This window comes from Cobetia sp. MM1IDA2H-1 (assembly GCF_002916775.2).
Classification (GTDB): Bacteria; Pseudomonadota; Gammaproteobacteria; order Pseudomonadales; family Halomonadaceae; genus Cobetia; species Cobetia marina.
In genome coordinates, this window is record NZ_CM133225.1 from 1,781,054 (window position 1) to 1,838,724 (window position 57,671).

The 57,671-nt window shown below is 63.0% G+C and carries 49 protein-coding genes (2 of these 49 running past the window's edge); 15 read left to right on the forward strand and 34 right to left on the reverse strand.

All coding sequences use genetic code 11. The annotated features are described in order from the left end of the window. The 9 genes from BOH68_RS07635 to BOH68_RS07675 form a co-directional block, all read right to left on the reverse strand. Positions 1–33, reverse strand: the start of a protein-coding gene (locus BOH68_RS07635; protein ID WP_077376692.1) for an Lrp/AsnC family transcriptional regulator. The gene continues 420 nt to the left of window position 1, outside the view; only the first 33 of its 453 coding nucleotides appear in the window; its start codon is at positions 31–33; the stop codon falls past the left edge of the window. 190 nt (positions 34–223) lie between these two features. Then, the gene (gene ushA, locus BOH68_RS07640; RefSeq protein WP_077376689.1) at positions 224–1,939 is read right to left on the reverse strand and encodes a bifunctional UDP-sugar hydrolase/5'-nucleotidase UshA; all 1,716 of its coding nucleotides are present in this window, start codon (positions 1,937–1,939) and stop codon (positions 224–226) included. A gap of 351 nt (positions 1,940–2,290) precedes the next feature. Then, positions 2,291–3,721, reverse strand: a complete 1,431-nt coding sequence (locus BOH68_RS07645; RefSeq protein ID WP_077376686.1) for a uracil-xanthine permease family protein — start codon at positions 3,719–3,721, stop codon at positions 2,291–2,293. A gap of 273 nt (positions 3,722–3,994) precedes the next feature. After that, positions 3,995–4,303: a putative quinol monooxygenase gene (locus BOH68_RS07650; protein WP_170877429.1), complete on the reverse strand. Its 309-nt coding sequence runs from the start codon at positions 4,301–4,303 to the stop codon at positions 3,995–3,997. 172 nt (positions 4,304–4,475) lie between these two features. Continuing rightward, a complete protein-coding gene (gene nfsB / locus BOH68_RS07655; protein ID WP_077376681.1) occupies positions 4,476–5,135 on the reverse strand; it encodes an oxygen-insensitive NAD(P)H nitroreductase in 660 nt (219 codons plus the stop codon). A 186-nt stretch (positions 5,136–5,321) separates the two neighbouring features. After that, positions 5,322–6,866, reverse strand: coding sequence for a guanine deaminase (guaD, locus tag BOH68_RS07660; protein ID WP_258038271.1), 1,545 nt, complete (start codon positions 6,864–6,866; stop codon positions 5,322–5,324). Beyond that, positions 6,863–7,861, reverse strand: a complete 999-nt coding sequence (gene xdhC, locus BOH68_RS07665; RefSeq protein WP_077376678.1) for a xanthine dehydrogenase accessory protein XdhC — start codon at positions 7,859–7,861, stop codon at positions 6,863–6,865. Before xdhC ends, guaD begins: the two co-directional genes overlap by 4 nt. Beyond that, positions 7,858–10,272 (reverse strand): xanthine dehydrogenase molybdopterin binding subunit, encoded by a 2,415-nt coding sequence (gene xdhB / locus BOH68_RS07670; RefSeq protein WP_077376676.1) that lies wholly within the window; start codon positions 10,270–10,272, stop codon positions 7,858–7,860. The genes xdhC and xdhB overlap by 4 nt, the downstream gene beginning before the upstream one ends. Further along, positions 10,250–11,806 (reverse strand): xanthine dehydrogenase small subunit, encoded by a 1,557-nt coding sequence (locus BOH68_RS07675; RefSeq protein ID WP_077376673.1) that lies wholly within the window; start codon positions 11,804–11,806, stop codon positions 10,250–10,252. Before BOH68_RS07675 ends, xdhB begins: the two co-directional genes overlap by 23 nt. Positions 11,807–12,146: 340 nt before the next feature. Here BOH68_RS07675 and BOH68_RS07680 point away from each other — a divergent pair, with 340 nt between their 5' ends. Continuing rightward, complete coding sequence (locus BOH68_RS07680; protein WP_077377401.1) at positions 12,147–12,824, forward strand: TetR family transcriptional regulator C-terminal domain-containing protein; 678 nt, start codon at positions 12,147–12,149, stop codon at positions 12,822–12,824. Positions 12,825–12,964: 140 nt separating this feature from the next. On the opposite strand, the gene BOH68_RS07685 is transcribed toward BOH68_RS07680, so the two are convergent. After that, positions 12,965–13,540, reverse strand: a complete 576-nt coding sequence (locus BOH68_RS07685; protein ID WP_103751431.1) for a hypothetical protein — start codon at positions 13,538–13,540, stop codon at positions 12,965–12,967. Beyond that, a complete protein-coding gene (locus BOH68_RS07690) occupies positions 13,537–13,893 on the reverse strand; it encodes a hypothetical protein (protein WP_077376667.1) in 357 nt (118 codons plus the stop codon). The genes BOH68_RS07685 and BOH68_RS07690 overlap by 4 nt, the downstream gene beginning before the upstream one ends. A 424-nt stretch (positions 13,894–14,317) precedes the next feature. On the opposite strand from BOH68_RS07690, the gene BOH68_RS07695 reads away from it, so the two are divergent. From BOH68_RS07695 to BOH68_RS07720, 6 genes are all read left to right on the forward strand, one after another. After that, entirely contained in the window at positions 14,318–15,232 is a 915-nt protein-coding gene (locus tag BOH68_RS07695; protein WP_205632693.1) for a MurR/RpiR family transcriptional regulator, read from the forward strand. Between the two features lie 633 nt (positions 15,233–15,865). Further along, positions 15,866–16,720, forward strand: a complete 855-nt coding sequence (locus BOH68_RS07700; RefSeq protein WP_077376664.1) for a transporter substrate-binding domain-containing protein — start codon at positions 15,866–15,868, stop codon at positions 16,718–16,720. Between the two features lie 47 nt (positions 16,721–16,767). Further along, positions 16,768–17,493 (forward strand): amino acid ABC transporter permease, encoded by a 726-nt coding sequence (locus BOH68_RS07705; RefSeq protein ID WP_077376661.1) that lies wholly within the window; start codon positions 16,768–16,770, stop codon positions 17,491–17,493. Beyond that, positions 17,490–18,143 carry an amino acid ABC transporter permease gene (locus BOH68_RS07710; RefSeq protein ID WP_077376658.1) on the forward strand — a complete coding sequence of 218 codons (654 nt, stop codon included), beginning with the start codon at positions 17,490–17,492 and terminating at the stop codon, positions 18,141–18,143. The genes BOH68_RS07705 and BOH68_RS07710 overlap by 4 nt, the downstream gene beginning before the upstream one ends. Further along, positions 18,127–18,945, forward strand: a complete 819-nt coding sequence (locus BOH68_RS07715; RefSeq protein WP_077376655.1) for an amino acid ABC transporter ATP-binding protein — start codon at positions 18,127–18,129, stop codon at positions 18,943–18,945. Before BOH68_RS07710 ends, BOH68_RS07715 begins: the two co-directional genes overlap by 17 nt. Before the next feature lie 64 nt (positions 18,946–19,009). Next, positions 19,010–20,287: an amidase family protein gene (locus tag BOH68_RS07720; RefSeq protein ID WP_170877428.1), complete on the forward strand. Its 1,278-nt coding sequence runs from the start codon at positions 19,010–19,012 to the stop codon at positions 20,285–20,287. Positions 20,288–20,400: 113 nt separating this feature from the next. On the opposite strand, the gene puuE is transcribed toward BOH68_RS07720, so the two are convergent. From puuE to BOH68_RS07735, 3 genes are all read right to left on the reverse strand, one after another. Then, on the reverse strand, positions 20,401–21,354 hold the full coding sequence (puuE, locus tag BOH68_RS07725) for an allantoinase PuuE (protein WP_077376649.1): 954 nt from the start codon (positions 21,352–21,354) through the stop codon (positions 20,401–20,403). Between the two features lie 120 nt (positions 21,355–21,474). Beyond that, entirely contained in the window at positions 21,475–24,291 is a 2,817-nt protein-coding gene (locus tag BOH68_RS07730) for an ATP-dependent DNA helicase (protein ID WP_219815815.1), read from the reverse strand. Further along, on the reverse strand, positions 24,288–26,126 hold the full coding sequence (locus tag BOH68_RS07735; RefSeq protein WP_258038270.1) for a VRR-NUC domain-containing protein: 1,839 nt from the start codon (positions 26,124–26,126) through the stop codon (positions 24,288–24,290). The genes BOH68_RS07730 and BOH68_RS07735 overlap by 4 nt, the downstream gene beginning before the upstream one ends. A 291-nt stretch (positions 26,127–26,417) precedes the next feature. Between BOH68_RS07735 and BOH68_RS07740 the strand changes: the two genes are divergently transcribed. Beyond that, on the forward strand, positions 26,418–27,140 hold the full coding sequence (locus tag BOH68_RS07740; RefSeq protein WP_077376644.1) for a DUF3581 family protein: 723 nt from the start codon (positions 26,418–26,420) through the stop codon (positions 27,138–27,140). Positions 27,141–27,329: 189 nt separating this feature from the next. Here the strand turns inward: BOH68_RS07740 and selD are convergent, their stop codons facing one another. Beyond that, a complete protein-coding gene (gene selD / locus BOH68_RS07745; RefSeq protein ID WP_219815813.1) occupies positions 27,330–29,729 on the reverse strand; it encodes a selenide, water dikinase SelD in 2,400 nt (799 codons plus the stop codon). A 70-nt stretch (positions 29,730–29,799) separates the two neighbouring features. On the opposite strand from selD, the gene BOH68_RS07750 reads away from it, so the two are divergent. Next, positions 29,800–30,468: an ACP phosphodiesterase gene (locus BOH68_RS07750; protein WP_077376641.1), complete on the forward strand. Its 669-nt coding sequence runs from the start codon at positions 29,800–29,802 to the stop codon at positions 30,466–30,468. Between the two features lie 97 nt (positions 30,469–30,565). On the opposite strand, the gene BOH68_RS07755 is transcribed toward BOH68_RS07750, so the two are convergent. The 12 genes from BOH68_RS07755 to BOH68_RS07810 form a co-directional block, all read right to left on the reverse strand. Then, entirely contained in the window at positions 30,566–31,360 is a 795-nt protein-coding gene (locus tag BOH68_RS07755) for a carbonic anhydrase (protein ID WP_077376638.1), read from the reverse strand. A gap of 192 nt (positions 31,361–31,552) precedes the next feature. Further along, positions 31,553–32,872: a molybdopterin molybdotransferase MoeA gene (locus tag BOH68_RS07760; protein ID WP_077376635.1), complete on the reverse strand. Its 1,320-nt coding sequence runs from the start codon at positions 32,870–32,872 to the stop codon at positions 31,553–31,555. Next, entirely contained in the window at positions 32,862–33,392 is a 531-nt protein-coding gene (gene moaB, locus BOH68_RS07765) for a molybdenum cofactor biosynthesis protein B (RefSeq protein ID WP_077376632.1), read from the reverse strand. Before moaB ends, BOH68_RS07760 begins: the two co-directional genes overlap by 11 nt. A gap of 2 nt (positions 33,393–33,394) precedes the next feature. Beyond that, positions 33,395–33,739 (reverse strand): DUF1244 domain-containing protein, encoded by a 345-nt coding sequence (locus tag BOH68_RS07770; RefSeq protein WP_077376629.1) that lies wholly within the window; start codon positions 33,737–33,739, stop codon positions 33,395–33,397. 222 nt (positions 33,740–33,961) lie between these two features. Further along, a complete protein-coding gene (locus tag BOH68_RS07775; protein WP_077376626.1) occupies positions 33,962–35,008 on the reverse strand; it encodes a formate dehydrogenase subunit gamma in 1,047 nt (348 codons plus the stop codon). Positions 35,009–35,017: 9 nt separating this feature from the next. Continuing rightward, positions 35,018–35,677: a formate dehydrogenase FDH3 subunit beta gene (gene fdh3B, locus BOH68_RS07780; RefSeq protein ID WP_077376624.1), complete on the reverse strand. Its 660-nt coding sequence runs from the start codon at positions 35,675–35,677 to the stop codon at positions 35,018–35,020. A 127-nt stretch (positions 35,678–35,804) separates the two neighbouring features. Beyond that, positions 35,805–38,651, reverse strand: coding sequence for a molybdopterin-dependent oxidoreductase (locus BOH68_RS07785; RefSeq protein WP_077376621.1), 2,847 nt, complete (start codon positions 38,649–38,651; stop codon positions 35,805–35,807). Between the two features lie 279 nt (positions 38,652–38,930). Then, on the reverse strand, positions 38,931–39,161 hold the full coding sequence (locus BOH68_RS07790) for a hypothetical protein (RefSeq protein ID WP_077376618.1): 231 nt from the start codon (positions 39,159–39,161) through the stop codon (positions 38,931–38,933). A gap of 174 nt (positions 39,162–39,335) precedes the next feature. After that, positions 39,336–40,025 carry a TorD/DmsD family molecular chaperone gene (locus BOH68_RS07795; protein ID WP_077376615.1) on the reverse strand — a complete coding sequence of 230 codons (690 nt, stop codon included), beginning with the start codon at positions 40,023–40,025 and terminating at the stop codon, positions 39,336–39,338. Positions 40,026–40,053: 28 nt separating this feature from the next. Next, the gene (locus tag BOH68_RS07800) at positions 40,054–41,955 is read right to left on the reverse strand and encodes a 4Fe-4S dicluster domain-containing protein (protein ID WP_083730707.1); all 1,902 of its coding nucleotides are present in this window, start codon (positions 41,953–41,955) and stop codon (positions 40,054–40,056) included. A gap of 440 nt (positions 41,956–42,395) precedes the next feature. Beyond that, positions 42,396–43,259: a DUF3306 domain-containing protein gene (locus BOH68_RS07805; protein WP_077376608.1), complete on the reverse strand. Its 864-nt coding sequence runs from the start codon at positions 43,257–43,259 to the stop codon at positions 42,396–42,398. After that, complete coding sequence (locus BOH68_RS07810) at positions 43,256–43,828, reverse strand: DUF3305 domain-containing protein (protein ID WP_255304488.1); 573 nt, start codon at positions 43,826–43,828, stop codon at positions 43,256–43,258. The genes BOH68_RS07805 and BOH68_RS07810 overlap by 4 nt, the downstream gene beginning before the upstream one ends. 335 nt (positions 43,829–44,163) lie before the next feature. Here BOH68_RS07810 and BOH68_RS07815 point away from each other — a divergent pair, with 335 nt between their 5' ends. Both BOH68_RS07815 and BOH68_RS07820 read left to right on the forward strand, forming a co-directional pair. Beyond that, the gene (locus BOH68_RS07815) at positions 44,164–45,063 is read left to right on the forward strand and encodes a formate dehydrogenase accessory sulfurtransferase FdhD (protein WP_258038269.1); all 900 of its coding nucleotides are present in this window, start codon (positions 44,164–44,166) and stop codon (positions 45,061–45,063) included. Next, entirely contained in the window at positions 45,060–46,001 is a 942-nt protein-coding gene (locus BOH68_RS07820; protein ID WP_254696481.1) for a helix-turn-helix transcriptional regulator, read from the forward strand. Before BOH68_RS07815 ends, BOH68_RS07820 begins: the two co-directional genes overlap by 4 nt. A gap of 146 nt (positions 46,002–46,147) precedes the next feature. Here the strand turns inward: BOH68_RS07820 and BOH68_RS07825 are convergent, their stop codons facing one another. Next, positions 46,148–46,780, reverse strand: coding sequence for a helix-turn-helix domain-containing protein (locus tag BOH68_RS07825; protein ID WP_077376603.1), 633 nt, complete (start codon positions 46,778–46,780; stop codon positions 46,148–46,150). A gap of 164 nt (positions 46,781–46,944) precedes the next feature. Further along, positions 46,945–47,970: a histone deacetylase family protein gene (locus BOH68_RS07830; protein ID WP_077376600.1), complete on the reverse strand. Its 1,026-nt coding sequence runs from the start codon at positions 47,968–47,970 to the stop codon at positions 46,945–46,947. A gap of 193 nt (positions 47,971–48,163) precedes the next feature. On the opposite strand from BOH68_RS07830, the gene BOH68_RS07835 reads away from it, so the two are divergent. The 4 genes from BOH68_RS07835 (at position 48,164) to BOH68_RS07850 (ending at position 54,590) form a co-directional block, all read left to right on the forward strand. Next, the gene (locus BOH68_RS07835; protein WP_077376597.1) at positions 48,164–51,070 is read left to right on the forward strand and encodes a bifunctional acetate--CoA ligase family protein/GNAT family N-acetyltransferase; all 2,907 of its coding nucleotides are present in this window, start codon (positions 48,164–48,166) and stop codon (positions 51,068–51,070) included. Positions 51,071–51,377: 307 nt separating this feature from the next. Continuing rightward, positions 51,378–52,586: a quaternary amine ABC transporter ATP-binding protein gene (locus BOH68_RS07840; protein WP_077376594.1), complete on the forward strand. Its 1,209-nt coding sequence runs from the start codon at positions 51,378–51,380 to the stop codon at positions 52,584–52,586. Continuing rightward, the gene (locus BOH68_RS07845; protein ID WP_077376591.1) at positions 52,583–53,440 is read left to right on the forward strand and encodes an ABC transporter permease; all 858 of its coding nucleotides are present in this window, start codon (positions 52,583–52,585) and stop codon (positions 53,438–53,440) included. The genes BOH68_RS07840 and BOH68_RS07845 overlap by 4 nt, the downstream gene beginning before the upstream one ends. A 247-nt stretch (positions 53,441–53,687) precedes the next feature. Beyond that, a complete protein-coding gene (locus tag BOH68_RS07850) occupies positions 53,688–54,590 on the forward strand; it encodes a glycine betaine ABC transporter substrate-binding protein (protein ID WP_077376588.1) in 903 nt (300 codons plus the stop codon). Positions 54,591–54,753: 163 nt separating this feature from the next. Here BOH68_RS07850 and BOH68_RS07855 read toward each other — a convergent pair whose 3' ends face one another. From BOH68_RS07855 to BOH68_RS07875, 5 genes are all read right to left on the reverse strand, one after another. Beyond that, positions 54,754–55,425 carry an RluA family pseudouridine synthase gene (locus BOH68_RS07855; protein ID WP_077376585.1) on the reverse strand — a complete coding sequence of 224 codons (672 nt, stop codon included), beginning with the start codon at positions 55,423–55,425 and terminating at the stop codon, positions 54,754–54,756. 67 nt (positions 55,426–55,492) lie between these two features. Further along, positions 55,493–56,044, reverse strand: coding sequence for a hypothetical protein (locus BOH68_RS07860; protein WP_077376582.1), 552 nt, complete (start codon positions 56,042–56,044; stop codon positions 55,493–55,495). A gap of 313 nt (positions 56,045–56,357) precedes the next feature. Then, positions 56,358–57,008 carry a pyridoxamine 5'-phosphate oxidase gene (gene pdxH / locus BOH68_RS07865; protein WP_077376576.1) on the reverse strand — a complete coding sequence of 217 codons (651 nt, stop codon included), beginning with the start codon at positions 57,006–57,008 and terminating at the stop codon, positions 56,358–56,360. Positions 57,009–57,080: 72 nt separating this feature from the next. Further along, positions 57,081–57,479: a branched-chain amino acid transporter permease gene (locus BOH68_RS07870; protein WP_077376573.1), complete on the reverse strand. Its 399-nt coding sequence runs from the start codon at positions 57,477–57,479 to the stop codon at positions 57,081–57,083. Further along, positions 57,476–57,671, reverse strand: the 3' portion of a protein-coding gene (locus BOH68_RS07875; RefSeq protein ID WP_258038268.1) for an AzlC family ABC transporter permease. The gene runs 617 nt beyond the window's last position; the window shows 196 of its 813 coding nt (coding positions 618–813); its start codon lies beyond the right edge, outside the window; it ends in the stop codon at positions 57,476–57,478. Before BOH68_RS07875 ends, BOH68_RS07870 begins: the two co-directional genes overlap by 4 nt.

Consider the following 57,671-nt stretch of genomic DNA (forward strand, 5'->3'; position numbering starts at 1 on the left):
GAGCAGTTCGCTGTCGGTGCGGTTGAGGTTCATGGGCCAGGGTCTCGACGGTCTTTGTGGTGGTGGTGCGCATGGCTTATCAAACCTGTGCGATCCGCACTTGTATAGTCCGACGTCAGCCTCTGGTGAGGATATCCCGGCTCTGGAAACGACTACGGGACGCCTTGGCGTCCCGTAGTCGACTATCTCATTCGATCACATCGCGTCGCGAACGCGTTGAGCGTCACTGATAGACGATCTCGCCCTTCGGGGCGTACGCCGAGACATCGATCGGGCTCTGCTCGGCAAGGTAGGCCTTGAGCACATCGGCATCGACGAAGCCGGTATCCAGGTAGCCCGGCAGGTCAGTGACCTTCGGATAGCCATCCCCGCCGGCGGCATTGAAGCTTGGAACGCTGAAGCGATATTGCGCGCTTCTATCCAGGGGCTGGCCCTGGATCATCACGTCAGAGACGCTGCCCTCGGCCCGGTCGACCTGCATGCTGATACCGGCAAACTGGGCATAGGCGCCGGAGTCCACCGGCTGGGTTGCCACGGCATTGAGGTAGTCGAGCACCTCGCTGCCCGACATGCTGACGACCCCCACGGTGTTGCCGAAGGGCAGTACGGTCAGCACATCCTTGTAGGTGATCTCTCCTTCAGGCAATGAGGCGCGCACGCCACCTGAGTTCATCACGCCGAAGTCTGCCTTGCCGGCCTGCATGGCGGCGGTGGCGATCAGGCGGCCCAGATTGGTCTGGGCAAAGCGCACCACGTCGCGATCCCCCTCCAGCTTGCCGTTGCTCTGCGCAATGGTGACATTGAGCTGCGCCTGGCCCTTCTCCTGATAGGGGCGCAGGAACTCGAGCAGCTCACTGTCCTCGGCGATTTCCTCCTTGACCAGCACCTTGTGACGCTCGCCGTTCACTTCGACGCTCTTCTTGAGGTTCACCGGGATCAACTGATAGTTGAGCATGGTCAGCTCGCCATTGCGGAACTCATAATCGGCACGCCCCACGTACTTGCCCCACTCGTGTGCCTGCACGATGTAGGTGCCGTTCTGGTGGTCCGGCTGGCAATCATCGCCGGGCGAAAAGTCCGCCATCCGGTTGACGCCCTCCATGCACACCGGCTCCTGGGAGTGCCCTCCGACGATCATGTCCAGCGCACCGGTGGGCAGGTAGCGCGCAAGCGCGACGTCGCCCGGCGCGTTGATGCCATGCTCGGCATTCTGATAATGCCCCATGTGGGTGACGGCGAAGATCAGGTCCGGCTGCTCATGCTCGTTCAGTTGCTCGATGACCTTGCGTGCCTCTTCCTTGGGATCGCGAAACTCGAGATTGCTGAAGTACTCGGGATTGCCGATGCGCACGGTGTCTTCGGTGGTCAGGCCGATCACCGCGATATGGACGCCGTCTTCATCGAAGATCCTGTAGGGCGCGAACAGACGCTCGCCGGTGGCCTTGTCGTAGATGTTGGCGGCCAGCATTGGGAAATCGGCCCAGTCGCGCTGCTTGAGCAGCACGTCCAGCGGGTTGTCGAATTCATGATTGCCCACCGCCATGGCGTCATAGCCGATGCGGTTCATGCCCTTGAAGTCGGGTTCGGCCTGCTGCAGATCGGACTCCGGCACGCCGGTATTGATGTCTCCGCCGGACAGCAGCAGCACGCTGCCACCCTTGGATTCCACTTCGGCGCGGATACGGTCGACCAGCGTCTTGCGTGCCGACATGCCATATTCGCCATCGCTGCTGCGCCAGAAGCGACCGTGATGATCATTGGTGTGCAGCACCGTCAGGTGATAGGACGTGTCTGCCTGCCATTCATGGTCCTGATGGCTGGCGCAGGCGCTGAGCGTGCTCAGCAATGCAGCCCCCAGCAGGGTCTTCAGCGCCAGGCGCGAGCGGGGGGATGCGCGCAAGCCCGGCGCGTTTGATGAGGTGAGTCGAGTGTTCAGCATGAGCGATACGTTCCTTGTGTCTGGCTCCGAGGCGCTATGGCGCGCTCCAGCCTCAAAGTGCTGATTGTCAGGGTGGCGATTGCAAGGCTGTTGATGAGAAAGCGCTTATGTGTAGTGGGTGAAGGGTAACCGATGGCAAGGCACACCGCTGTACGAGTCTGTCTTGCCATTGTGGAGATTGGATGACCTGCTCAGGAAGTGCGAGCTGTGCGCCGCTTGCCTACGTCAGCGAATGGCGTGAAGAAGTGTGGCTGACCTGTAGAAGCGCGACTGGCCTCAAGAGGTGACCGACATGAAAAAACCGGCCAATGATGCGCCGGTTTTTTCATGTCTCATTGCGGCGCCTGCGGCTCAGGCGTGTTCCTGCTCCGCGCTGATGCTGTCGGTGGACTCACGCTCACTCGCTTTGGGATTGAACACCTCGGCATCTTCCATCTTCGGCAGCAGCAACTCGGCGAGGATGGCAGTCAGGCCGCCCATGGTGATCGGCGAGCGCAAGGCATCGGCGAAGGCCCCCGGAATCGCGTTCAGCACATCCGGTACCATGCCGACGCCCAGACCAAGCCCCAGGGCCAGCGCGATGATCATCATCTCGCGACGCCCGATGGGCTGCGCCATCAGGATGCGGATGCCGGAGACGGCGATCAGCGCGAACATCAGCGTGGTGGTGGCACCGAGCACCGGGCGCGGCATCTGCGTGAGCAGGGTGGCGATGAAGGGCGAAAGGCCCAGCAACAGCAGGAAGCCCGCCACGTAGCGGCCCACATGGCGGCTGGCGATACCGGTCAGCTGGATCACGCCGGTGTTCTGACTGAAGGTGGTGTTGGGGAAGGTGCCGGCCAGCGCGCCGAGTGCGGAATTCAGGCCATCCCCGAGCACGCCGCCACGCAGACGCTTCTGATGCGTGTCGTCATCCACGGCGAGCCCCGAGGCGCGTGCGCTGCCGGTGAGATCGCCGACGGTCTCGATGGCGGTGATAATGAAGATGAAGGCCACCGGCAGGAAGGCGGCCAGCGAGAAGTCGAAGCCGGTATTCAGCGTCGCCGGATGCGGCAGAGCGATCAGTGCGGCATCCGCCAATTGCGGCGCATCGTACATGCCGCCCAGCGCCGCGATGATGCAGCCGACGGCCATGCCGATGAAGATGGAGGCGATTCTCAGCCACGGGTGACGCGAGACCTGACAGGCCAGTACCGTGATCAGCACGCAGCCGGCCAGCGCCAGATTGGCGGGGGCGCCGAAGTCCGCGGCACCGAAGCCGCCACCGATATCCGTCATGCCGACCTCGATCAGACTCAACCCGATCAGCATCACCACTACGCCCGTCACCACCGGTGTGATGACGCGCTTGAGCCATGGCAGCACCGTGCCCAATGCCATCTCGATCAGGCTGCCGGCCAGACAGGTGCCGAACAGTACCGCCAGCACCTGTTCGTCACTGGCATTCTGGCTGCGCGCGATCAGGCCGGCGGTGATCAAGGCCGATACGAAGCTGAAGCTGGTGCCCTGGATGCTCAACAGCCCCGAACCGAATGGCCCCAGGCGCTGGGATTGAATCCAGGTGGCGATCCCGGAGACCACCAGCGCCATCGACAGCAGACTGGCGGTGTAGGCCCCGAGCGATAGCGCACTGGTGATGATCAATGTCGGTGCAATGATGCCCGCCAGACTGGCCAGCAGATGCTGGGCCCCGGCGAGCGCCGAGATGGGAACGGAGGGGCAGCTCTCGAGGCCGAGCAGTGGCTCGTCGATCCCCTTGTGCTGGGAGGAAGCTTGGGTCATGGGACGCTCCTTGTCGGCTCGCGGCAAATGCGGGAGGAATGGGCTGATGATCGAGGATGACGATGCGTGATCACGCCATGCGATTCGCGGGCGGGCAATTATAAGCAAGAAGTGAACCAATATCAGGTGTCTTTTGCTGTCACGACGTCTTGTCGCCGAGGCACTCGATGACTGGCCGGATAACGCAGGACCCCGCCGAGCGTGACTCGGCGGGGTCCTGGAATTGACGTCCCTGTGGCCCGGGCAAGCGGGTGCAGGGTCAAGCGGCTGGCGTCAGACTGTCAGCAGACGCTGGATCTTGAGGCCGATCTCGCCTTCCGGGAAGGCCCCCAGGAAGCCCTGGAAGTGCTCGGATGCCACGTGGGCTTCCAGCGCTTCTTCATCCCACCATTCCTCCAGTACCACGAAGTCGCCTTCCGGTACCGGCTCGCCTTCCTCGACCTGCTTGTCTACCGCGAAGAGTTCATATTGCAGACAGCCCTTGTCGGACTGACTCTTCTCGACCAGGTCGGCGAGAATGTCACGGGCCTTTTCCTGCTGGTCGGCGGGGAAGGTCAGAGTCGCGATAAGCTTGAGAGACATGGCATGAATCCTTTCGTGAAGAAAATGATGACGCGTGAAGCGGATGCCCCACGTGACCGGCGGACGATGGGACATGAGCAGAAACGGTGTCATGTCCGATGGGCGGATGCAATGCGGCAGGTACGGAGCCCCGTGGGGGAATGCGCTGCCCGCCGCTCGATGTCCCCTGCGCTTACAGGCGAGTGAAGAGTTCGTCTGCCGGCAGACGGGACTTGGGCAGTTCCGCATTGAAGTCGTCAGCGGCGCGATAGCCAAGGCTCACGGCGACCAGGGCGTTGAAGCCTTTCTCGCGCAGCCCGAATTCGGCGTCCAGCGCCACCGGGTCGATGCCTTCCAGCGGCACGGTGTCGATGTTCAGGCTGGAGGCGGCATACAGCAGGCTGCCGTAATTGAGGTAAACCTGCTTGTCCATCCAGTGCTGCATGTCCTTGAGATCATGACGATGCAGGTCGATGAATAGACGACGCGCGCCGTCCATCATGGCGCTGAACTCGTCATCCTTCTTGAAGCGACCATCAGAGGCTTCGGTATCCAGCAGATGGTTCAGGTAGTCGTCGTCCAGGGTAGTGCGGGTGCAGAACAGCACGACGTGAGACGCATTGGTGATCTTCGGCGAGTTGAAGGCGTACTTGTCATCCGTACCGGCACGTGCGAAGCGCTGCTTGGCATCGTCAGACTCCAGCACCAGGAAGTGCCACGGCTGGGAATTGACGCTGGAAGCGCTCAGGCGCATCACGTTTTCCAGTTCCTGCCAGTCGGCGGCGCTGATCTTGCGCGCCGGATCGAAGGCCTTGGTGGAATAACGACGTTGCATGATGGCAGTGGGAGTCATGATGACGGACCTCGTAATGCGTCGACACCTCTGAGGGTGCCCAGGACGTTGGGAGAAGATGGCGCCATCATAACGAGTGGACTCAGCGTTGAGTATCCATGTCTCACGCACCTTTATGATGAAAAAATGGCACCAATTCTATAAATTGGCACCATTTGTCAGCATGTTGTCACACCTGCGATGCCCTCAGGGCATTAATGCTTCCGCCTGTGGGCGTGTCTTCGCAGCGGTGTGGTCACTCAGCAGCATGCCGTGCCGTTTGCGGCAACGGCCCGCCACATGCACCTCGCGAATCGCGCGGTCATCCCCGAGCATCATCAGGGCGAACAGCACCTCCCCCAGCGGCACCTGCTGTGGCTGTCCCCAGCGGGTACGCCGCGCCAGCAAGTGAGTCGCCGTGGGGTCGAGCACGATCACGTCTGCCTCCATCCCCGGACGCAGGTTGCCGACCTTGTCCTCCAGCCGCATGGCGCGCGCATTGCCCAGCGTCAATTGATAGAAGCCCTGCCAGGGCGTCAGTGGCTGGTTGGCACGTGACGCAAGCCCCGCTACATCATGGGCGACCGCACCGTGCAACTGACCGACCTGATAGGCTGCCTTGAGGCTCTCCAGCTGACACAGGCTGGAGCCACCGCCGACATCGGTGGCGATGCTGATGTTGATCCCCTGATGGCGGGCGCTGGCGCGATCGAACAGCCCGCTGCCGAGGAACAGGTTGGAGGTCGGACAGAAGGCGATGCTGGCGCCACGATCCGCGATGCGCTGGCGCATGCCATCGTCCAGGTGGATGCCGTGGGCGAAGGTGGTGCGCTCGTGACTCAGGCCAACATCCTCATAGACCGCCAGATAATCCCGAGCCTCGGGGAACAGTTCCGCCACCCACTTCACTTCATCGAGGTTCTCGGCCAGATGGGTCTGCAGGTGCAGGTCCGGCTGGCACTTGAGCAGTTGACCGGCGGCCTTGAGCTGCTCGGGGGTGGAGGTCGGGGCGAAGCGCGGGGTCAGCACATAACCGAGGCGATCACGCCCGTGCCAGTCCGCGATCAGCCGCTCATCGTCCTTGAGCGCGGTGACGCCTGAATCGAGCAGTGCCGGCGGCGCATTGCGATCCATCATCACGCGACCGGCATGCACACGCATGTCGCGGGTCCGCGCGGCCCGGAACAGGGCATCGGCACTGCTGGCATGCGAGGTGGCAAACACCTGGGCACTGGTGGAGCCATGACGCAGCAGCTCATCGAGGAAGATCTCGGCGACCTCGGCGGCGTGCGCGGGGTCGGCAAAGCGCTGCTCGGCGGGGAAGGTGTAGGTATTCAGCCAGTCGATCAGGCAGTGACCATAGCTTGCGATGATATCCAGCTGAGGGAAGTGCACGTGGGTATCGATGAAGCCTGGCATCATCAGACCGGTGACGCTGTGCGGCGGGCTCAGGCGCATCAGTTCACTCACGGCATCATGCCGGGCAAGCGAGTGTTGATCCCCCACGGCGACCACATGGCCGGCGTGCATCACCAGCAGGGCATCCGCGTAGTACTCGATGGCGGGGGCCCGCTCGCCTGACGCAAGTGTTCCTTGCGGGTCGTCCAGAGGCTCATCCAGGAAGTGCAGCAGGGCGCCACGCAACAGGCTGACGCTTTCTGGGGCCTTTGCGGCCGAGCGCAGCGCCGCCGTCAGTCGGCGGTCATCCAGGTGGCAGGCCACAGATAGCGGGGTGTCTTGGTCAGTCATCATTCGGCCTTCCGTGTCGGTTCTGTCTGGTGCATCGCGTCAGGGGCAAGGCGGGCGCGCAGCTGGCGGGCACCCTTGCGCGTCAGGCCATTGCCGTCCAATGATGGGGGGTGTGACGAGGTTGGGGAGTTCGCGTCGTCGGTCTGCTGGGCGGCTTGGCTGGCCTGCAACTGAAGCAGTTCGGCCACCACCGCGATCGCGATCTCCTCGGGGCGTTTGCCCGGAATCCCCGGCACACCGATCGGGCAGCGAATGCGGGCGACCTCGTGCTCGTCGAGATCGCCGCGCAGGCGCTGGCGAAAGCGCGCCCACTTGCTGCTGGAGCCGATCAGCCCCAGCGAGGCCAGGTCATCACGCGGTGCAAGAGCCGCCACCAGCGCCTGGTCCTCGACATGATCATGGGTCAATACCAGCACATGACTGCCCGCCCTCACTGGCAGCGAGTCGGAGGCCGGCGCCGCTTTCGAGAGCGGCAGGTCCGTCAGGATGTTGAATGTCTGGCGCTGCACACGGCCCTCACTGCCCTCAGGAATCGTGGCGGACTCGAGCTGTTCGGCGCGTGAATCCCGCCAGTCGATCTGCCAGTCCAGCGGCGCCAGCAGGTGGACGATGGCCTGACCGACATGGCCGGCGCCGAACAGGGTCAGCCGTGGCGCAAGCGCCGGGTACAGCTCGATCAACACCTGCACGTGGCCACCACAGCATTGTTGAGCATGCTGGCCCAGCGCGATCTCCTCGAGATGACAGCCCGATTGTCCCTGCGCCAGCATCGCTCGGGCGCGCTCCACCACCAGCTGTTCCAGCCGACCGCCGCCGAGGCTGTCGTGCAGCGTATCCATGGTGATCAGCATCTTGCTGCCGGCACCTCGCGGGGCGGAGCCCGCCACCGTCACCACGGTGGCCAGGGCATGGGCCGTCAGCGCTGCCTGTGCCTCGGCGAGCGCCTGATACCAGCGGCCCGTCGCGGCACTCTTGATTGCCCTCTTGATTGCACTCATGACGGCACCTGCGTTGGCTCTGCGCCGGCAGTGGCGTGTTGCTCCCGCCAGTCACGCTGCTCACGCGCCGCCAGCATCACGCGCTCCGGCGTGGCCGGGGTATCCAGGCGCACTGCGCGGCGGTAGTCGGTCAACGAGGCTAGCGCATCGCGCAGCGCCGCCCACACGCTGATGGCGAGCATGAAGGGGGGCTCACCCACCGCCTTGGAGCGATAGATGCTGGCGGCCGAGTTGGGATGTCCTTCCAGCAGGCGTACCGTGATCGCGCCGTCGGGTACGTCGCTGATGGCGGGTATCTTGTAGGTGGCCGGGCCATCGGTCAGCAGGCGACCCTCCTCGTTCCACTTGAGTTCCTCCGTCGTCAGCCAGCCCATGCCCTGCACGAAGCCGCCTTCTATCTGACCGATGTCGATGGCCGGATTGAGCGAATCTCCCACGTCGTGCAGGATCTCGGCGCTTTCCAGGCGGTATTCGCCGCTCAAGGTATCGACGACCACTTCACACAGCGCCGCGCCGAAGGCGTAGTAGTAGAAGGGGTGTCCGGTGCCACTTTCGCGGTCGTAGTGGATGTCCGGGGTGGCATAGAAGCCCTTCTCGGAGAGCGAGATGCGTTCCAGATACGCCGCCTGGATCAGCTCCCCCCATGTCATCAGTACGCCGCTCGGGCCATGCAGTTCGCCATTGTCGAGGCTCAGGCTGGCGCGTGGCTGGGCGAGATGTTCGGCGGCGAAGTCGAGCAGGCGCGCCTTGAGGCGCAGGCAGGCATCACGTGTGGCCATGCCGTTGAGGTCCGCTCCCGAACTTGCCGCGGTTGGTGAGGTGTTGGGTACCTTGTCGGTGCGCGTGGCGGTGATGCGCACCCTGTCCACGCTCAGGCCCAGCTCACGGGCCGCGACCTGAGTGATCTTGGTGTGCAGGCCCTGGCCCATCTCGGTGCCGCCATGATTCACCTGCACGCTGCCATCGGTATAGACATGCACCAGGGCGCCGGCCTGATTGAGGTGCTTGGCGGTAAAGGAGATGCCGAACTTCACCGGCGTCAGCGCCAGCCCCTTCTTCACCACCGGATTGGCGGCATTGAAGGCGCGAATCTCGGCTCGACGCGCCCAGTAGTCGCCCTGCGCCTCGAGCTGGTCGATCAGCGTGGTGAGCAGTGGGTACTGATTGACGTGCTGGCCATAATGCGTGGTCTCACGGCCTTCGCAGTAGAGGTTGCGCTTGCGGATCTCCAGCGGGTCGCGCCCCAGACACCTTGCGATATCCTCCATGGCCGCCTCGATGGCGAGCATGCCCTGCGGACCACCGAAGCCGCGGAAGGCGGTGTTGGACGCCACGTTGGTGCGGGCACGGATACCGCGCACATGGGCATTGCCGAGGTAATAGGCGTTGTCGGCATGGAACATGGCGCGATCGACGATGGCATCCGACAGATCCGGCGAGTGGCCGCAGTCGCCGGTCAGCTCGATGATGGCGGTGTCGATGCGCCCGCTGTCATCGACACCGAACTGGTAGCTGTGATGGAAGGGATGGCGCTTGCCGGTCAGGCGCATGTCGTCATTGCGGGGCAGTCGCAGTCTGGCGGCCCGCCCCGTACGACGCGCCACCAGGGCTGCCAGACATGCCACCGGCGCGGCCTGGGTTTCCTTGCCGCCGAAGCCGCCTCCCATGCGACGGGTTTCCACCGTGATGGCATGGAAGGGCACGCCCAGCACCTCGGCGATCAGCTTCTGGACTTCACTGGGGTGCTGGGACGAGCTGTGCACCAGCATCTCGTCGTCTTCACCCGGCAAGGCCAGCGCTGCCTGGCTCTCCAGATAGAAGTGTTCCTGTCCACCGCTCTCAAGCTCGCCGTCCAATTGCCAGGCGGATCTGGCAAGTCGTTCGCTGACGCTTTCGCGTGTCGCTGCCCGGCCGTTGGCCAGACGTGCCTGGGTATGGGTCGGGCGCACCAGATCACCGCGACTGGCGGCCTGGCAGGGATCAAGCGTCAGTGGCAAGGGGGTCACCGCCACCTTGGCCAGTCGCGCCGCCTGACGCGCCGCCCGCTCGCTCTCGGCGGCAACCACGAACAGCGCCTGACCATGATGACTGATGCGATCACTGACCAGCAGCGGATCGCCGGGGAAGACTGGGCCGACATCGCGGTGGCCGGGGATGTCTGAAGCGCTGAGTACACAGACGACGCCGGGGGCGGCCCGCACCGCATCAAGAGCCAGGGAATCCAGAGTGGCATGCGCGACCTCGCTCATGCCGATGGCCAGGTGCAGCGTGCCTGCGGGGAGTGGCAGGTCGTCGACGTAGCGTGCCGTGCCACTGACGTGACGCTCGGCGCTCTCATGCTGATGTGACGGCGAAGCGTTCGTGGCCGGAGTGGCACTGGGGTCGGACTCAAGACTGTGCAAGGTACGCATCGAGGCTCTCCAGTGGCATGAGGGGGGCAGTCGCGTGACGTTCATTGTGGATTCGCTGCGCCACTCGGGGGACCAGATGGCTGGCGGCCAGCAGACGATACTCGCGGGAGCCACGCACGTCCGAGAGAGGCGAGAAATCGGCCTGGATGGCCTGCTCGATCCTGTGGCGAGTGAGGGTGTCGAGCTGGGCGGGCGTGAGTGATTCCATCGTTTCACGGCTCAGGAGTGCCTCGAGATGCGGTGCACGTGTCGGAATGCCGGCCATGCCGCCGAAGGCGACTCGCCAGTGCTGAGCATGGCCACTGGCATCGCGCCGCCAGGCGAAGACCCCCAGCAGCGTGGAGATGTCATCATCCCGCCGTTTGGAAAGCTTGTGGACCGCCAGCCGCTGATTGTGAACCGGCCGCGGCAGGAAGAGGGAATGGATGATCTCGTCCGGCATCAATTGGGTGCGCTTGTAGTCGAGGAAGAAGTCCTCAAGCTTGAGGATGCGCTCCCCATCGACACTCATCAGCTGGAGATAGGCCTCCAGCGCGATCAACAGCGGCGGCATGTCCCCGACGGGTGAGGCGTTGCCGATGTTGCCGCCCAGCGTGCCACGATTGCGGATCTGTTCACTGCCCAGGCGAGAGAGCAGGTCCGCGCCCTCGGGATAATGTTCACGCAGCAGTGGCATCAGCTGGCGGTAGGTCACCGCAGCGCCGATCCACCAGCCTGCCTGGCCGGCGTGTTCCCCTTCCTCGATGGTGCCAAGGGCCGCGACACGCGTGGTATCGATCAGTGCCGGGAAGTCACGCAGGCGTTGCGTGTATTCGAGCATCAGATCCGTGCCCCCCGCGATCAAGGGCGCCTGGGGATGTGCGGCGCGCAGCGCCAGCAGCTCTTCGAGACGGGTGGGGCGATGGAAGGTGCTTGAGCCTGTCAGTTCGCTATCTCGCTCGCGACGGGACGCTGAATTCGCCTCGCCAGTGGCGGGCTGACAAGCTGCCTGCCCGGATGACAGCAGGGTGGCCGGCCCGAATTCTCCCTGCAGCAGGCGATGGGCAGCCTCGCGTATCGGTCGATAGCCTGTGCAGCGGCACAGATTGCCGCCCAGCGCATGGTCGATCATCTGATCGCGCCGCGCGGCATCGAGACTCTCGTCCTCTGCGCTGCGCAGCTGATGATCGGCGTGCAGCACCGCCAGGCTCATGGCGATGCCCGAGGTACAGAAGCCACATTGGCTGGCGTGGGTCGTCACCAGCGCTTGCTGCACCGGGGAGAGCGAGGAGGTGGCGGTCTCGTACCCCAGTCCCTCGATGGTGATCAACTCGCAATCCTGCAGCTGGTGGGCGGGCATCAGGCAGGCATTGACCGTCGTCATGGGCTGGCCCGGCACCTGCAAGGCAATCGTGCAGGCGCCGCAGTCACCGGACGCGCAGCCTTCCTTGGTGCCGGTATGCCCCAGAGAGGTGCGAAGGGCTTCAAGCGTTGTCGTTCCCGGTGCAGGCGCGGGCAGCTGACGCGCGTGTCCGTTCAAGGTGAAGTCGATCATGCAGGCATCCCGTCAGGTCGTCTTGTCATTGTGGTGCCTTCAGGCGTATGGCACAGCCGAATCTGGGCATTGCGGGCCCGATTGGCGTCTTCGAGTGTCAATGTAACAGCTCATGTTGTATTTCTAGCAAGAATCTGACCAAATGGTCAGCCCATGGTGTGGTATTTTTGCGTGGGTGGCGCAAGTGCGCGTCAGGAGAGCGACGCATCGAGCGTATCGCGCCTGCCCGGGGTGAGCATTCTGACCACAGCATCGTGACGTGAGGCCGTAATCGAAGGTCATGTTCCGGTGCTGTGGTCAAGATGCTCGAACGATAACGTCTATTTGATGAGTGATGCTGATGCCTGCAGATTCTCCTTCTTCCCTGTATGCCGAAGTTCGTCGTTCCCGAAGTGCGGAATTCAGTCCGACACCGACCAGCTCTCCCCGTGAGCAGGCGGAAAGTCGAATCATGGAAGCTGCCGAGTGTGTCTTTGCCTGTCACGGCTATCGTGGCAGCACACTCAAGCAGATCGCGGACGTGGCCGAGTTGCCCAAGGCCAATCTGCTGTATTACTTCGGTTCCAAGGAAAAGCTCTATGTGCATCTGCTGGAGCAGACGCTGACGCGCTGGAATGCGTCACTTGAGGACATCACGGCCGATGATGACCCGCGCGAGGTGCTGGAGGCGCTGGTGCGCGTCAAGCTCAAGCTGGCACGCCAGGCCCCACAGGCATCGCGCCTGTTCGCGGCGGAGGTGATCAGCGGCGCGCCGTTTCTGCGTGTTTATCTCAGTGGAGAGTTGCGCCAGTGGGTCCAGGCGCGCTGCGAGGTGATGAAGGCGTGGATGGCGGCTGGCAAGCTGCGCGAGGCGGAGCCGATGTGGGTCATCTATCTGATCTGGTCCACCACGCAGCACTACGCGGACTTCGCCGCCCAGATCGACCAGCTGGGCGGTGCGCCGCGCACGGATGAGGACTGGGAACAGCTGGCGGACTTCGTGGCCAGCACGCTATGTGATGGTCTCTGTCCGCGCTGAGCCATCGGTTCGGCCAGATGGGTCATGGCAGACACGACAACGCCCGCTCCGGTGTTCCCGGCGCGGGCGTTGTCGTGTCTGCTGGTGCGTGTCATCGGAATGTCGTCGAGATGAGGGAAGGGGGAGCCGGAACAGGAGGCTCAGCTGGCCAGCTCAAGTGCACTCGCGGCCTTGCTCGTCAGGTGGGCGCCGTTGCGTTGCTCCGGCTCACAATGCTGATGCATCTGCCAGCCATCGCGGGCGTCCTGCGCCAGATAGATCAGTGCGGCATCGGCAGTGAGCCAGAGTCTGGCAAGATCACGTTGATGTCGGGTGCGGTTGGCAATCGGCAGGGCATCCGCACACACGATGACCACCGGCGCCTTGAGCAGCCAGCGTGGCGCATGGCTTGGCCAGCTGTGGTGCACGGCGTCCAGCCAGGGCGCCTTGGGGCTGGCGGGGGAGGTCTGCCAGCGCCAGCCACGGCCGACTTCCAAGATGCCGCGTGAGGTCCACAGGAGGCTGCGACGTGGCAGCTGGGCTTCCAGGCTTGCCAGCAGCGCGTTGTCACTGTCGGCCAGTGACTGGATGGCGCCCCGCTCGAGCGCCAGGCGCTCGCCGGCATGCAGTCCGGCGTTGATGTCGAAAGTCACGCGCATCACGGGTTCGGCGTTCACTGCGCAGTTTTCCAGCGGGATGTGCATGCCGCATTCCATGCCGATGGTATAGACACTCATGCCAGCATGCCCCGACGGACCATACTGTGACGCAACAGGGTCTGATGACGATGCTCGGCTTCCCAATCCGCGTGCACCTTGTGGTTGATGTTCGGGTCAAAGACGGCCTGTTGCTGGGCGACGCGTGATGCGTCGATATCACCGACCGCACGGGTGTCGCTCACCTGCGAGGACATCAGCAGGGGCGGAGCTTCGTAGCCCATTGCCATCACGCCCAGCAGTTGTGAGGCGCAAGCGGGGGTATCAGCGGCTTTCTCTGCGCCCACTGTCAGAGGAGTGAAGGTCTGTGCGGCAAGCTTGTGAGTCATGGCCCGACAGGTATCGAGCAGAGTGGTCATCGTAGAGGTGGCCATGAGACAACTCCTTGCGCCACGCGAGCGCTTGATCGGTAAATTTGCCATCTTGGTGTTCGGTGGAGGTCCTGTCGGGTGGCGCATTGCCTGTGCCCGCTGGGTGCCCACTTCATGTTTAGCGATCTGCATGCCGCTCCAAGGAGAATTACGCCAAAACAACCACTTGGTGAACACGTGCTGAGGCCGTGCCTGTCATCGCCCGCCCTGCAGCTCATGTGATGGGCCGAATTCCCGGGTCAACCGCCACCCGAGAGGGCAATTGATGCACTGTCACCTTGCCGCTGGCCCGACGCTTGCACTGTGATGAGGCACAATGACGTCTGGGGCATCCTTGAGCCCCGGGCGCGACGCCAGTCCCCCGTTGCCATATCAGACCCTGAGTGGCGGCCCACGGGGTGCCATGACACCAGAGAGACCCTTCGCCATGACTCAAGCCACGCGTGATGACTCCAGTGCTTCAGCCACTGACTCCGAGATGCCTTCTCGCGCTGCGGCAGCGTCGCTGGCAGGCCAGAGCCTGCATCAGCGCCTGACTCACCACCTTGAGCGATTGACCCCCAACGAGCAGCGTATCGCGCGTTTTCTGCTCGCGCATCAGGATGAGCTGGCGCTCTACAATGCCGCCGAGCTCTCACGGCTGACACATGTCTCCAAGGCTACCGTCAGTCGCCTGTTTCGCCGCCTCGGCTATCAGGACTTCCGGGAGGCACGTGATCAGGCGCGAAGCCTGCGTCATGCGGGCGTGCCTGTCGTCTCGAGCACGCCCACGCCAGACCACCATCAGCGCCACTATGAGCAGGAGTGTCGCAACCTGCGTCAGGCACTGGCGGCGCTGGACATGCTCGACATGGAAGCGCTGGGCCGCACCCTGGCCAATGCCGAACGCTTGCAGATCATCGGCTTTCGCAACGCCTATCCGCTGGCACTGCATCTGCGCCAGCAACTTCTGCAATTGAGAGGGCAGGTGGCGGTCCTGCCCCAGCCGGGCCAGTCACTCGGGGAGGAGGTCGCGCGGCTGAGCGCCAATGACGCCGTGGTGATATTCGCCATGCGCCGGCGCCCGCAGGGGCTGGCACGCCTGCTGGGGTGGCTGGGCCAGGCTCCCTGCACGGTACTGCTGGTTTGCGATGACAGCCTGAGCGAGATCCCTGCCGGTATCGAGCATGTGCTGCGCTGCCCGCTGGACAGTGTCAGCGCCTTCGACAGCTATGCCGCCGCCATGAGCCAGATCAACCTGCTGGCCACACGCCTGCTGCATGACGACCTCGTCGCTGGTCGCAGCCAGATTCGCCGGGTGACGGACACCTTCGAGTCACTCGAGGAGCTGGGAGACGGCTAGCAGTGTCATTGCGGTTGCCTGCGCTGCCGCCCATCCCATCACGATGCTTCTCGCCCTGCGGGTTGCGCGCACCCGCAGGGCGCATGGGCTGCCTGATTGCACCAACAGTGTCCCTTTTCATGTCGATGACGCCCGGACACTGTGCGTTCGAAGAAGCGTCATCGAGGGCGTGCAACGCAACTTCTCTCCCTCGCACTGCCTTCCCGCTGGTATTCCAGCCCGGCCTCTAGCCCGCCCTCTAGCCCGCCCCAGGCTCTCTTGAGGCCCGTCATCTGGCCTGTCTTCACGCCTGCACTTCATCACCCGAACCATTGTCAGGCGAGCGCCTCGTGCACGTTCGGGCCGTGCTGGTGTGTCGTTGGCACACTCGTTGCAAAGATGGATAAGGGAATCACTTGTTTCATTGGTCAGGATTTGAGTTTCACGTTGCCCGCCAATGCGACGAGGAGTCAGCGGACAGGACTCGTCCGATAGGGCCCACCAGATAGGGCTTGTTGAAGAGGGCTTGCCAGACAAGCCTTCGCGAACCACCACTGCGATAACCACCAACAACAATGAAACGCCCCAGGGCGCCGAGCGCATGATGAGTCGTTCTCCTCAGCGCTCGGAATTGACTGACACCGGAGTCGACCGATGAGCAAGCGTCACGAGAGCAAGGCCTTCAAGCACGCATCACGCACAGGCAGCACGCAACGTCTTGGCAACTGGTTGCGCAAGGGGATTCTGCTGGCCGTCTGGGGCACGCTGGCCGCCACGGCCCTGACGGCCCGTGCGGATGCGCTGAGCGATATCACCGACAGCGGAGTGCTGAAGGTGGCGGTGCCCCAGGACTTCCCGCCATTCGGCTCAGTCGGGCCGGACCTTGAACCACGCGGCTACGATATCGACATGGCGCGTTATCTGGCGGATGAGATGAACGTGAAGCTGGAGCTGGTGCCGGTCACTTCGGCCAATCGCATCCCTTACCTGCAGACCCGCAAGGTCGATCTGGTGATCTCGAGTCTGGGCAAGAATCCGGAGCGTGAGAAGGCGATCGATTTCTCCGATGCCTATGCACCGTTCTTCCTCGGCGTGTTCGGTGAGAAGGGCAGTGAGGTGGACTCCGCCCAGGGGCTGAGCGAGAAGACCATCGGCGTGACACGTGGCTCGGTGGAAGACATGGAGCTCAGCAAGGTGGTGCCGGAATCGACCACCGTGAAGCGCTTCGAAGACAACAACACGACGTTGTCGGCCTTCCTGTCAGGGCAGGTCGAGATGATCGCCACCGGCAACCTGGTCACCGCCGCCATCGCCGAACGCAATCCCTCCCGCGTGCCGGTCAGTGTACTGCCGCTCAAGAACTCTCCCTGCTATGTGGGCATGCGGCATGACACGCCGGCGCTCAAGGCGCGCGTGAACGAGCTGATCGCCCAGGGGATCGAGGACGGCACGCTCAACGCGCTCTCCGAAACCTGGTTCAAGGCGCCGCTGCCGTCACTGGATGCCTGAATCGAGCTGTCGCACGCCTGACTCCCTTTTCCCGTGAGGCTTGATCGATGAACTATCTCCCGGATTTCTCGCGCCTGCTGCCGTATCTGCCCGACCTGCTGGCCGGGCTGATGACGACGGTCTGGTTGACCATTCTGACCACCACGCTGGGGATACTCGGTGCGGTGATGTGTGTCTGGCAGCGCCATCGTGCGCCGAGCAGCGTCTTCAGCCAGCTGCTGGGCATGCTGGTGGAGCTGCTGCGCAACACGCCCTTCATCGTCCAGCTGTTCTTCATCTTCTTCGGCCTGCCGGCGCTGGGGCTGTCACTCAGCGCCGAGATGGCCGCGGTGATCGCGATGACACTCAACCTGGCGGCCTACAGCAGCGAGATTCTGCGTGCCGGTGTCGATGCCACCGGTCGCGGCCAGTGGGAGGCCGGGCGTGCGCTGGGTCTCACGCCTTGGCAGCGCTATCGCCATGTGGTGCTGATGCCGGCGCTGGAACGCATGTATCCGGCGCTGACCAGCCAGTGCGTGATCGTGATGCTGGGTTCCGCCGTGGTCTCCCAGATCAGCGTGGCGGACCTGACCTTCGCGGCCAACTTCATCCAGTCACGTACCTTCCTGAGTTTCGAGAGCTACGTGGTGACGGCAGGCATGTACCTGCTGCTGGCCATCGCGATGCGCGCCTTGCTCAACCGCATCGGGCGTCGTCTGTTCGGCTTTCGCCACCTGACGCCAGCCCCGCGCCGCCGTCTGTCTTCCCATGTGCTGAGAGAGGCCCACTCATGATCGACTTCACGCTGTGGGACATCCTGCGCAACCTGCTGCTGGCGGCGCGCTGGACGCTGGCGCTGTCTCTGATCGCCTTCATCGGCGGCAGTCTGGTGGGGCTGGCGCTGACCTTTCTGCGCCTGACCCGCTGGCCGGGGGCGGCGCTCTTCTGTCGCCTCTACACGGAGCTGTTTCAGGGCACGCCGCTGTTGATGCAGCTGTTTCTGGCCTTCTTCGGCGTGGCGGTCTTCGGGCTGGATGTCTCGGCCTGGACGGCGGCGGCTGTCGCGCTGACGCTGTTCAGCAGTGCCTTCCTGCACGACATCTGGCGTGGCTGTGTCGAGGCGGTGCCCAAGGGGCAGTGGGAAGGGGCGCGAGTGCTGGGGCTAGGTTATCTGAAGACCATGCGTCACATCATCCTGCCGCAGGCGCTGCGCATGGCCATCGCACCGACCGTCGGCTTCTCGGTGCAGATCATCAAGGGCACCGCGCTTGCCTCGGTGATCGGCTTCGTCGAACTGACCAAGGCCGGCACCATGCTCAACAACGCCACCCTGGAACCCTTCACCGTCTTTGCGCTGGTCGCGTTGCTGTATTTCGCCATGTGCTATCCGCTCTCGCGGCTGGCTCGCCACCTGGAGGCACGTCTCAATGTCACTGCTCGCTGAAGTTTCCCCGCTGGACACCGTCTCATCCGATTCCTCGGTCACCGAAAGTGCTGCCGTCTCCGAGAAGGCAAAGGCGCCGCTGGTCAGCCTGTCGGCGCTCACCAAGTCCTTCGGCGATCTGACGGTGCTCAAGGGCATCGATCTTGAAGTGTGCCCGGGCGAGGTGGTCTCGATCATCGGTCGCAGCGGCTCCGGCAAGAGCACCTTGCTGCGCTGTATCAACCAGCTGGAACAGCATGACGGCGGTGCCATCCACGTCGCCGGCAATCTGCTGGACGGCAGCGAGATGGACGCCGCCGCTCTGGCACAGGATGTCGGCATGGTGTTCCAGAGCTTCAATCTGTTCCCCCACAAGCGCGTCGGCGAGAACGTGATGCTGGCGCCGATGCTGGTCAAGGGCGTTGCACGGGATGTCGCGGAGCGCGAGGCCCGCGAGATGCTGGCCAAGGTCGGGCTGGGGGAGAAATTCGATGCCTGGCCGAGCCAGCTCTCCGGTGGCCAGCAGCAGCGGGTGGCGATCGCGCGCGCCCTGGCGATGCACCCCAAGGTGTTGCTGTGTGACGAGATCACCTCGGCGCTGGACCCGGAGCTGGTCGGCGATGTGCTCAAGGTGCTGGAGCAGCTCAAGCGTGAGGGCATGACGTTGATTCTGGTGACCCATGAGATGAATTTCGCCCGCGATGTGGGTGACCGCGTGATCTTCATGCACCAGGGGCGTGTGCATGAATCAGGCGACCCCGCGACGCTGTTTGCCAATCCAGCCACGGAAGAGCTGCGCCAGTTTCTTGGTGCGGTGCTCTGATCACACCGCACCGCGCCACGCCACGAAGGCGAACCCCCTGATGAGTCGAAAGGAGTCGGTCCCGATGGACAAGCGTATCTATGTTGCCCCGGCGCGTTTCTCCGGGCCGAAGGGAGAGGGGTCTCTTGAGGGCAAGCGACTGGTGGTGAAGGATCTGTTCGCGATCAAGGGCGAGCGCACCGGACAGGGCAATCCTGACCTGCTGGCGAGCGCTCCCATCGAGCGGGGGACGGCGCCCAGCGTGTTGGCGCTTCAGAAGGCGGGGGCCGATTATCGGGCGCGCACCACTACCGATGAGCTGGCCTACAGCCTCAATGGCACCAATGCCCATTACGGCACGCCGCAGAACCCGCGTGCGCCGCTGAGGTTGCCGGGAGGCTCAAGCGTAGGCTCTGCAGTAGCGGTGGCGCGCGGTGAGGCGGAGATCGGGCTGGGAACCGATACCGGTGGCTCCATTCGCGTGCCGTCCAGCTACTGTGGGCTCTACGGGCTGCGGCCGACCCATGGCCGCATTGACATGTCAGGCCTCAAGCCGCTGGCGCCGCGCTTCGATACCATTGGCTGGATGACGCGGGATCTCGCGACGCTGACGCAGGTCAGTGAGGTGTTGATGCCGCCAACGACAGCGACTCGTTTGCCGGCGAGACTCATTCTGCTAGTGCCGGAAGGGCTGGCGGCGGGGCCTTATCAGCGACTGCTGGGGCCGCTGGCGCGTCGTCTAGAATCACTCGGTTTTCGCTGCGAGCGGCGAATGTTCAGCCAGGCCTTCATGGCGAGGGCCAGTGAGGCCTTTCGGATTCTGCAGGGCTGCGAGATTCGTCGTACGCACCAGGCATGGTTGAGTACACCGGAACAGGGCCCCGACTCTCGCTGGCCGCAGCTGAATCCTGATATCGCGGCGCGCCTCAAATGGTGCATGACGCTCAGCGATACTGACGAGCAGGCAGCAGAAGCCAAGGCAGACACCGTCCGCCGCTGGTACCGCCAGCAGCTGGCAGCCAGTCATGAGGGCGGCGAGAGTGCCTGCGACGATGGCAGTGCGGCTGCCCATGCCCAGGCCGAGGCCACCAGCGAGGCGGTGTTCGTGCTGCCCACCACGCCGGGCGCTTCACCGCTGCTGGGCGCAAGCCTCGAGGAGATGGAGGCCTATCGTCACCGGCTGATGGGACTCACCGCACTGGCCGGCTTGAATGGCGCACCGCAATTGAGTCTGCCGTGGCTGACCGATGACGCAGCGCGCCTGCCGGAGGAGGCTGCACCACCGCCCTGGGGCGTCTCATTGCTGGGCCTGCCGGGTCGTGATGAGAGCCTGCTGGCATTGGCCTGCATGTTGGAAAACTGACCAGCATGCTGGAAGACTGACTGGCGCAGCCTTGAAGGTGTGATCGCTGACCTTCGCTGGATTCAACCACAAACGCCGCAGCCCGAAAGGGCTGCGGCGTTCTTTTTGCGATGTCAGCTGGCGGGGGTATAGGGATGCTCGCGCTGCCAGTGCTCGGCGATATCGATGCGACGGGTGATCCATACCCTGTCGTGGGACTGGACGTAATCGAGGAAGCGTTTCAGCGCCGCGAAGCGTCCCGGTCGTCCGGCGATCCGACAGTGCAACCCGATGGAGAGCATCTTGGGTGCCGTGTCGCCCTCGGCGTAGAGCACTTCGAAGGCGTCACGCAGGTACTGGAAGAAGTCCTCACCGTTGTTGAAGCCCTGGGCGCTGGCGAAGCGCATGTCATTGGTGTCCAGGGTGTAGGGGACGACGAGATGCGGCACCTGATCGCCATTGGCGGTGGTCACCTCCATCCACAGCGGCAGGTCATCGCCGTAGTAATCGCTGTCGTAGGTGAAGCCGCCGTGCTCCACCACCAGTCGGCGGGTGTTGGGACTGTCGCGCCCGGTGTACCAGCCCTGTGGTGCGTGACCGACCAGCTCGCGATAGCTTTCCACCGCGCGCTCCAGGTGGGCGCGCTCATGGGCTTCATCCATGTGCTGGTAATGAATCCAGCGCCAGCCGTGACTGGCGATCTCATGACCATCCTCCAGGAAACGCGCGACCAGGTCCGGATGCCGCGCCAGCGCCATGCCGACACCGAAGACCGTCAGCGGCAACTCCCGGCGCTTGAATTCATCAAGAATCCGCCACACGCCACTGCGCGAGCCATATTCGTAGATCGACTCCATGCTCATGTGCCGCGCGGGGTAGGCCTCGGCACCGATGATCTCGGAGAGAAACTTCTCGCTCTCGCTGTCACCGTGCAGCAGGCAATTCTCGCCGCCTTCCTCATAGTTGAGCACGAACTGCACGGCGATCCTGGCACCCCCCGGCCAGTTGGCATGGGGGGGATTGGCACCATAACCGATCAGATCACGCGGATAGTCGTCGCCCCACAGGGCATTGTCGTTGTCTGGCATCGTTCGGCTTCCTTGCGACCGGGGAGCGGAAAGGGGATGAGGCATTGTTCTATTGCCCATTGACGTGCAGGCTTTGTGCCATCTCGGGGCAAAGGCACGCTTGGCGTCACCCTGCTCGCGTCAGTCTGTCGGCGTCCACCAGCGCGGCAGCAGTCGTGCGACTTCCGGGCGCAGGAAGCGGTCATCGATCAGGTGGATCACGCCCTGATCCTGCTCGCTGCGAATCACGCGGCCTGCGGCCTGCACCACTCTGGTGAGCCCGGGGTACAGATAGGTGCAGTCGTCAGCCTTCAAGGGCTGGATGACAGGGGGCAGCGGACCTGCCTCATCGCCACGCTCCTCCTTGGCGTCGTCTGTCGAATGTCGTTCGACACGCCGCCTTGCATCGCTTTCCAGCCACTGCGCCAGACGTTGCTTGAGCGCTTCATTCTCCGGGCTGAAGCCGGCAAGCCCCAGGGTGGCGATGAAGGCCCCGATCAGACGCGACCCCGGGAGATCGATCCCTTCGCCGAAGGCACCGCCCAGCACCGCGAAACCGATGCCCTGGCCGTCGGGGGTGAAGCGCTGAATGAAGGTGGTGCGCTCCGCTTCCGTCATGGCACGGGTCTGGCGCCATTGGGGAATCTCCGGCGTCAGCTGTTGCAGGGTGCTGGCGACCTGCTCGAGATAGGCGAAGCTCGAGAAGAATGCCAGATAGTTGCCCGGGCGCTGTTGGTATTGACGTGCCATCAGCTCGGCGATGGGCCGGCAGGAGGCCTCGCGATCCCGCAGGCGGGTCGAGAGCCGATGGCGACTGACCTGCACCTGCGTCGCCCTGAACGGCGACTCGACACTCAACCAGACTGCATTGTCCGCCAGTCCCAGCAGGCGGTGATGATAGGCCGGCGGATTGAGCGTGGCCGAGAACAATAGGGTGGCGTGGCTGGCGCGCAGGCGGGGTGCCAGCCACGGCGCCGGGCTGACGCAGCGCAGTCGCGGCTGTATCTGGCGTACGCTGCGCCCTCGGGGCTTGCGAGGCCGGGCTGCTGCTTCTGCTCCTGCAGCCGATGCTGCGCCGGAGCGTGAGCTTGAACCGCTGGTGAGCGTTGCCTGACGCGGTGGTTTCGTGGCGGCGAGTTCGACCTCGAACAGCGAGTGATCGCCGAAGCCTTCCGCGAGTCGCGTGAGCGTCAGCGCCGCGAAATAGGCCTCCATCATCTCGACGTCAGGCTCCACGCGGCGGCTGGCCGCGGTGGATGTCGGACTGGAGTCTGATGGGGTGGTGCTTGAGGCAAGGGGAACGGCATCGCTCGCGATCAGGCCCAGCTGTTCTGGGGCTTGTGTGGCCGTGGCTCGCGCTGCCTGTTGCCTGGCCGCAGGAGGGGTTGCGGCCTTGTCAGGCTCCGCCAACCAGTCGCCCATCGCGCCCGTCCATTGCGTCAGCGCCTTGAAAAAGTCGCCGGGCAACGTCTCCAGCGCAAGACGTGCCTGTTGACTGCCGTCATCGATGCTGCCGTTCCCGCTGCCTGGATTCCCTGAGCTGCTGTTTTCCGGCCCGAGCTGCTCCAGCGCTCGCCACTGCCGGGCCAGCGCGCGGGAGGCCGAGCGCAGCGGGGCCGGATGGCCCGTGCGACTCAACTGCTTGAGCAGGAAGTGGAACTGTCGGGCATCGAGTTCGATGCTGTACATGCCGCGGGCGCGTTCGATGAGGTTGTGGCTTTCATCGACGAGCACCACGGAGCGCCAGTCATTGGCCTGGGTCAGGGCGAACAGCAGCGCATGACTGTCGAAGTAGTGGTTGTGATCCCCGATGATCACATCCGCCCAGCGCGAGAGCTCCTGGGCGAGAAAGTAGGGGCAGATCTCATGGGCCAGGGCGTGTCGGCGTGTCGTCGCCAGCGTCAGTGGCTGGTGGTCGGCAAGCGCGGCAGAGCGTGCCGCAGGCAGGCGATCATGGAAGCCGCGTGCCAGCGGGCAGGACTCACCATGACAGGCGAGAGTCGGGTGCTCACAGGTCTTGCTGCGCGCGCCGAGTTCCAGAATGCGCAGCGCTGCGGGAGACGTGTCCGGTGATTCCGTGTGCTCGACTACCTCTGGCATCAGGGTGGTCAGCGCGTCCAGCGCCAGCGCGCGGCCCGGAGTGCGGGCGGTGAGGTAGAAGAGTCTGTCCGTGCCGTTTCTGGGCATCGCACGCAGCGCAGGATACAGCGTCGCCAGCGTCTTGCCGGTACCGGTCGGCGCCTCAGCCAGCAACTCGCGTCCGGTCATCACCGCCTTGTAGGCATGCTCGGCCAGCTGGCGTTGACCGGGGCGCCAGGCAGGCCAGGGGAAGGCAAGCGTGCCAAGGGCGCTGTCACGGGCGCGGCGATGCGCCAGTTCATTGGCGGCGAACTCGCTGAAGCGTGCGGCCAGACGTGCAAGCTCTGCTTCCAGCGCCTCGCGGCTCCACCAGGCTTCCAGGCGTTGTTCATCCTGTGAAGCCCCGATGGAGTCACCGCCGGATTCCGGTTCATCCTTGGCAGCGCTGGCTGGTGCGTCCGCGGCGATATCCAGATACACCAGCGCCAGCGTGATGCCCTCGAGATCGCGACTGCGGCACATCAAGGCGCCGTAGACACGCGCCTGGGCCCAGTGCAGGGCGCGGTGATTCGCGGGCTGACGGGACAGGTCACCACGGTGGGTCTTGATCTCCTCGAGACAGTTGCGCCTGGGATCATAGCCATCGGCGCGGCCGCGAATTTCGAGATTGTCGATGCAGCCGGAGAGCGATATCTCGCTTTCGTAGTCCTTGCCACGCCGACGCACGATGCGCTGATGGCCGCGGATGCCCTGTTGAGCGGTGGGCGAGGGCGTGAAGCGCAGGTCCAGATCGCCCTCGCGTGCGGCGAAGGCGCACAGCTCGCGTACCGCGATTCTGTAACGCTGGTGCGCGTTGCTTGAGGTGTCGGCGGTGATCATCGCGCAGTCGGTGCCTTGCGTGCCGTGTCCTCGTCCTCGGCGGACGCATCAGAGGCGTTTACGGTCTGCCATTCGACACGGCACTCCAGCGCCGGAATCGCATGGCGTGCGAACAGGGCCAGCCACTGGCGCTGGTTGTCCTGCAGGCGGTCGGTGGGTGCCTTGACCTCGATCATCCGGTAACGCTCGCGAGTGTTCTCGGGGAAGAACTGGATCAGGTCCGGCAGGCCAGCGCGATGCTCGCGGGGATTGGCCAGCAGGTGTCGGAAGCAGGCCTCCAGATGTGCCGGGGGGATGCAGTCCAGTGCGTGGGACAGCAGCTCCTCGCTCAACAGCGGCCAATGCACGAAGGGCGCTTGAATGCCCTGTTTCTGCTGATGACGCTCACGAATCGTCTCTCGGTAGCGGCCATCGGACAGGCGCGCGAAGCAGTCCTCGAAAGCGGCCTGGCGACGGTTGACGAAGTCAGGGCGGTAGAGGTCCGCCGGCCCGGTATGAAAGGCGTGGAAGAAGGCTCCCGGCAAGGGCGCGAACAGCACGTCCCAGCACAACAGGGTGAAGAGCGCGGGGAGCAGACCATTCTCGACATAGAAGACCGGTGCCTCGGGCGTGGCCAGTGCATGGGCGGCCGCGCGCTCGACCCCATGGATGCCGGCGGCGGCAGAGGTGGCAAGGTCCGGCACCGTAAGCGTGATCTGCGGCGTGGCCGGCGCCTTGGCGCGTCTGGGGGCGGGCAAGCCAAGGCCACGGCACAGGCGAGGCAGGGCGCGCTCAAGTGCCAGCTGTTCGTCCAGCGTGATGTCAGCACGCGCCAGACGCTCGCAGGCAAGCGCGTGGGCTGCGCTGATATCGCCGGAAAGTTCCAGCGCTCTCACTCGGCGCGGCATGGCACGCGGCGCGTAGGCGGAGTCCTCGAGGCAGGCGTACTGCAGTGCGGCTGCGTGATGCCAGCCCTGACGCTCGGCATCACGCGCCAGCGAGAAACGCAGCCGGTCACGTCGCTGTGCCAGCCAGGCATTGGCGCGATTCACCTCTGTCGCGTCGCCTTCTGACGATGTCACCTCGTCCAGCGCCGAGATGATGCGCTGCCAATGCGGCTCCAGTCCCGCGTGCGGCATCTCACGATTCAGACGCTCCCTGGCCGCCTGCCAGCCTTCACGCAGCTGCTCCAGGGCCAGATAACGATCCACCTCCCAACGCTGGGTGAAGGCGCGCGAGTCTGGGGAAAGCGCGACCGTCTCACAGCGCAGCAGGCCCAGTTCACTGAGCACGAAGTCCGACAGAGTCTGGCGCAGGTTGCCGAAGAACATCAGGCTCAGGCGTCGCGACAGCTCACCAAGCCCAACACTCAGCGTGTTGGCGGTGGGGTCATTCAGCCACTCGGGCAGTGACCGTGGCGTGGTATCTACCAGCAGCTCGCTGAGGGCATCCGGCATCCGGCGTTTTGGCGTGCTTCTTGGCAGCTCGGGGAAGGCGTCCTTCAAGCGCGGCAGTGTCACAAGTGACAGCATTTCCTCCAGGCTCAGGTCAGCGTTCAGGCGGCACAGCCCATCAGGCGTGGCACTGTCGGCGATCGGTGTAATCAGAGGCTGGCTTGCGGCCTCGATGTCACCGATTTCGGCATAATGCAGCTGCGTGACCTCGAAATGATCGCCCTTGCGCATCAGCAGGCGGACCAGCAGGGCCCGTGAAGGCTCCGGCAAGCGCGTGATGGCGTCCACCGTGGCACGCTCTGTCTCTGTCAGCAGATCGGCGTGGCACTGGCAGACCCAATCGAGCAGGGTATCGAAGTTGGCCAGGTAGTAGCGCGGATTGTCGAGGGGAGCGGCTTGCATGGCGACCTGTCGAAGTGGCGGGCAGTGCAGCGGTTTGCCCGAAAGCATGGGGTTATATACAGTATATGGCCATCTGTCGGGCTGCAATCTCTTGCAAAGCCTGTCACGAGTCACCATCTGCCTGTCAGCAAGTGGTAAAATCCCGTGATCGACGTGTCATGGCAGTCTCATGGCACGTCTGCTGGACAGGCGTGAAAGCGTGTCACCCTTGATTCCTCCCCTCGGAGGCATTTCCGCGATGGTTCAGGACGGGCCATCGATCATCATTCAAGCAGGGCAGGAAGGCAGTCCATGTTTCTTGATCAGTTTCACCGGGTCGAAGATGGCCGCGTGCGGATCACCGCCGAGCAGGCCAGTCGCTTCGCCAAGCAGATGGCGGGGGATTACAACCCCATTCATGACCCGGATGCGCGACGCTTCTGTGTGCCCGGCGACCTGCTGTTCTCCCTGTTGCTGGCGAAATTCGGCCTTTCACAGTGCATGACCATCCGTTTCTGCGGCATGGTCGGCAATGATGTGCCCTTGATCTTCGAAGCGCTGGAAGAACCCGACGAGAATGGCGTGTCCCTGCTGGTGCGCGATGAAGCCGGCAAGGTCTATCTGACGGTCGAGCGCAGCGGTGATACCACGCATGACGAGGAAGTGGTCGCCAATTTCACTCGCCAGTATATCGCCTTCTCCGGGCGCAACTTCCCGCACTTCCTGCAGCCGCTGATGCTGGAGAAGGGGGTGATGTTCAATCCGGCACGCCCGCTGGTGATCTATGACAGCATGGGCTTCTGTTTCGAACGGCTCGATATCGCCGATCTGCATCTCGATTTCGTGCGCTCCTCGCTTGAGGTCAACGGCAAGCGTGGTGATACCCTGCTCGAATTCGGCATCCATGATGGCGAGCAGTGCATCGGCAGTGGCTCCAAGAAGCTGGTCGTCAGTGGGCTGCGGGATTACTGTGCCGAGACGATGGATGCCTTCGTTGAATCCTTCGAGGCGCTCAAGCGCGAAGCCGAAGCCTGAGCCGGGCGAACCGAGATGGCCGAACTGAGCCAGTCGAAGGTGAGATGGCCGAAGTGAGCTAGCCCTCGGACTTGCGTGCTGCAGAGATCAAGACGCCCGCCAGAGAGATCTGGCGGGCGTCTTGTCGTGGGGTCAAACGACCGGCGGCAAGGGGGCGGCTGACGTCGTCGGTGAGTTGTCTCGCCGCGTTCAGCGCTTGATGCTGATCGGCGCCAGCGCATCACCCTGTGGCAGGATGCGCCCGATGATGGCGCTGGCGTGATAGCCGGCGGCCTTGAGCGCGGCCAGGCAGGACTCGGCCTCACCGGCCGGCACACTGGCCAGCAGGCCGCCGGCAGTCTGTGGATCGAACAGCAGCGGATAGCGCGGATGATCGATGACGCCGGCCTGATCCTTCAGGGCCCGCTTGAGACGCAGGTTGGCCGGTTGCAGTGAGCTGACTACCCCGCGGGCGACGCAGTCCTCGGCGCCGTCCAGTATCGGCAGGGCGTCGATCTCGAGTTCGGCATCCACGCCGCTGGCGCGGGTCATCTCCACCAGATGGCCGAGCAGGCCGAAGCCGGTGACATCGGTGGAGGCGCTCGCCTGATGGGCGCGCAGGATATTTGCCGCCTGCTGACTGGATTGCTGCATGCTGTCCAGTGCGGCGTCGATCCAGCGGCCGCGCGCTTCCAGGCGTGCGTGCGCTGCCAGCAAGGTGCCGGTGCCGATGGCCTTGGTGAGGATCAGTACCTCGCCTGGCTGCATGCCGCCTTTGCAGGTGACGCCGGCCAGATTCTCCACCACCAGGCCATTGAGGGCGAAGCCCAGCGCCAGCTCCTGACCCTCGCCGGTATGTCCGCCGACCAGCGTACAGCCTGCCTCGTTGAGCACCTCGGTGGCGCCTTGCATCAGCTCGCGCACCAGCGGTTCGACCTTGCGCTCGATCCCCTGCGGCACCGTGGCGACGGCGGTGGCGGTGTGGGGCGTAGCGCCCATGGCGTAGAGATCCCCCAGGGCGTGATTGGCAGCGATGCGCCCGAACAGGTAAGGGTCATCGATGAAGGCGCGGAAGAAGTCGACGCTGTGTACCAGTGCCTGACCCTCGGGCACTCGCACGATGGCGGCATCATCCGGGGCATGCAGCCCGACCAGCACGTCCGGGTTCTCGTGTGGGGCAAGGCTCTGCAGCGCTCGCGACAGCACGCTGGCACCGACCTTGGCGCCACAGCCGCCGCAGCGCATCGCCAGCGCGGACAGGGCCTGATTTGCTTCCTGCTCATCCAGCTCGGCGGTCAGGCGCGGGTGGAGCCTGCCATCGCCGCCCTTGAGCGCCTGCCAGGCAGCGCTGATACGCTGTTGCAACCCGGCAAGGCCGCCGGTATCCGCGACGTCCTGCATGCTGGGCAGTTGATTGAAGCGTGCCATGAACTGGCGGTCGATATGGTCTTTCCAGCGCCACAGCCACGGACGCAGCCACGGCGACACCAGCCCCAGATTGCCGCGTGAGGCAATGGCATCACGATCCCCGGTGCTGATCAGGGCCAGCCAGCGGGACTGCGGAATATAGGGATGTAGTGACTCTCCGCGCACGGCGCGGCGCAGGTTGTCAGCCAGCGGCCGTGACTGGCGCACGGCGAAGACGCCGGCCTTTTCACGTGGATGATTGACCTGATGCGCGATATCGCCCGCGGCGAAGATGGCATCATCCTCAAGTGTCTGCAGGGTATCGCGCACCTTGAGAAAGCCATCCTCATCCAGGCTCAGTCCTGTCTTCTCCAGCCAGCGTGCCCCTCCGGCGCGTGTCACCCAGATGGCCTCGTCGGCCGGATAGTGGCTGCCGCTGGCACTGATCAGCTGGCGCTGGGATGACGCCGTGGAAGCGTCGACAGCGGTGATCTCCTCACCGAAATGCACCTGGATACCGCGTTCATGCAAGGTGGTGGCGAGTGCAGCGCTGACCTCAGGAGAATGCGTCGGCAACAGGCGCTGTCCGCGGGTGATCAGCGTCAGGTTCGGCGCGAGCGCAGCGGGCAACTCGGCGGCGAGGCGCTGCTGGATGGCCAGCAGCAGCTCGACCCCGCCGGCACCGCCGCCGACCAGCACGATGTCGAGAGGCCGCTCGGCGCTTTTTGCGCGCTCAAGCAGGCTCAGCCAGCGCTGCTGGAAGGTGCTGATCGGTTTGACCGCCACCACGGGAGCATCAGCCGCTTCGGGATCACCGATACCGTCGATGTGGGACAGGCGAGGCGTGGAGCCGATATTGATCGACAGCAGGTCATAGTCCACTGCCGGGCGCTCGGCGCAGATCACGCGGCGCTGGCCGCGGTCGATATCGATCACCTGATCCCGATAGAAGCGTGCGCCGGCGAACTGACACAGCCGACGCAGGTCGATATGCACATCATCAAAGGTGTAATGCCCCGCCACGTAACCGGGTAGCATGCCGGAGTAGGGCGTGTCGGTGTCGCGACAGATGACGGTGAGGCGTACGCCAGGCTCAGGCTGCATGGCGAAACGCATCAACACGCCAACATGGCTATGTCCCCCGCCGATCAGGACGATATCGCGCACGATGGGCGCCTTGGCAGGCATGGACGCAGATGGCATCAGAGGTCTCGATAGTCAGAAGAGGACGGAGAGATTGAATAATGGGTAATGATATCAGGAGTCTAGCAACTTGAACTTTCTTGGTCATGCGCACCTGAGTCTGGCGGGCAGCGATAACTTCCTGTTTGGCAACCTGATTGCCGACGGCGTGCGCGGCAGTGACCTGAGCGGTTGGGCGCCTGAGATAGAAGCCGGCATCCGTTTCCATCGCCGCTGTGATGCGGTGATCGATGCCCATCCCGAGACTCGCTGGTTGTTGACGCAAGTTCCGCCCGCGTCACGTCGTGTGGCCGGCATCGCCTTCGACATGATGTGGGATCACCTGCTGGCTGGTGAGATGCACGATGACGATATCGAGCGCCTCTATCGCCTGTTGGCGCGTGAGGAGGTGCCGTCACGCCTGTCGAGCCTCATCGAGTGGATTCAGATGCGCGATGCGCTCAGGCGCTATCAGGAGCTGGAGTTCACGCTCTCGACCATTGCCAGCATCGGCGAGCGCATGACGGCCAGACGCCGGTTACGCCAGACAAGTGATCCTCGCCAGCAAAGTGATTCACGAAGGCAAAGTGATACGCGAAGCGGAAGGCGTACGCACAAGATGGGGGATATGGAAGCAGGCGCCAATCCGCTGGCGGACATGACGCCGTGGCTGGCGGATAACCGCGCGATGCTTGAGGACAGCTTCGCGCGGTTGTGGCCGGACATGCTGGCATTGCGCCAGACGATTTTTCATAAGTGACAGTATATGGCCAGGTGGGTATGCAAGCGCATATCAGTGACGTATAGCTGGTAGGCGAGTTGCTTGGTTGCCAACTAGGTTTGCTTGCCTGTGCTGATCAGCGTTGGAGAGGGCGAGAATTCTTCCCTCCTTGCCACTCCAGGTAGGCATCGATCTGTGACCGAGAGGCTTCGATCGGTGATTTCATCACAAACCAGGTAACGGGTTCTGAACATGGCGGAGTGGTCAGCGAGCCGGAGTATTGCCAGCCAGCATGCTCGCGTGGCAGCAGCAGGTTGGCCGACAATCCGCTTGTCAGAGTCTCGGAGAGTCCTCGCTGTGGAAGACGGCTCAACAGACGGCTGAGCGCCAGGTTGTCATGTCCTTCCTCGACCAACACGGCCAGCACTGCCAACTTGCCTTCTGGAGTGGTGTGCACCAGATGGATTTCCATGGCAGCGCGCTTGCCATCGATCGCGTGTTCCGAAGGCACATGCAGATGCACCTGTGACAGAGTGTAGGGGGTGCCATCCAGTGTCATCGTGTTTCCGCTGGCCCCTTCGATCTGCAAGGTGTGCCCCGTGTCCCGAGTGACGAGCAGCGGCGAGTGGTAGTCGAGCTTCGGCCCTGTTTCCTCCAGAGGGCGTGACTGACTGTCGATGTCGATCGGTGATTGCCGGGCACCACTGGCGCATTCCGCGTAGCCGGGGGTGAGGTCTCCCCAGTGCTCCGGTCCATTGGCGCTGTCGCCCGACTCACTCGAGTAGCTCCATTCGGTGACGGATGTTCCCGGGGCTGGTGCCGTTTCATTGTCATTGGCCAAGGCCGGGAGGGATGACGAAGCGGTGGCAAGCAGCACAGCCATGGTGAGTGGGCGCAACAACGCACGAGGCGACGAGGAATTGGCTGGCATTGAGATGTCCTTGCTCAAGAGTCCGGAACATTCCAGCGTACTAGACTGCGGTTGGCAGGCCAGAACGCTGACGAATAAAAGCAGTCAGTGTGCCGGACTCAGAGGGAAGGTCAAGATGACGCTGGAGGGTCACTCGGTTGTCGCATTCCAGCGTCAGAGGAGGTGGGGATGCCGGTCAGTAGTGGAAATCACTCAACTCTCCAGCCATAGACACTCCACACTGTCGCCGGGGCTTATCTGTGCGTGGGGAGGGATCACGGCCAATGCCTCAGCGCCGACGCATGAGGAGAGCACGGCTGAGTTCTGGTCCGGGAAGGCGTGAGCCTCAAGCTGGCCATCATCGGCTGGCGTCAGCGTGACACGCAGATGGTCCTGACGGATGGCAGTGTTGGCCGAGAAGGCGGAACGTACCCGGAGGCTTCTCAAGGCCCGCAGTGCGTCACACTCGAGCATTTCGCCCAGTATGGGGCGAAGAAATAGCCAGCCACCGACCCAGCTCGACACCGGGTTGCCAGGTAGCCCCACCACACGCACCGAGTCGCCTTGCGTGTTGAGGATGCGCCCCAGCGCCAGTGGCTTGCCCGGTTTGATGGCCAGGCGCCAGAGATCCAGGCTGCCAAGCGCCTCGATGGCAGGGCGGACGTGATCTTCCTCCCCGACGCTGACCCCGCCACAGGTGACGATCAAGTCGGCCTGTTCTGCCGCTGTCGCGAGAGCGTCACGGGTGGCCTCGAAGGTATCGGCCACATTGAGTGGCGCCAGCACCACGTCAGCCCCGAAGTCGCTGAGCATCTGGCTGAGCATCACGCGATTGGAGTTGTAGATCTGCCCCGGTTCGAGCGGCTGGCCGGGTTCGATCAGTTCATCGCCAGTTGCAAACAGGGCAACGCGTACCTTGTGTCGTACCGATACGTAGCTGAGCCCTTGACCACAGAGCAGGCCAAGCATCGCGGCATCCAAGCGAGTGCCGGCGGCGATCAGCCGAGTGCCACGAGTGACGTCGCGTCCCTGTCGGCGGATATTGTCGCCGGGAATCCGTGGGCCGGGCAGCCACGCTTCCGTGGTGCCATTTTCGTTCTCACGCAGTGTCACTTCTTCCTGCATGACCACAACGTCGGCGCCTTCGGGGATTTCCGCCCCGGTGAACAGCCGTGCACAACTTGCCGAGGCGAGTGCCGAGGTGGGCTGGCCTGCCGCGATGCGCTGGCTGATTGGCAGCCAGGCGCCATCACCGATATCCGCTACTCTTGCACAGTAGCCATCCATCTGTGAGTTGTCGGCAGGAGGAACGTCCAGTTCGGCGTAGATATCCTCAGCGAGGACACGCCCCGCGGCCTTGCTGACAGGGACTTGCTCTACCGGCATTACCGGACAGCATTCGCGCAATGCGGATAAGGCACTGGAAAGGGGGGCCAGGCCCTTGGCGCCAACCGGCACGCTATCGCAGCCGCAGGCGGTCTTGGTCTGACCCGTCCGGGATGCCTCTTGTGCAGAAGAGGAGTCAGTGGGCATGGGTTCCGCGCTCCGGGATCACCAGATTGGCGAAGTTGCAGGGACGGTGACGGCTGTCGAGCTGCTCCTTGAGGATGCCGTTCCAGGCTGTCCTGCAGGCCCCGGTGGAGCCGGGTAGGCAGAACACCACGGTACGGTTGGCCAGCCCTCCAAGACAGCGGCTCTGGATCGTGGAGCTGCCGACTTCCTGATGGGAAAGCTGACGGAACAGCTCGCCGAAGCCCTGGATTTCCTTGTCGAGCAGCACGCGGATGGCTTCCGGTGTGGAATCACGTCCGGTGAAGCCTGTGCCGCCGGTGGTCAGGATGACCTGCACGGCCGGGTCCGCGATCCACTCGCTGACCACGGCGCGCAACTGATAGATGTCATCGGGGACGATACGTTTTTCATGCAGGGAATGGCCGGCTGCCGCCAGGCTCTCGACCAGGGCGTCACCGGAGCGATCAGTGTCCTCGGTGCGCGTGTCGGAGACGGTCAATACCGCGATGGTGAGGCCGATCTGTTCGTCATTGCCGCTCATGATCAGTCCTTCTTGCCTTGTTGACGTGCCTCGAGCGCTGCGAGTTGCTCAGGGGTCGCCTTGGCCTGGTGATGTGTCTTCCACTCGGAATAGGGCATGCCGTAGACGTGCTCGCGCGCCGCGTCGTAATCGAAGCTCACGCCGCGTTCCTCGCCGGCGGCCATCAGCCACTTGGACAGGCAGTTACGGCAGAAGTCGGCGAGGATCATCAGATCGATGTTCTGGACATCCTTGTTGTCATCCAGGTGCTTGAGCAGACGGCGGAAAGCGGCCGCTTCCAGCTCGGTGCGGGTCTGCTCGTCCAGCTGGTTCAGGTCCTGGACGGTCTGGGGAGTCGGGTCGCTCATGGAAATCTCCTGAGAAGGCGCGGCATGGCGCAGGCCTTCATGGTAGAGGGGGCCTGGTGAGACCAGGCCAGATACCTGAAACTTTACGCAACTAATGCAGGGCTGTGAACCGGTGCGAGAGGCCGGGCGACGGGCAGGGAGAGGCGATATCAATGCAAAACGCCCGGCAGGCGAACCTGACCGGGCGAATCATCACTCATCTAGCGGATGTCTGGCCTCGGACTAATTCGGGCGTTGCTGACGCGCCAGGCTGTCGTCAGGTGCCGTGGCGGGGTCTGATGCCGGGTCCGCCGCCTCGGCCTGCTTGACCTCGTCATACCACAGATTGTGGTGTTGCTTGGCCCAGGTTTCATCGACGTAACCGGTCTTCATGCCCTCGAAGGCACCTTCCGTGCCGGCGGTACCGATGTAGATGTGGCCGAAGGACACCGCGATCAGCATCAATGAGGCAACGCCGTGGAAGACATTGGCCCACTGCATGTTGTCACGGGTCTGACCGAAGATCGGGAAGTCGAGCACCAGCCCGCTGGCAATCACCACCAGGCCGACCGTTGCCAGAATCCAGTACCAGGCCTTTTCCCCGCCATTGGCGAAGCCGGCATCCGGGTGCTTGCCCTTCATCATGCCGCCGCCCTGGCGGAACCATTCAAGGTCATGCTTCTTGGGAAGGTTGAGCTTCAGCCACTTGGCCAGCACCAGAATCAGCATGATCGAGAACAACGGCCCCACATAGTTGTGGATCACCTTGGTCGCCATGATCATGTTGGCCCAGAACACATCCCCGAAGACATTGCGGAACACGAACTTGCCCCACAACAGATTGATGCCGGTGATGGCCAACGTGAGGAACAGTGTGGCCAGTGTCCAGTGCATGGCACGTTCCAGTGCCGTCCAGCGCAGCATCAACTTGCCTGAGCGGGGGTGGTCCAGATCGTTGCGCCCCACCAGCAGATAGAAGATCGCCAGCACGGCCAGCATGCCGCCCAGAGCGATCAGGCCACCCGGTGAGATCCAGCGGTTGCGGATCTGTCGCCAGGTCTCGCCGCTCTGGTTGATCAGGCTGTAGTTGGAGTCATGGCGACTGTCGATGGAATTTTCTCCATCTTTCACCTGCCGCCAGGTGTCGGCATTCACCGTACCGACCGCCTGACCGATCTCGCCGTCCGGATTCGCGGCCAGCGCCTGAGGGGCCAGCCAGAGGCTGGCCAGCATCAGACACAGGAACATGGCGACGACGGTCAACCGTGAAGCTGTGAAGTGCGCGCGCATGTCGCCTCCTTACCCCTTGCGGGCTGCGTCGTAGGCCAGGTGGTCCGCCTGCTGAACGCTGCTGGTGGTCAGGTTGGCCGAGGTTTCCGGGTGGCTGGCCTTGTCGACCGGCGACCAGGCACCATCCTCGTGACCGCGATAGACCACGCGCTGACGGAAGATGTCGGAGACGGTCTCGGCGTCACCGGCCAGCAGGGCCTTGGTGGAGCACATCTCGGCACACAGCGGCAGCTTGCCTTCGCTGATGCGGTTGGCACCGTACTTCTCGAACTCTTCTTCCGGGCTCTCGGCCGGGCCGCCGGCACAGAAGGTGCACTTGTCCATCTTGCCCCGCTCGCCGAAGGCACCTTGCTGCGGGAACTGTGGTGCGCCGAACGGGCAGGCATACAGGCAGTACCCGCAACCGATGCAGATATCCTTGTCGTGCAGGACGATGCCGTCATCGGTCTTGTAGAAGCATTCGGTGGGGCAGACCGCCATGCAGGGCGCGTCATCACAATGCATGCAGGCCACCGAGATGGAGACTTCGCTCGGCTTGCCGTCATCCAGGGTCACGACACGGCGACGCTGAATGCCCCATTCCGTCTCGTTGGCGTTCTTGCAGGCCGTCACGCAGCCATTGCACTCGATGCAGCGTTCTGCATCACACAGGAATTTCATCTGGGCCATCTTGCTTCTCCTTCACGGCCCGTCGTCGAGTGGCTCAGACGACAGGCCGGATATTTCTGATCATCGACATATGATTGGCTCGATGATTCGGCGTTTACGCGATCGACAGTCAGGGTCGGGACGCGCTTCAGGCGAGGCTGACTCGGCACAGCGTGACCTTGGTTTCCTGCATCAGGGTCACGGGGTCATAGCCATAGGTCGTCGCGGTGTTGGCGGACTCACCCAGCACGTAGGGCACCGTGCCTTCCGGGTAGCGTGACTCCAGGGACTCGCCCTCGTAGTGGCCCCCGAAGTGGAAGGGCATGAAGACCACGTCCGGCCCGACTCGCTCGGTGACCAGCGCCTTGACCTTCACGCGGCCGCCTTCGGCACCCTCGACCCATACCATGTCGCCATCCTTGATGCCCTGGTCATTGGCCAGCGCCGGATTGATCTCGACGAACATCTCCTGCTGCAGCTCGGCCAGCCACGGGATGGAGCGTGTCTCTTCGCCACCCCCTTCGTATTCCACCAGGCGGCCCGAGGTCAGGGTGATCGGGTATTTGGCGCTGACGTCCTTCTCCTGAATGGAGGCGTAGAGCGTCGGCAAGCGATAGATGGATTCGGAATCCGGCCAGGTCGGATAGTCCTTCACCAGGTCACGGCGCGCGGTATACAGCGGCTCGCGGTGCTTGGGGATCGGGTCCGGGAAGGTCCACACTAGGGCACGTGCCTTGGCGTTGCCGTACGGCATGCAGCCATGCTTGATGCACACGCGCTGGATGCCACCGGAAAGATCGGTCTTCCAGTTCTTGCCTTCCGCCGCCTGCTTTTCCTCGGCCGTCAGGTCGTCCCACCAGCCCAGCTGCTTGAGCAGCTTGTCGGTGAACTCCGGATAGCCATCCTCGATCTCGGCGCCCTTGGACCAGGAGCCCTCGGCCAAGATATTGGTGCCGTTGTGTTCCACGCCGTAACGGGCGCGGAAGTTGCCACCGCCTTCGGCCACCGTCTTGGAGGTGTCATACAGGATGGGCGAGCCTGGATGGCCCATCTCCGGCGTTCCCCAGCACGGCCATGGCAGACCGTAGAAGTCGCCATTTGCCGGACCACCACGTGCCTTGAGTGTCTCGAAGTCGAAGGTATGCCAGTTCTTCTGATGAGCCTTCAGGCGCTCGGGACTCTGGGCGGTATAGCCAACGGTCCACATCCCGGCATTGAATTCGCGGGTGATGTCCTCGACCACCGGCACGCTGCCCTCGACCTTGATGTTGCGGAACAGCTCGTCGGCAAAGCCCAGCTTGCGGGACAGCAGATACATGATCTCGTGATCCGGCTTGGAATCGAACATCGGTTCGATGACCTGATCACGCCACTGCAGGGAGCGACTGGAGTTGGTCACGCTGCCGGTGGTCTCGAACTGGGTCGCGGCCGGCAACAGATAGACGCCATCGGTGCGGTCGTGCATGACGGCGGCGATGGTCGGGTAGGGGTCGACCACCACCATCATGTCCAGCTTGGCCATGGCCTTCTTCATCTCCGGCCCGCGGGTCTGGGAGTTGACGGCATGCCCCCAGTAGAACATCGCCTTGAGCGCGGTGCGCTGGGAGATGCGATCCGGGTCCTCGAGCACGCCATCGACCCAGCGCGAGACGGTGATGCCGTTGGTGTGCATCGGCTTGCCGTCGTGATACTCGGTCTGGTCGTAGCGGTTCTGGATCCAGTCGAAGTCGACGTTCCATACCTTGGCCCAATGCTTCCACGCCCCTTCGGAGAGGCCGTAGTAACCTGGCAGGGAGTGGGACATCAGGCCCAGATCCGTGGCGCCCTGAACGTTGTCGTGGCCCCGGAAGATGTTGGCACCGCCACCGGACTTGCCGATGTTGCCCAGTGCCAGCTCCAGAATGCAGTAGGCGCGGGTATTGTTGTTGCCGGTGGTGTGCTGTGTGCCACCCATGCACCACACGACACTTCCCGGACGGTTCTGGGACAGTCGACGTGCGACGTCGAGCATGTCGGCTTCACCGACACCGGTGATGCGCTCGACCACGTCCGGCGGGAAGTTGGCGACTTCCGCGCGTACCTCGTCCATGCCGTAGACGCGCTGCTGGATGTAGGCCTCATCTTCCCAGCCGTTCTCGAAGATGTGCCACAGCAGGCCCCAGATGTAGGCAACATCGGTGCCCGGACGCAGACGCACGTACTTGTTGGCTTTCGCTGCCGTGCGGGTGAAGCGCGGATCGACGACGATGATCTCGGCGTTGGAGCGCTCCTTGGCCAGCAGGATGTGTTGCATCGCCACCGGGTGGGCTTCGGAGGGATTGGAGCCGATGAACAGAATCGAACGACAATTGTGCATGTCGTTGAACGAGTTGGTCATCGCGCCATAGCCCCAGGTGTTGGCGACGCCGGCGACGGTGGTGGAGTGGCAGATACGCGCCTGGTGATCGACATTGTTGGTGCCGAACAGGGCCGCGAACTTGCGCATCAGGTAGGCCTGTTCATTGCTGAACTTTGCCGAACCGAGCCAGTAGATGCTGTCCGGGCCATGCTGCTCGGTCAGCTCCAGTACCTTGTTGCCGACTTCCTCGATGGCCTGCTCCCAGGACAGCTTCTTCCACTTGCCGCCTTCGAGCTTCATCGGATACTTCAGACGACGATCAGAGTGACCATGCTCACGCAGCGAGGCGCCCTTGGCACAATGCGCGCCGCGGTTGAAGGGGTGATCGAAGGCGGGTTCCTGCTTGGTCCAGACGCCTTCCTGGACTTCGGCATAGACGCCACAGCCCACGGAGCAGTGGGAACAGATCGTGCGCTTGGTCTCGACAGGTGCCTGAGAGACTTCCGTCTTGGCCTCGGCACGCTTCATCATCGGGGTGGCCATGAAGCTGGCCGCGGCAAGGCCGCCGGTCGCAACACCGCTGCGCTTCAGGAACTGGCGGCGGTTGATGCCGAGTCCCGTACTCTCCGTGCTGGAGGGGGTGGGGGTCAGTCGCATGACATCTTTCTCCTCATCACCCGATACACGACATGCACCGCTTGGGCGGGTCAGGTGGCCGTGTCGGGAGTGGCGGTTCTTCAGGTGGCTCTTCTGGCATTCGCCAGCGAGCCCCTGTGCCGTCTTGTCGCTGTCAATGGCGGCTGGAGTGAACTCCACGCTGCCCTTTGTGTCTCTGATCGGTCACGCCGTCAGGCGAGTCTGTACTCTCCCAGAGGATCTGGCAGTGGCGGCGTTGCCACTGGCAGATTCCCCTGTGGAGACGTGACCGACAGAAGGTCAATCTCGCAGAGTGGCGTAGAACGCCTTCACGTGATCCGTCTCGCGATAGTTGTCGGTCACTCTGTCTGCTGTCTTGCCGTCCTGTGGCGCGGCCTGATCCGGGATGACGGCCCCGGCCAGCGTTCCAGCGGCTGCCGCCCCGACGGTGCTGGCTCCCAGTACCCTCAGGAACTTGCGGCGGCCCTGACGGGCCAGTTCCTGGCCTTGCGTGTTGTCATCAGTCTTCATGCTGATCTCCTGTCTGACATGTCATGTTCAAGGCGAACGTCGCTGAATCCGTTGTCGCTTGAAGGGTGTCTCACGGTCTTGCTTCAGGTCTTGCATCAGGGTCTTGCATCAGCCCCAGCACCGGCCATGGCGTGTGCCGGGCTGTGGGTGCTGTCCGGCGCGTGTCTGTCGGTCTCACGATTGGGGAAGTTGTATGCCTTGCCAGCCAGTGGTGCCTTGGCTTGCGACGTCCGCCAATGAGGCTGTCGGTTGGGGAGCCTCTCCGAGATTGCGTCGTTCGGCTGCCAGAAATGCCTGGCCAAGATAGCCAACCGCGGCATAGAAAGGACTCTTGCGGCGCGCAAGGTCGGCACAGCAACGCTCACCCCAGTTCGCCAGATGCTGACGGAAGAAATTGACCTGTTCGCCGGGCAGCTCCTCGATCAGCATGGCCATGACCTCGCACAGAGCCCCCAGGTGGTCCTCCGGCTCGCGAACGTCGGCTTCGCGCTCGAAACCGAGGCGCTTGAGGTCATGGCGCAGTGCCACCAGCGGCATTTCCATCAATGAGCCGGTCAGGTACCAGCTGGCATACGGCACCACTTCGCCCTGCACGACCCCGACCAGTGCCTGGAAATACTCATCCTCCAGTCGTCGAGGATCACTGACCCGCGCCGAGAGAGACAGCGAGGCCAGCGCCCTGGGCAGTTGCTGCTGATCCGCGCCGGGCATGGTGATGGCCTCAGGCTCCAGCGCCGCCAGGAAGTCGATGAGTGGCTGATCGGGCGCTGCCCGCAGCAGACGAGCCAGCAGGCGGTAGAGATCGGCCCGCAGTGCCTGTTGCTCGGCACTGTGGCTGATCAGTGATCCATCATCAGGTGTCATATCAGTGTCATCACTTGAAGGCATGGACTCAGACCTTGAGTTGAGCATCGGGATTGCGGGCCATTTCGTGCCAGATATCCTTCACGCGGCAATCGCTGCACATCTTGAGGCGCAGCGCACCGTCACCCTGGAAATAGGCGTGGGAGGCCAGCTTGGTCTGCATCGCCGTGATGGTGGCGGTGGAGCCGAACGGGGTGCCGCAGCTGATGCAGGGGAACGGCGTGTCCTGCTTGAGCAGGCGCGGTTCACGGCGCACCTCTGGTTGTGCGGAAAAGCCCGGCGTCAGAGTGATGACGCTCTCGGGGCATGACTGCTCGCACAGGCCACATTGCACGCAATCTCCCTCGGTGAAGGACAGTGCCGGAGAGGTGCGGTTGGCGGACAGTGCGCTGGTCGGGCAGACCGCGACGCAGGCCTGACAAAGGGTGCAGCCGTCGCTTTCGACCTGAATCGCGCCGAAGGGCGCACCGGCAGGTACCTCGACGGCGGTCTGCGCCAGGTCAGCGGCGGCCAGCGTGGCCAGGTGATCCAGTACACGATTCAGGCGCTCACGCTTGCCGGGTCGGGCATCCGGTTGACCCAACAGCCAGTCACGCGCGATCGGCAGGCCCGGCTGGCCGTCTTCTTCGCGATCGGCACCGGGCGCCAGCGCGATGCAGAGCGGACTGACGAGCGTCATGGGCGAGGCCGGCACGGCGGACTCGGTGATCAGCACGAGACGGGGGGAGCCTTGGGTGTCCGTGGCCAGTTGCATGCTTTCCAGCAACGCATTGCACAGACGCTGTTCCTGCTCGAGTTGCTGGTGCTGACCGGCAGGCAGTGTCCGAGGCAGTTCGACGATGACCTGGGTGGCGCCCAGCGCCAGCGCGGCCAGCCACTCGTCGTGCCCGGTGGCGCTGATTTCATCCAGTGCAATGTCCAGGCAGCGTTCCTGATCCTCAGGTGCCAACGGCGAGTGGCGGTCACTGGCAGACTCGAGGCGGTAGCGCAGTATCGGCTGCGTGCCCCCTGCATCCTGATAGCGCTCAAGCAGACGCTGGATCTGTTCGAGACGCTGTTCGAGTGGCGGCTGGGTAAAGCTCAGCGCGCCGGTCGGGCAGGCACTCACGCAACTGGCGGCACCATGGCAGAGGTACGGGTCGATCTCGATATGCGCGTTGCGGCGTCCCGCCACGGAGAAGATGGCATCGGCGCTGCAGGAGGAAAGACAACGTGTACACCCGATGCTGCCCGCACTTGAATGGGCACAGATGTCGAGATTGACGTTGACGTAATTGGGCTTGTCGAAGCTGCCGACCAGACCGGCGAATTCTGTCGCCCAATGGGTCAGGTTCGCGATCTGGTCGCCGCTCTCGACAAGGCTGGCGTCGCTTGCGAGACGATCCAGCTCGCCCAGCACCGTATCCTCTGCACGCAGATAGCCCGGCGGCGGAAGTTCCGCCTGATTGAGGGGCTGGTGACCCAGATCGGCGATCAGGTCGAAGGTCTCGACCTGTCGGGCACCTGTGGACAGCAGTGCGCGCGCCAGATTGACCCCGCCAGCCAGCAGCGTGAAATGGCCAAGATGGCCGCTCAGCGAGAGCGCCTCGCGGGTGCTGGCATGGGAAGGCAGTGCTTCGCTCGTCGTGATATGCCGCTCGTCGAGGGATACCAGTGCGCTGTTGTCCTGCTCGCTGATCAGCAGAGACAGTGACAGGGAGTGAGTGGCGGGCAGTGCCAGCATCAGGCTGGACAGGGCACGCAGGCGCGCTTCGCTGCCGATCAGCAGCGTGCGGCCCTGGCTGCGATAGCGGATCGGGGCGCTGCCGGCATCACTGGCCAGCAGTGGCAGGCTGGAAGCGGGGGAGGCTCCGAGCACTGCCGCCAGGGCGCGTTGGCGTGCTTGCTGGTTGAGCGCGCGCTGGGCGTTCTCGAGACTTGAACTGAGCATCCTCATCCTTATTTCGGTCGTGGCGGCTCCGCCCTTGCGCGCCTGTCAGGTGGCGCGGTGGACGGTTCCTGATCGCCGCTGATTCTCGAGGCTCGCGCCCGGTCAGCGGTCGAAGGTCATTCAAGGAAGTGCATGGGCTTCCAGCGACGTCTTGCGCCTGATGTCATCCGGATGATCCGCATGGCGGCATCATTGCGACTGGCTTCAGCATAGTCAGGGACTGAAGGGCCAGCGATGAGCATCGGGCGTAGACGATCAGGTATCGGAAGGCAGTGCCGTTCTCTTCGCAGACGATACCTGCCTCTGTTGAGCGGATTCTTGCAGGCAGTGCGCCTCTCGCATGGGAGTGGAAGTCATGTGAGGGGCAAGGGAATGACCCCGCATGCCGAATACGGAGCTTGCGCTGGGTCATAATGTCTCAGTGCCTGCGGGTAGGCGTGTCATTCTGGTGGTTGGGGCGGTCTGTGGGTGGGCCCATGTCCGTCAGCCGTGACGCCATCGGTCTGGTCCCATGCGCCTTGCCGTGCATGCGTGTCATGCGCAAGGGCAGCATCAGTATCCGTGTGCTTGTCCTGCGCGTGCTCGCGATGGGTCTGTGGGCCGTGATCCGGTGATGTCTCATCCAGTGAGTCGAGACCTTGCTCATCCGTAGAGGGTGCAGCCTCCAGCGCCTCATCCTGCGGCTGATCTTCCGAGCCGTTGCTGGCGGCTACGCAATCAGCCTCGTCATCTTCCAGCTTCTCGAGTCCCTCTTCGACATCGCGAGTCCAGCGTCTCAGCGTCTCGGCCACACCTGCGGCGAGCGGACGCATCTGGGAGAAATCCTGATCGTAATCGTCCAGGCCATCGCGCAGGGAGTGCTCGCCTCCCATGAAGATGCGGCGCAGGGCGCGTTGTCGCAGCGCCGGGTCCACTCCTGCCTGCATGTAGGCACTGATATCCGCATCCGGCAGCAGGGTGTCGGGGTCTGGCAGCTCCACGACGGGAGGGGGCTCATCTGCCTCCTGTGCAAGGGCCTCGGCGTCGGTCGTCTCACTGCCGCCTTCAGCGGACGCTTCGCCATGCCGCTTGCTGTGCAGAGCATGGCCCAGCTCGTCCGATGCCTCGCAGGCCCCTGTTTCCTTGGGTGCGGTCTCAGTGGGTGCGGTGTCATTGGCCGTGGAGGGCTGTGCGACCGTCGCCAGCCCAGCGGCGGCATCGGGAGAGTCCGTGGTCGTCCGTGAGGCTTCGGCGCGCTGCTTGCGGCGTGACCAGCGGGACAACAGGCCTTGCGAGGTATGGTCGCGGTCGTCGGAGTGACTCATGGCCCTTCCTTGTTGGCAGCATCAGCGTCCGGGCGCACGGTGTCGGTCTGACTGGCGCGCCCCGCCCCCTTGCGCTTCTTCTTCTTGCCTTCGTCGATGCGCTCACCATGCCGGGCGAGATAGCCCTCCAGCCAGACCATCAGGGCAGGAGGCATCGGGGTATCCAGTACTAGTTGGTCGCCATCCAGCCAATGCGAGGCCACTTCCTGGCAGGCGGTGACGACCCTTGGCTGCATGCCATCCGCTTCACGCTCTTCACACAAGACGAACAGGCGCGGCTGTTCGCAACGCAGGTTGTAACGATAGTCGGTGCGCTCGGTGAGATGCAGCTGCAGGGGCAGAGTGCGTTGAGGCTCCGGTTGCGCCGCTTGTTCAGGCGTCCGGGGCGTGGTCTCGCCGTGATCCGCGGGCGCGATCCGGGAAATCACCCAGGTGTCGAGAGTGAAGCGGCCGAGAGTCTGCTGCGAGGGGGCCAGTGTCACGGTCAGCCAGCGAGTGTCGTCAGGTCGTGATGACTCGCGTGAGGCGTCGAGTGTCGTGTCCATCAACGGGTCGGGTGGCTGGGTCATGGCGTATCTCTTGAGGGCGTTCTGGAAGTGGTTCAGGGGGTGACCCGAGTCGTGGTCGGCGGCGTATCGGGTCCAAGGCGAGTCTGTCATCAGCGCCGTGGCTCGTACGTTCACGAACATGCGACGCTCTACCGGTTTTAGCAAGAAGCGTGCCGCATGCGTCGAGAATTGCATGACGCGAGATCGCAATGGCTGCCGGATCAGGACAGCCTCTCGGCCTGACTGGTATTCTTTGAGCGCTGGGTGACGACGCATGCCGCAACCTGCATGGCAGGTTCGCCGTGTGGCGGCACCCTCCGGCATCAATTCGGCTCGAAGAGGGAGACCCCGACGCCATGAAAGCCTCTATGCCTCCGGTCATCAGCAATGCTCGATTGCCCACCACGCTGGATATCGTCGTGATGGATGAGCGAGGCCAGCGCCAGACGCAGTCGATCGCCGCCGAGCGCGCGCTGACGATCTACCTCAACAAGCGTGAGATCGTCACTCTGATGACGCTGGGGGCCGAGCCTGAGGCGCTGGTGGCGGGCTATTTGCGCAATCAGGGCCTGTTGGGAGATATCGAAGACCTGGAGGCGCTGCAAGTGGACTGGGAGGTGGAAAGCGCCTCGGTGGTGACGCGCCATCTACCGAAGGATATCGAGCAGCGACTGAGCAAGCGTACCGTCACCACCGGCTGCGGCCAGGGAACCGTCTTTGGCAATCTGCTGGAGCGTCAGACGCTGGAGGCGCTTGATGATCGCCCCTTTCAGCAGAGTGTGCTGTATCAGCTGTTGGCATCTCTCGCGGCCCACAATGCCACCTACCGCAAGGCGGGGGCGGTACATGGCTGTGCGCTGTGTCGGGATGATGAGGTGCTGGCATTCATCGAGGATGTCGGTCGCCACAATGCCGTCGATACCCTGGCAGGCCTGAACTGGCTTTCACCTGTGCGCGAGGACGAGACGGATTACCGGGGTGCCAATATCTTCTATACCACGGGGCGTCTGACCTCGGAGATGGTGCTCAAGGTGGCGCAGGCGGGCATTTCGGTGCTGGTCTCACGCTCCGGGGTGACCCAGAAGGGCGTTGAGCTGGCCAGCCGCTTCGGGGTGCTGTTGATCGCACGTGCCAAGGGCAGCCACTTCCAGGTGGTGGACCCTGCCGGTCGGATGATACTGGACGCCATCCCTCCGCTGCGTGCCGGTGATCAACTTCGTGAAGCTGGCAAGTCTCGCCCGGGAGGCGAGCAATGAATCAGCCTGTTTCCGGGGATGCGACGATGCATGACAACCCCTTTCTGACGGTCCATGAGGTCGCACGACTGTTGCACCTCAATGAAAAGAAGATCTATCAGCTGGCCAGTGAGGGCACCATGCCGGCCACCAAGGTCACCGGCAAATGGCTTTTCCCGCGGCGCCTGGTCGAGCAATGGATTCTGGAGTCCAGCCATCATGGGGTGCTGGCGGATCGCTTGATGATCACCGGTAGCGATGACCCCTTGCTGGCAGCGCTGACGATGCGACTCAACCAGCAGCACGATGGCAGTGCCTTCTATGGCATGAGTGTCACCGGGACACGCCTGGGGCTGGATCTGTTGAGTCAGGGACGAGCCGATGTCTGTGCCATTCACTGGGGGCGTGCCGAGGAAGCATCGCTTCGCCATCCGGCCTTGATCCGCGGGCACGATGGTTATCGTCAGTGGGTATTGGTCCGGCTGGCTCGGCGCACCCAGGGGCTGATCATTCGTCAGGAAGATCGCCACCTGCCGATCAATCCCGGCGGCCTGTTCGGGTCTCAACGGCGCTGGGTAGTGCGTCAGGAGGGGGCCGGTTCGCAGCGCTTCCTGCAGGAGTGGCTGTCCGGCCATCAGATGCGCCCGGAGCAGCTCAATACCCTCGCCATCGCCTACTCGGAGCGAGAGGTCGCATCACTCGTCGCGCGCGGGGAGGTGGATGTCGGGCCGGGGACGTTATCGGCCGCGAATGAATTCGGTCTCGGATTCGTGCCGGTCTGTGAAGAGGCCTTTGATCTTGTCGTGCCACGCAACGTCTATTTCCGCGACCTCTTCCAGGGCCTGCTGGACTATCTGTCCACGCCCAATGGCATCCAGCTGGCACAGTCGTTGGGAGGGTATGACCTGCGTGAATGTGGTCAGCTCATCTGGCGAGGCGACGCCGCCCAACATGACTGAGTCAAGATCGCCAGCTAGCACCAGGCTAAACGGTGATGATGTGGGCGCTGCCTCTGCCTCGCCAGGCCATTGTTCTGGCGAGGTAAAGATCTTTCACGTCACATGCTCCTGGAGAACGGTTTAGCGTTGCGCCAGTGGGCATATCATCAATCGGCGTCGTTGCGCGTGCAGACCGACAGCACTACGGCATCGTCTTCGCTGGTGGAAACCAGAGCATGGCCCATGTCGGAGTCGAAATAGATGCTGTCTCCATCCCCGAGAGGCAAGGGTTCATAGAACTCGGAATACAGCAGAATGCTGCCCTCTAGCACCATCAGGAATTCCTCGCCGTCGTGGCGCACCCAGTCGGGAAACTCCTCGAAGCTGCGAGCGCGCACCCGGGTCTTGAAGGGAATCATGCGCTTCTGAGCCAGCTGCCAGGAAAGCAGCTCATGTTCATAGGTCGGGGTCGGGTGGCTCTTGCCTTCACCGAGGCGTGTCAGATCACGTCTGCCCAGCGTGCCGCTCTGTCGCTTGGGAGGGCTTAGCAGTTGAGGAAGGTCGATATTGAGACCATTGATCAACTTCTGGACGGCGGTGAAGGTGGGGGATATCTGTTCATTCTCGATCTTGGACAGCGTAGAGCGTGCAAGCCCGGTACGCTGGCTGACGTCCTCGAGGGTCCAATGATTGGCGAGTCGGATCTGCTTGACCCTCTCTCCAAGCTTGAGGGGCTCAACGAAGGCCTTGCGGCCGGAAGCGATCCGGACCGCGGCATCCTTGTCAGTCGGTGTACTCATGGGAAGCTTCGCTGTGGTCGATGGCGGCGGGAGTTCACAAGTTTACTATTGGAAACTTTTTCGCCAGCTTATCACAGCAAGGAAATCACGGTGTAGCTGAGCAAGGCATCGACGATGCTCCTGGCGACAGGGGATGCGTCTCTTGAAGTCGCATGTCTGGTCACTCAGAAAAGCGGATGATCACGCTCATTTGGCCTTGCATGCACTTTGGGTGACGCGTGCGCGGCTGGCGGCGAATGACGCAGGGGTATCCCGTCCTCCATCGGCAGACCCGCCAGTGCCTTGACATGGGCCTCAGTGCTGCGTGCCAACGCTTCCAGGCAGTAGCCGCCTTCCAGTACCGAGACGATACGTCCCTGACAATGGCGCCTGGCCACGTCCATCGCCAAGCGCGTGATCCAGTAATAGTCGTCGTCCTCGAGACACAGTTCGGCCATTGGATCCTCACGATGCGCGTCGAAGCCTGCCGAGATCAGGATCAGCTCCGGCTTGAAATCATCAAGCTTCTTCAGCCATTGCGCTTCGATGGCATGGCGAAAGTCCAGCGAACAACAGCCTTCTGCAAGCGGGGTATTGTGAATGTGCTCCCAGCGGCTCTCGAGATAGCGCCAGGGGTACATGGCGTTCTGGAACGATGAGCAGACCAGCGTGTCGGGGTCATGCTTGAAGATATCTACCGTGCCGTTGCCCTGATGAACATCGAAATCGAGGATGGCGATGCGTCTGACACCGTACTGCTGGCGGGCATGCAGCGCGCCTACTGCCACGTTGTTGTAGAAGCAGAAGCCCATGGCATCCGCGCGTTCGGCATGATGGCCCGGTGGGCGCACGGCACAGAAGACGTTGTCCGCCTGATTGCGCATCACCTGGTCGACCCCGCGCACGACGGCTCCTGCCGCGAGACGTGCCGCCACCAGGCTGTCTGCACACATCACGGTGTCCTCGCTGAGCGTCAGCAGCTGACCTGCCTGGGGCGGGCACTTGTCGAGGGCCTGCAGGTGGCGCATCGGATGGACTCTTGCCAGCTGTTCCAGCGTGGCAGGGCGTGCATCGTATTGCTGGACATGCTGAATCACGCCGCTCAATGCCAGCTGACGCTGGATGGCCTGCAGGCGCAATGGGCTCTCGGGATGTGTCGGACCCATGAAATGATTGCCACAGTCGCTATGAGAGATATAAGAGGTGATCATCGGCATGTGCCTGTTTGGCTGGGCGCTAGACTGAGGATAGTTCGAAACCTCACAGTAAGATTCACTGGTAGACACGGATAGTGGCGGATGGTCTACCTTCTCCAGCACCTGCCGGCTGCTGTTCAGGCACTCACTTTCGCGGCATGCTGGTGGCATCGCGCATTGGATGCGCACCGGCTGACAGGACACCTCCATGGGGATGCGATTTCTGCGCAATTTCTTCGAGCCCACCAGTATCGCGGTGATCGGGGCCTCGGAAAAGACACACTCACTGGGCGGCCAGGTGCTGAGAAACCTGCTGGAAGGCGGGTTCAAGGGCACGCTTGTCGTGGTGAATCCCAAGGGCTATGACACGGTGCATGGAGTGCCCTGTGTGCGCCGGATCAGTGAGCTGGACACGATGCCGGACCTCGCCATCCTGTGCTCGCCTGCCGAGACCTTGCCGCGCATCGTCGAGAAGCTGGGGCGTCGCGGCGTCAAGGCCGCGCTGTTGATCTCCGGAGGAGTGGCACCGTCGCCGGCAAGCTCCCTGGCCCGCGTGACGGAAAAAGGGCTCGGAATGCTTGCCCGGCGTGAGCCTGTGGCCCCCGACCACGCGCGACTGCGCATCCATCCGGATCAGGAGAGTCTCAACAGCCGTCTGCTCAAGGCGGCACGTGGCAGTGGAATACGTCTGCTGGGCCCGGAGTGCATGGGGGTCTGCGTGCCCAATCGGAATCTGAATGCCTCCTTCAGTGGTCAGCCTGTCGCCAAGGGCAAGGTCGCCTATCTGGGGCAGTCGGGGATGCTGGGCAATGCCATGATCGACTGGGCGGCGGGGCGCGGTATCGGCTTCTCCCATCTGGTGACGCTGGGAGACAGCGTCGACGTGATGCTGCCTGACCTGATTGATTACCTGAATCAATATGGGCATGCCCAGGCGCTCCTGCTGCATCTCGAGCGCATCCATGACTCGATGCACTTCATGACTGCGCTGCGCGAGGCCTCTCGCAACCGACTGGTATTGGCGATCAAGAGCGGTCGCACGCCCGAGGCCGACCTGTTCGGGACTCACGTCACCCCCGGCATTCCCAATCGCGACCAGATCGTGGACGTCGCGCTGGCGCGTGCTGGGGTGGTACGCGTCAATGACAGCGAGGACATGTTCGATGCCCTCGAGACGCTCAATCGCATGAAACCGCTGCGGGGCGATCGGCTGGCGATCGTCTCCAATGGTCTCGGGCCGGCCCTGTTGGCGATCGACAAGCTGATGGCGGGAGGCGGCAAGCTTGCCGAGCTGGGCAAGGAGAGTCGGGATGCGCTGCTCAAGGATCAGCTGGATGTCAGCCTGCCCGGTCGCAATCCGGTGGATCTGGGGGGCAATGCCACGCCCGAAGACTTCGTTGCCGCAGTCAACATCGTGGCCAATGATCAGGGAGTCGATGCGGTGCTCGTCGTGCATGCGCCGACAAGACTTGCACCATCCAAGGACACGGCCGAGGCCCTGATCACGCATCGCAAGCAGTTCCGGCGCAATCTGCTGACCAGCTGGATGGGGCTCGAGCAGGCGCTGGCGGCACGTCATGCCTGCCACGCTGCGGGTATCCCGACCTATCTCTCACCCGAAAAGGGCGTCAAGGCCTTCCTGCAGATGGTGGATTACCAGCGGGTGCAGTCCCTGTTGCAGCAGACCCCGCCGAGCCTGTCCTTCACCACCAGCGCCGAGATTCGCGCCCGAGCACATGATCTGGTGCACAGCGCTCGGCGTGCCGGTCGTGAATGGCTGACCCATTCTGAAACGGCTCAGGTACTGGAGACCTATGGCATCGCGACAGCTGCCAGTCATTATGTGTCTGATGCCGCCGAAGCCGCGCAGGCCATTGCAGCTCTCAGGCAGGCGGCTGGCAAGGAAGACGCCGAGATGGCAGCGGGGCCCTTCGCCTTGCGGGTGGTCCACGAGCACAACAGCCAGCCCTTCCGTTATCGCCGCTTCCCGCAGCGTCTGTCTTCTGGCGTGGTCCAGGATCTCAATGGCCCGGAAGACATCGCCCTGGCCATGCGTCGCATCACCAGCAAGGTGAGCGAGCGTGATGACGAGCGGGGACGCAGCGGCAGCGAACGCACCCGCATCCATGAGTTCTGCCTGCAGCCGATGCGCCGCGGCAAGCATTCGCTGCAATTGAGTGCGGGCATCACGCGTGACGAGGAGTTCGGGCCGGTGGTGGTCTTCGGGCTGGGGGGCTACAAGGTCAACGTGCTGGTAGACCGCCAGGTTGCCTTGCCGCCTCTCAACATGACGCTGGCACGCGAGCTCATCTCGCGCAGTCATGCCTCGCGTCTGATCGAGGAGCACTCGCCGGACCCCGAGCGTGATATCGCGCGCCTGTGTACCTTGTTGATCAAATTGTCGCAGTTGGCATCGGATTTGCCTGACATTCGGGGGCTGGAGATCAATCCGTTGCTGCTCAATCGTGATGAGGCCGTCGCGGTGGATTTCACGCTGGATCTGGGCAAGCCCGCGCGCTTCGCCATCATGCCGTACCCGGAAGAGCTGCGGGAGTGGGTGCGGCTTGAGGATGGCACCGAGGTGGAAGTGCGGCCGATTCGTGCAGAGGATGCGCCATTGATCACCGCTTTCCATGCCAGATTGTCCGAGGAAAGCATTCGTTTCCGTTATTTCCATCACAAGGCTTCCCTGACGCAACGCGATCTGGCGCTGCTGGCCCAGATCAATTATGACCGCCAGATGGCATTCATCGCCGAGCGTGAAGTCAGTGAGCAGGAGGAGGGCGGCTCACGTCGTGAAATGCTGGGAGTGGTGCGGGTCTGGAATGACCCTGACAACATTCGCACGGAGTTCTCGGTGATCATTCGTGATGACCTGCAAGGTGAGGGGATCGGACGACTGTTGATGGAAAAGATGCTGCGCTATTGCCGTTCGTTGGGCACTCTCGAGATGGTAGGCAAGATCATGATGGACAATCACCCGATGCGTGCACTGATGAAGCACCTGGGGTTCACCTGTCGTTACAACATGGAGGAACAGGTCATCGATGCGAGTATCCGACTCAATGAGCCCACCAGTGATTGGCAACGCCTGAGGCTTGAATCCAAGGCCTGATGCGCGCGTGTCAGGGCATGATCGGTGGTATGCCACCTTCGTCGTATAAAGCTGTGTTGTTGTTTGAGTGAATATCAATAACTCTGTATCATTATTTTAAATATAAGAATCCTTTATGGAAATTGGCGCAGGGAATGACGTGGCATTCTGCTCAGTATCAGGCAGTGTCATGACGGGTGCCTCCCGCATGACGGCCTGATTGGCGCTATGCCACCCTCAGCGGCGCAACATCGTGAAAGCGCGTTGCCTGCCGTGTGACTGATCAAGCCTGTTCACGCTTCCCTGTGCACTCACAACAGGAAAGCCAATGACTGACACTCGCGATGCGAAGATCCGGGTGCGCAACCTGAGCAAGGTGTTCGGTAACCAGCCTGACAAGGCGCTCACTCTGCGTGACCAGGGACTCAAACGTCCTGAAATTCTGGAAAAGACCGGCCAGACACTGGGCCTGTCCAATGTCGATTTCGATGTGATGGAAGGTGAGCTGCTGGTCATCATGGGGCTGTCCGGCTCCGGGAAGTCCACCTTGATCCGTTGTCTCAATCGTCTGATCGACCCGACAGAAGGCGAGATCCTGATCGACGGTCAGGACGTGGCCAAGCTGGATGAGAAATCGCTGCTGCGCTGTCGTCGCAAGCACTTCTCGATGGTCTTCCAGAACTTTGCGCTCTTCCCTCATCGTACGGTTCAACAGAATGCCGAGTACGGCCTTGAAGTGCGCGGCGAGGCGAAGGAAGTCTGTTTCCAGCGCGGGCGTGATGCACTCAAGCAGGTAGGACTGGACGGGTGGGAGGATGCCTACCCCGATCAGCTCTCCGGCGGCATGCAGCAGCGTGTCGGGCTCGCACGTGCATTGGCCAATGATTCTACCGTCCTGCTGATGGATGAAGCCTTCTCGGCACTGGATCCGTTGATCCGCAAGGACATGCAGCAGGAGCTGCTGGCGCTGCAGCACAAGATGAAGAAGACCACCATCTTCATCACCCACGATCTGGATGAAGCCCTGTCCATCGGTGATCGCATCATCCTGCTCAAGGATGGTGAAATCGTCCAGATCGGCACTCCCGAGACCATTCTCACCGAGCCCGCTGACGATTATGTCGCGCGCTTCGTCGAAGGCGTGGACATGTCGCGGATTCTGACCGCCCAGTCCGCCATGACGGATGTCCGTGCCACCGCGCGAGACGATGATGGCCCCCGTACGGCATTGCGCAAGATGGGAGAAAACGGCCTGGACAGTCTCTTCGTGGTGCGCCGCGACCGTACCGTTCTGGGAATCGTGACGGCAGAAGATGCCGAGCGTGCCGTGCGTGAGAACCTCACGGATCTCTCCAGTCTGATCCACTCCGATTGCTGTCGGGTCTCGCCTGATGAGCCCTTGCACAACCTGTTCGCGATGTTTGCTGGCCATCACCACCCGCTGGCAGTCGTGGATGAGCAATCGCGCTTGATGGGAGTCGTGGTCAAGGGATCCGTACTGGCTGAGCTGGCCGAAGCAGGGGAGGCGCATGCATGAGTGAATCGACAGGTTTCACCATTCCGAAGATAGAGCTGGGTGACTGGATCGAGGCAGGGCTGGATTACCTGACCAACAATTATTCCAGCGTGACCCGCGCCATTTCCAAGTTCACCGAGACCGGCATCGGTGCGCTCAATGACGCCCTGATGTGGATGCCTCAGTGGGCCTTGATCGCAATGGTCGCGCTGTTGTGCTGGCGGCTGGCGGGAACTCGCCTGGCGATCGGTTCCATCCTGGGCCTCGGCCTAATCTGGAATCTGGATCTGTGGGATCCGATGATCGAATCGCTCACCCTGGTGGTCATCGCGACGCTGGTGGCCGTGGTCATCGCCATCCCCCTGGGCATTCTGGCGGCGCTGTCGGATCGCTTCTATCGGGTCATCATGCCGGTTCTGGATTTCATGCAGACGATGCCGGCCTTCGTCTATCTGATCCCGGCCATTCCCTTCTTCGGTATCGGGTCGGTCTCGGCGATCTTCGCTACGGTCATCTTCTCGATGCCGCCGGCGATCCGTTTCACTACCCTGGGGATTCGTCAGGTGCCCAAGGAGCTGATCGAGGCCGCAGATGCCTTCGGGTCCACCCGTCGCCAGAAGCTCTTCAAGCTGCAGCTGCCCCTGTCGCTGCCGACGGTGATGGCGGGCATCAACCAGACCATCATGCTGGCCCTGTCGATGGTCGTCATCGCGGCCATGATCGGCGCCGATGGTCTGGGCAACGAAGTCTGGAAGGCGATCCAGCGTCTGCGTCCCGGAGATGGGTTCGAAGCGGGTATCGCGGTGGTGATCCTGGCCATGCTGCTTGACCGCCTGACCCAGACCTTGAGCAAGGAAAAGAAGTCACGCTCCTGAGGTGACTCACCTCGACCCACAAGCCGGCACCGCCTGTCGTGCCGGCTTGTCCCATCTCTTCAGGGCGTTTCTTGCCCACATTTCTGCACCGCGACACATTCTCCTGTTCTTTACACGTTGCATGGGGATGCGGCATTCGCGGCAGCCAGTCTTTCTGCTGGTCCTGTATTGATGAAAGGCTGACCTGATCGGCGATCAGGCAATTCTCGCCCTAAGAAATAAGTAGATTCAAATAAAGGGGAAGTTGATGAATAAGCAAGGTACTTCACGTAGCCATCTGACCATCACCGCCAAGGCACTGTTGCTGGGGGCCGCCATGTCATCCTCGGTGGTCGGTGTCAGCGCGGCTCATGCGGCAGGTGACAAGGGAGATGTCACCCTGGCGTATGTCGAGTGGTCCTCCGAGGTCGCCTCCACCAATGTCGTGAAAGCGGTGCTGGAAGCTCAGGGCTACAACGTCGAGCTCAAGGCGCTGTCCGCCGCCGCGATGTTCCAGGCGGTCGCCTTTGGTGATGCTGATGGCATGGTCGGTGCGTGGCTCCCCACGACCCATGAAGACTACATGGCCAAGGTCGGGCCCAAGGTCGAGGACCTGGGAGTCAACCTCGAGGGCACCAAGCTTGGCCTGGTGGTCCCGGCGTACAGCAAGCTCGAGTCCATCGAGGACATCACCTCGCATGCCGACGAGATTGATGAGCGTATCGTCGGTATCGAGCCAGGCGCCGGCCTGACCCGACTCACCGAGCAGGTGCTCGAGGATTACGATCTCGAGGATATCGACCTCACGACCGGTAGCGGCGCGACCATGACCGCAGCGCTGAGCAATGCCATCAAGGGCGAGCGGGATATCGTGGTGACCGGCTGGACCCCCCATTGGATGTTCGCGCGCTGGGACCTCAAGTACCTGGAGGATCCGAAGGGTGTCTATGGTGGTGCCGAGGAGATCCATACCCTGGCACGCAAGGGGCTCAAGGAGGACATGCCGGAGGTCTACGCGATCCTGGACAACTTCGCCTGGACGCCGGCGGACATGGGCGAGGTGATGCTCAACAACCAGGAGGATGATGCAGACCCCTACGAGACGGCCAAGGCGTGGGTGGAAAGCCATCCGGATATCGTCAATGAGTGGCTGCCGGCAACGGCTCAGTAACCTTCATCATGATGGCAGCGGTCTAGTCCACCTCGGCCTGCCATCAATGTGAGTAAGACCAAGACGAGACGCCCCCGCAGGCTTGCCTGCGGGGGCGTCTCGTCTATCAGGGTCGTCTATCTGTCTCACCATCCGTCTCGCCGATGCGGGACGTCAGCGACGCTCAAAAGGGGCAGGGGCTGCGGACTTGCATGCGCTCGCCGCTGACCGGGTGATCGAAGGCGATCATCTCGGCATGCAGCATCAGGCGCTCGGCCATGAAGAAGGCTTCATCACTGGCATACAGATCGCAGCCCAGGATGGGGTGGCCCAACTGCTGACTGTGGATGCGCAGCTGGTGGGTGCGCCCGGAGACGGGCGTGAATTCGACCCGGGTACGCCTGGGGGCCTCGAGCCGCTCAAGCACGCGATAGTCACTGATGGCGGTCTTGCCTGTCTCATGGCAGATCTTCTGCAACGGGAACTGATCCACGTCCTTGGCAATCGGCAGCGAGATCCGTCCACTGTCCTGCTCGACGTGTCCCAGCAGCATCGCGCGGTAGGACTTGTCGATGGTCCGGGCCTGGAACTGGCGCGTCAGGTTGCCGTTGGCCGGCTTGTTGAGTGCCACCAGCATGATGCCTGATGTGCCGAGATCCAGACGGTGCAGCAGCTTGGCGGTCGGGTATTCCTTGACCAGCCGATGGTGCAGCGAGTCCAGATTGAGCGGATGCTTGCCGGACAGGCTCAGCAGACCACTGGGCTTGTGGATCAGCAGGATGTCCTCATCCGCGTAAAGCACCTTGTAGGTCTCATGACAGGGCGGAACGATGAACGGGTCGGCTTGTGGCTGCATGGGATCTCACAGATGACGATGGGCGGTTCGACGGTGATGGTCGGCAAGGCGGGTGACGAGCTCGCCGTCACTCGTCAGGCAGCGGGGAGGCCAGCAGATCGATGTCTTCCCAGTGATACTCGTATTCCTCCTCCTCGGTGTCGTCGGGAGCTCGCCCGATGAACAGGCTGGCGGTGAAAGCCCGCACGAAGATCACCTCGCTGCCATCCAGTGCCGCAAGGCGCTCGCCTTTTCTGAGCTTCTTGATCTTGCGCTTGCGCGCCGCGACATCCTCACGCGCGGCGCGGGTCGCCTCTCGCCACTGGGCGGCAATCTCACCGGGAGCAGTGGACTGCGCCAGGAGTGCCGGCGGGCATTGCAGCGGAATATCTGGCGTGCCTTCATCCCGGATATGGTATTCCCAGCGGCTGGGGTCACCCTGTCGGGGAGCCTGCATCAGATGCTGGCGAATGAAGGTATGACCATGGGGATGCTCCAGCACGGTGTAGAGCACATTGCCGACCACGGCGTGATCCACCAGCGAGATGCCATGGTGATCGGAAGGTGTGTAGCTTGCCAGCAGGCGATCTACCAGCGTCTGACGAGCCACCTTGGGTGTTGCACTGTCGTCCCAGGCCATGTGGCCTCCCTTCCTGTAAGCATGTGACGGTGTATGCAGAACATGAGCCGTGCAGCTGTCGCCGACCTGAGCATGTCCTGCATCGAAAAGCCGGCCATTGTCTGTTTTGGCACGGCGCAGGGCAAGTCATGCTTGATCTCGCGTGCCGCGTCGATGGGCGCGCATCGCGGGTGCCGCATGGCTGGATGTGAGGGGCATGGCGCGAGGGGCTTGGCGTAAGGGGCATGCGTGCTTCGATCAGCACGCAGGCGCCTTCACGCAAAAGGCCCCGCCATGGCGGAGCCTTCGAGAGCGTGTGGCGATCAGGTGCCAATTACGGTGCGAGCATCACCTTGTGCCACTCATTGTCTTCGGTATCCAGACGCTGATAACGGACCCGGTCGTGCAGGCGTGATGGCTGGCCCTGCCAGAATTCGATCATCTCGGGCACCACGCGATAGCCACCCCAGTGCTCAGGGCGCGGGACATCACTGTCGGCATAGACCTTCTCGAAGCGGCCCTGTCTCTCGCTGAGCCAGTCGCGATCCGGAATCTCGACGCTCTGCTGCGAGACCCAGGCCCCCAGCTGGCTTTCCTTGGGACGGGAGGCGAAGTAGTGGTCCGAGGTGGCGTCCGAGACCTTCTCCACGCGACCCTCGATACGGACCTGGCGCTCCATGGCAGGCCACCAGAACGTCAAGGCCGCATGCGGCACATTGGCCAGTTCGCTGCCCTTGTGGCTCTGATAGTTGGTATAGAAGATGAACCCTTGTGCGTCGTATCCCTTGAGCAGCACGATGCGCGCGTGCGGCTTGCCCTGGCTGTCCACGGTGGACAACGTCATCACATTGGCATCGTTGTCATCGGCGGAGAGTGCGCTGGTCAGCCATTCCTGAAACTGCTCGAAGGGTTCGGCCGGGGTGTTGTCAAGATTCAGGCCATCACCGGAGTAGGTTCTGCGCACGTCAGCGATATCGCGATTCATGGTGGGCTCCCTTGATGAATTGCTCATGTAATGTAAGGACTGTGTACCGTCGAGCGCCAGATCGCAAGGGCCTCAGGCCTGTGCCATGGGGCCGAGCTGTACCCACGCCATGTAAAGGCCGGTACCCACGGCGATGGAGAGCAGCGCATTGCGTCGCCAGAGGTGAAGGCCGGCCACGCAGGCGGCGGATATCAGCATGCCGGCACCTTCGGCCTGCATCAGCCAGTCGCGCCAGAGCTCGCTGCGAGCAAGCGTGGAGGGCAGATCACGGGGGGAGTCGCCGGGCAATGACATGGCAGACAGGGACACGATGATCAGCACGACCATCACGATGGCCGGCAGATAGCGACCCATGTGCAGGATCAAGGGATGTGCGGAATGGCGTGAGAGAAACAGGAAGGGGGTCACGCGTGTCGCGAAGGTCGCCAGCGCGGCCACGCCGATCAGCAGCAGTGCCTGGGTCGTTGTCATCGTGTCCGGCTCCCGTCGCTCAGAGAGCGCTGTTGATGGAGATAATGGCCGAGCAGAAGGACACTTGCCGCGGCGATGCTGCCGAGCAGCAGTTGGTCATGGGGCAGCACCCATAGCCCCGACAGGGTGATCACCAGGCCCAGCAGGAAGGGCCAGCGTTCCCGCAGTGCGTACCATTGCTCGATGCCGAGC

Bases quoted from the DNA above. Each gene is read 5' to 3' on its own strand.
- BOH68_RS07690 (WP_077376667.1), bottom strand. From the start codon at position 13,893: ATGGCCACCTCTACGATGACCACTCTGCTCGATACCTGTCGGGCCATG.
- BOH68_RS07785 (WP_077376621.1), bottom strand. From the start codon at position 38,651: ATGCGACTGACCCCCACCCCCTCCAGCACGGAGAGTACGGGACTCGGC.
- moaB (WP_077376632.1), bottom strand. From the start codon at position 33,392: ATGAGCGGCAATGACGAACAGATCGGCCTCACCATCGCGGTATTGACC.
- xdhC (WP_077376678.1), bottom strand. From the start codon at position 7,861: ATGAGTGCAATCAAGAGGGCAATCAAGAGTGCCGCGACGGGCCGCTGG.
- guaD (WP_258038271.1), bottom strand. From the start codon at position 6,866: ATGATGACTGACCAAGACACCCCGCTATCTGTGGCCTGCCACCTGGAT.
- xdhB (WP_077376676.1), bottom strand. From the start codon at position 10,272: ATGCGTACCTTGCACAGTCTTGAGTCCGACCCCAGTGCCACTCCGGCC.
- fdh3B (WP_077376624.1), bottom strand. From the start codon at position 35,677: ATGGCCCAGATGAAATTCCTGTGTGATGCAGAACGCTGCATCGAGTGC.
- BOH68_RS07710 (WP_077376658.1), top strand. From the start codon at position 17,490: ATGATCGACTTCACGCTGTGGGACATCCTGCGCAACCTGCTGCTGGCG.
- BOH68_RS07825 (WP_077376603.1), bottom strand. From the start codon at position 46,780: ATGAGTACACCGACTGACAAGGATGCCGCGGTCCGGATCGCTTCCGGC.
- BOH68_RS07720 (WP_170877428.1), top strand. From the start codon at position 19,010: ATGGACAAGCGTATCTATGTTGCCCCGGCGCGTTTCTCCGGGCCGAAG.
- BOH68_RS07845 (WP_077376591.1), top strand. From the start codon at position 52,583: ATGAGTGAATCGACAGGTTTCACCATTCCGAAGATAGAGCTGGGTGAC.
- selD (WP_219815813.1), bottom strand. From the start codon at position 29,729: ATGCCATCTGCGTCCATGCCTGCCAAGGCGCCCATCGTGCGCGATATC.
- BOH68_RS07870 (WP_077376573.1), bottom strand. From the start codon at position 57,479: ATGACAACGACCCAGGCACTGCTGCTGATCGGCGTGGCCGCGCTGGCG.
- BOH68_RS07860 (WP_077376582.1), bottom strand. From the start codon at position 56,044: ATGGCCTGGGACGACAGTGCAACACCCAAGGTGGCTCGTCAGACGCTG.
- BOH68_RS07755 (WP_077376638.1), bottom strand. From the start codon at position 31,360: ATGCCAGCCAATTCCTCGTCGCCTCGTGCGTTGTTGCGCCCACTCACC.
- BOH68_RS07695 (WP_205632693.1), top strand. From the start codon at position 14,318: ATGACTCAAGCCACGCGTGATGACTCCAGTGCTTCAGCCACTGACTCC.
- BOH68_RS07850 (WP_077376588.1), top strand. From the start codon at position 53,688: ATGAATAAGCAAGGTACTTCACGTAGCCATCTGACCATCACCGCCAAG.
- BOH68_RS07735 (WP_258038270.1), bottom strand. From the start codon at position 26,126: ATGCAAGCCGCTCCCCTCGACAATCCGCGCTACTACCTGGCCAACTTC.
- BOH68_RS07705 (WP_077376661.1), top strand. From the start codon at position 16,768: ATGAACTATCTCCCGGATTTCTCGCGCCTGCTGCCGTATCTGCCCGAC.
- BOH68_RS07830 (WP_077376600.1), bottom strand. From the start codon at position 47,970: ATGATCACCTCTTATATCTCTCATAGCGACTGTGGCAATCATTTCATG.
- BOH68_RS07715 (WP_077376655.1), top strand. From the start codon at position 18,127: ATGTCACTGCTCGCTGAAGTTTCCCCGCTGGACACCGTCTCATCCGAT.
- BOH68_RS07645 (WP_077376686.1), bottom strand. From the start codon at position 3,721: ATGACCCAAGCTTCCTCCCAGCACAAGGGGATCGACGAGCCACTGCTC.
- BOH68_RS07730 (WP_219815815.1), bottom strand. From the start codon at position 24,291: ATGATCACCGCCGACACCTCAAGCAACGCGCACCAGCGTTACAGAATC.
- BOH68_RS07790 (WP_077376618.1), bottom strand. From the start codon at position 39,161: ATGAAGACTGATGACAACACGCAAGGCCAGGAACTGGCCCGTCAGGGC.
- BOH68_RS07775 (WP_077376626.1), bottom strand. From the start codon at position 35,008: ATGCGCGCGCACTTCACAGCTTCACGGTTGACCGTCGTCGCCATGTTC.
- BOH68_RS07855 (WP_077376585.1), bottom strand. From the start codon at position 55,425: ATGCAGCCACAAGCCGACCCGTTCATCGTTCCGCCCTGTCATGAGACC.
- BOH68_RS07810 (WP_255304488.1), bottom strand. From the start codon at position 43,828: ATGACCCAGCCACCCGACCCGTTGATGGACACGACACTCGACGCCTCA.
- BOH68_RS07740 (WP_077376644.1), top strand. From the start codon at position 26,418: ATGTTTCTTGATCAGTTTCACCGGGTCGAAGATGGCCGCGTGCGGATC.
- ushA (WP_077376689.1), bottom strand. From the start codon at position 1,939: ATGCTGAACACTCGACTCACCTCATCAAACGCGCCGGGCTTGCGCGCA.
- nfsB (WP_077376681.1), bottom strand. From the start codon at position 5,135: ATGACTCCCACTGCCATCATGCAACGTCGTTATTCCACCAAGGCCTTC.
- BOH68_RS07835 (WP_077376597.1), top strand. From the start codon at position 48,164: ATGGGGATGCGATTTCTGCGCAATTTCTTCGAGCCCACCAGTATCGCG.
- puuE (WP_077376649.1), bottom strand. From the start codon at position 21,354: ATGCCAGACAACGACAATGCCCTGTGGGGCGACGACTATCCGCGTGAT.
- BOH68_RS07650 (WP_170877429.1), bottom strand. From the start codon at position 4,303: ATGTCTCTCAAGCTTATCGCGACTCTGACCTTCCCCGCCGACCAGCAG.
- BOH68_RS07760 (WP_077376635.1), bottom strand. From the start codon at position 32,872: ATGCCCACTGACTCCTCTTCTGCACAAGAGGCATCCCGGACGGGTCAG.
- BOH68_RS07820 (WP_254696481.1), top strand. From the start codon at position 45,060: ATGAATCAGCCTGTTTCCGGGGATGCGACGATGCATGACAACCCCTTT.
- BOH68_RS07805 (WP_077376608.1), bottom strand. From the start codon at position 43,259: ATGAGTCACTCCGACGACCGCGACCATACCTCGCAAGGCCTGTTGTCC.
- pdxH (WP_077376576.1), bottom strand. From the start codon at position 57,008: ATGAATCGCGATATCGCTGACGTGCGCAGAACCTACTCCGGTGATGGC.
- BOH68_RS07680 (WP_077377401.1), top strand. From the start codon at position 12,147: ATGCCTGCAGATTCTCCTTCTTCCCTGTATGCCGAAGTTCGTCGTTCC.
- BOH68_RS07700 (WP_077376664.1), top strand. From the start codon at position 15,866: ATGAGCAAGCGTCACGAGAGCAAGGCCTTCAAGCACGCATCACGCACA.
- BOH68_RS07800 (WP_083730707.1), bottom strand. From the start codon at position 41,955: ATGCTCAGTTCAAGTCTCGAGAACGCCCAGCGCGCGCTCAACCAGCAA.
- BOH68_RS07770 (WP_077376629.1), bottom strand. From the start codon at position 33,739: ATGAGCGACCCGACTCCCCAGACCGTCCAGGACCTGAACCAGCTGGAC.
- BOH68_RS07815 (WP_258038269.1), top strand. From the start codon at position 44,164: ATGAAAGCCTCTATGCCTCCGGTCATCAGCAATGCTCGATTGCCCACC.
- BOH68_RS07675 (WP_077376673.1), bottom strand. From the start codon at position 11,806: ATGATCGACTTCACCTTGAACGGACACGCGCGTCAGCTGCCCGCGCCT.
- BOH68_RS07685 (WP_103751431.1), bottom strand. From the start codon at position 13,540: ATGAGTGTCTATACCATCGGCATGGAATGCGGCATGCACATCCCGCTG.
- BOH68_RS07795 (WP_077376615.1), bottom strand. From the start codon at position 40,025: ATGACACCTGATGATGGATCACTGATCAGCCACAGTGCCGAGCAACAG.
- BOH68_RS07840 (WP_077376594.1), top strand. From the start codon at position 51,378: ATGACTGACACTCGCGATGCGAAGATCCGGGTGCGCAACCTGAGCAAG.